Below are 52,267 nucleotides of genomic sequence, written 5' to 3'. Positions count from 1 at the left end.
ATGCAACATGGAAGCGTATCGGCTCCCTCCTCGACTGCTTCTCGCCCGACGAATGCAGCAACTACCTCGTCAACTCAGGGTACGCACCAACGTGATCCGGTCACGCTCTAACGGATTGCCGCCCCCTGCGAGGATTTCCGATGTTCCGCATAATCTTGCTTGCCTCTGCTGCGCTTACCCCCGCCACCGTGCTGGCCGGTCCATTCGATCAGCCCAGCACGCTGCCTTACGAGGCGCCGCCGTTCGACAAGATCCGGGACTCCGACTACGGACCCGCGATCGAGGCGGGCATGACCGCCAGCCTGGCCGAGGTGCGCCAGATCGCGGACAGCAAGGCGGCGCCAACCTTCGACAACACCATCGTTGCCCTGGAAAAGCAGGGCCAGATGCTCGACCGCGCGCAAGCCGCGTTCGGTCAGGTTGCGCAGGCCAACACCAATCCGGCGCTGCAGGAAACGCAGAAAGCGCTCGGTCCGAAGCTCGCGGCGTATAATGACGCCATTTTCCTGGATCCCCGATTATGGGCGCGGGTGAAGACGCTGCACGATCGCCAGGACAAGTTGCCGCTCACCGGCGAGCAGGCGATGCTGCTCGACACCTATTACAAACAGTTCGTGCGTGCCGGGGCGCAACTCTCCGCGGCCGATCAGACGCGGCTGCGCGCGTTGAACAAACAGCTTTCCTCCCTCGGTATCGCGTTCCGCCAGAAGCTGCTCGCCGCCACCAAGGCCGCGGCGCTGGTGCTGGACCGCCCGGAGCAGCTTTCGGGATTGGGGAAGGACGGCGTCGCGACCGCCGCGCAGGACGCCCGGGATCGTGGACTGGCAGGCAAATATGTGCTGCCGCTGCAGAACACGACCGATCAGCCGGGGCTTCAATCGCTGTCGGACCGGGCGACGCGCGCGGCGCTGTTCGACGCGAGCTGGAACCGTGCCGAGCAGGCCGGCGTCAACGATACGCGCGCGACCATCGGCGAAATCGCGAAGCTCCGTGCCGAGCGAGCCAGGCTGCTGGGCTTCCCCACCTATGCCGATTACGCGCTGACCGAGCAGATGGCGAAGACGTCCAGGACCGCCCTGGCATTTCTGAACGGCCTCGATGCCCCCACGGCCGCCGCGCAAGGGCGCGAACGTGCAGAGATCCAGGCGGCAGCCAAGGCAGACGGACTGACCGACGCGCTCAAGCCCTGGGACTGGAGCTATTATGCGGAGAAGGTTCGCAAGGCCAAATATGACCTGAACGAAGACGATACCAAACCCTATCTCAACATCTGGAACGTGCTGGAAAACGGTGTCTTCTACGCAGCGGGCAAGATGTACGGCCTGACCTTCAAGCGCCGCACCGATATACCGACCTATCATCCGGATATCCGCACCTATGAGGTGTTCGAGGAGAATGGCCAGCCGCTGGGTCTCGCCTATTTCGACTATTGGAAGCGTGACAACAAAGCGGGCGGCGCGTGGATGAACAGCTTTGTCGGCCAATCCAGGCTGATGGGCACCAAGCCCGTGGTCAGCAACACCGCCAACTTCACGAAGCCGGCATCGGGCCAGCCGGAGCTCGTCACGTTCGAGGACGTGCGGACGATGTTTCACGAGTTCGGCCACGCGCTGCACGGCCTGCTTTCGAACGGCACCTACCCATCGCTCGCGGGCACGTCGGTGGCGCGCGACTTCGTCGAGTTCCCGTCCCAGTTCAACGAGCATTGGGCGCTGGAGCCCACGGTGCTGGCGCGGTATGCCAGGCATTATCAGACCGGCGCGCCGATGCCGCAGCCTCTGGTTGATAAGATCGACAGGGCAGCAAAGTTCAACCAGGGCTTCACCTTTGGCGAATTGCTGTCCGCTGCACAGCTCGACATGACCTGGCATTCGGTTTCCGCCGACCTGCCGCAGCAGGATGTCGACGCGTTCGAAGCGAAAGCGCTGGCGGGCACCGGCCTCGACGTCGCCCATGTACCGCCACGGTACCGCACAAGTTACTTTTCGCATGTCTGGGGCGGCGGCTACGCGGCGGGCTATTATGCCTATATCTGGACCGATATGATCGAAGAGAATGTCTACGACTGGTTTCAGTCGCATGGCGGCATGACGCGGGCCAACGGCCAGCGCTTTCGCGATCTCGTGCTCTCGAAAGGGCATTCGCAGGACTATTCGGTGATGTTCCGCACCATGACCGGGCACGACCCGGAGTTGGCGCCGCTGCTGAGGAGCCGCGGGCTGTTGGCGGAGCCGCCAGCGACCCGATAGCCGAAGCACCGGATTTCCGGCTGCGGGTGTCGGGAGCGACCGTGTATCGCCGGTAGAGGCCGGCCCCGCCGGCGGGAGGGGGCCAGCATATCGGCGGGCGCTGGTGTCGGCGTGCCGCGGCTGCGCCCGCCGCGGCACCCATCAGGGCGTAAAAGCCGGCCGGGCGGCAATGTCCGACAATTCAGTGTCTCGACATGATGTCGTGTCCGCCGGCGGCGGCGGCCACCGCGACCGTGCGCAGGGTCAGGGCTTTGTCTGCGCGGCGGAGCGGGCGGGTTTCTGTCCGGCGCGCCGAAGGGGCGCACAGGGCCGGAGGTGGCGTCGTAACATTGCCGTAACGGTATCGCCGTTAATCTGTCGCGTGCGCGTCACCGGACCGACGCGGATCCCCCGTAGCTGCCCTTTCAAGCGGCAAGCAGCCGCGCCCAGGGAGCATGTACATGGTTGGAAATTACGGCTTGCGCGCTTGCGCGAGCATGCTGGCGCTTGTCTGCGCCAGCCAGGTCAATGCCGCGGATACGGTGGTCGAGCCGGGCGAGGATATCGTCGTCACGGCGCAGAAGATCGAGCAGCGTGCCGTCGACGTGCCGATCACGATTTCGGCGATCAGCGGCGATCGCATGCGCGAACTCGGCGTTTCCGATCTGGACGAGTTGTCCAACTATATCCCGGGTCTGAACATCCAGGAACAGAGCGCCAACAATCCCGGCATCGTCATCCGCGGCATCACGTCGGACAGCGGGTCCGCGCAGCAGGCGCCGCGCGTCACGCTCTACTATAACGGCGTGGACATTTCGCGTTCGCGCGGTTCGTATCAGGACATCTACGATGTCGAGCGGATCGAGGTCATCAAGGGTCCGCAGGCGACCCTGTTCGGCACGGCATCGGCCGTGGGCGCGATCAGCATCATTTCCGCCCGGCCGAAACCCGGCGTCTCCGCCCAGGTGACCGCCGGCCTCGGCAATTTCGACCAGCGGCTGCTGTCCGGCTATCTGAACGCCGGATCGGACAAGGTGGCAGGGCGGATCGCCTTCGCATTCAAGAAGCGCGACGGTTATGTGAACAATCTGTCGACGGTGCAGGATGACCTGAACGGACAGAACCAGCTCGGCATTCGCGGATCGCTGCGTCTGAAGCCCACGGAGCGCCTGACGATCGACCTGATCGGCACCTATGATCGCCAGCGCAATCCCGGCACCGCCTTCATCAACCGCGCGCTGCCGCCGGCCGGACCGACGGGCAATGTGTTCGGCGATGCATGGCTCGACGGATCGCCGGTGTCGAAGGCGAAGCTGGGGCTGGACAAGCTCGGCCTGCGCCGTGACGTCTATGACGGCAACCTGACCGCGAACCTGGAACTGGACGACAACTGGAACGCGACGCTGGTCGCCGGCTACCGCAAGTTCGACTCGCTGGAGGTGTTCGACGCCGACGGCTCGCGCGCGTCCTGGCTGGAGTTTGCCGAGGATTCACGCGGCTGGCAGGGCAGCGTGGAAACGCGCTTCACCTATACCAGCGATACCCTGCGCGGTTCGTTCGGTTTCAACGCGTTCCACGAGAAGAACCTGCAGCGGGTTCCGTTCGCGTCGGAAGAGGGCACCTTCCTCGCCTGCACGGTCAACGCGCTGTTTGCACCGGCACAGGCGGCGGTGCGCCGCACGCTGGGTCTGGCCGCCGGCGCGTCGACCTGCATCGCGCCGGACTATTCGGTGGGCGCGCTGGCGGCGACGCAGATCCTGACGCAGGGCGCCGCGACCTCGCTGCCTTACGCATCCGAAACGACGAACCGCGGCAAGAATGACAGCTATTCGGTCTTCGCCGACATGACCTGGATCCCGGATCCATCGATCGAAATCACCGGCGGCGTGCGCGCGCTGATCGAGAAGCGGAACAGCGGCTACTCGGCAATCCAGCCGATTTCGGTGCTGCTGGCCGCGGCCGGACAGCGACGCAGCCTGATCGGAACGGTGGATACCGGCGGCGCCACGTTCCGCGCGGTCGACAGTTTCCAGGCGTTCCTGCCGCGCTTCAACCTTCTCTATCGTTTTTCGGACGCGGTGAATGCGTTCGGCACGGTGTCCAAGGGGCGCCGTTCGCCGACCGTCGCGCTGACGTCGGGGGCCAGCGTGGCGGGGCCGGTGCCGGTGGTGAACCCGGTCGCGGCGGAAAATGTCTGGAATTATGAAGTCGGGATGAAGGGTGCGCTGGGCATGGTATCCGGCTCGATCGGCCTGTTCTATCAGACCTACGACAATTTCCAGGTGTCGGTGATCAATCCGCAGACCGGGCTTTCGCAGACCCAGAGCGCCGGATCCGCGAAGAATCTGGGTGTGGAGGCAGAGGTGCTGGTGAAGCCCGCGCGCTGGTTCGGCGTCTTCGGCAACATCGGCTATATCGATGGCGGCATCGACGACAAACCGACGATCGCACCCAATTTCCGCAACGCGCGCTTCCGCCTTCAACCCGAGGTTCAGGCCGCCGGCGGCTTCACCGTCGATGCGCCGATCGGGAATGGCATGCGGCTGTTCGCGACGCCGAGCGTCACCTATCGCAGTCGTATCTTCTTCGAGGTTCCCAACAACATTGCGATCAGCCAGGCGGCGGTGACGCTGGTGAACGTGCGCGCGGGCCTGTCGTTCGCGAACGAAACGATCGAGCTGGCGGCCTTCGCCCGCAACCTGACCGACAAGAACTATCTGCTCGACGCCGGCAATACCGGCGGCAGCTTCGGCTACCCGACGTACATCCCGGCCGAACCGCGCCTGTACGGTGCGCAGATCACCGCGCGCTTTTGACGCCGCCAACCGGAAACCACCCATGACCCTCACCATCGACCGCCGCCTGCTCGTCAAGGCTTCCCTGCTGGGCCTCGGGGCACTCGCCATCCCCGGGACCGCCGCGATCCTTGCCGCGCGCGCCTTCACTCACGGCGTCGCCAGCGGGGAACCCGGGCCGACATCGGTCCTGCTGTGGACGCGCCACGTCGCCGCCAACGACAGCCGCCTGCAGTGCGAGGTGGCGGACGATGCCGCGTTCACGCACATCGTCGGCGGCGGGGCCGTCACCGCGCGGGGCGATGCGGATCATACCGCCAAGCTGGTGGTCACCGGCCTGAAGCCCGGCCGGTGGTATTTCTATCGCTTCATCGCGGAGGACGGCACGAAGAGTCCCGTCGGCCGTACCCGCACGTTGCCGGTGGGCAATGTCGGACACTTCGGTATCGGCCTGTTCTCCTGCTCGAACATGCCGTTCGGGTGGTTCAACGCCTACGGGCACGCAGCCGCGCGCAACGATCTCGACCTGCTGATCCATGTCGGCGACTACATCTACGAATATGGCGGCGACACGTATCCGGCGCCCAAGGACCGGGTTCCGGGTCGGGAGGTGCAACCGGGCCACGAGATCCTGACGCTGGCCGATTACCGTCTGCGCCACGCCGCCTACCGCGCCGACCCGGACTTGCAGGCGCTGCACCAGCGCTTTCCCATGATCGCCCAGTGGGACGATCATGAGATCGCGAACGATAGCTGGGAGGGTGGCGCCCAGAATCACCAGCCCGCGACCGAGGGCGACTGGGCAACCCGCAAGGCCATCGCCGAGCGCGTCTACCGCGAATGGATGCCGGTTTCCGACCGCACCTATGACAGTTTCCAGATCGGCACGCTGGCCACGATCTTCCGCCCCGAAACGCGGATCACGGGCCGGACCAAGCAGCTGGAACTGGCCGGGGCGCTGGCCGGGCGTGCCGACATCGACCGCGCGCTGATCGATTTTCGCGATGGTCCGTGGAGCGCGCCCGAGCGGACCCTGATGGGCATGCAGCAGGAACGCTGGCTGGACGGCGAGTTCGACCGGTCGACGGCCAGCGGGACGCGCTGGCAAGTGCTTGCGCAGCAGATCGTGATGGGCAGCATGCGCTTTCCGGCGGACGCCGCCGACTGGATCCCGACAAACGCCCCGGATGCGGCACGCCGGCGTGCGGTGGCGCTGACGGCGGCGTCGAAGGCGGGGTTGCCGTTCAACATGGATGCGTGGGACGGTTACCCCGCGGCGCGTAGCCGGTTGCTGCGCAAGGCCCAGGCAACGGGCAGCAATCTGGTCGTGCTGTCCGGCGACAGCCACAATGCGTGGGGCAACAACCTGGTCGAGGATGGCCGCCCGGCCGGCGTGGAGTTTGCCGGGCACAGCGTGACCTCGCCAGGGTTCGAAAACTACTTTCCGCAAACGGCGGCGGCCGATGTCGCGCGGGCCCTCCGCGCCACCAATCCTGGCCTGATGTTCACGGACACCAGCCGACGGGGCTATGTGTCGCTGGCGATCACGCCCGACGAGGTTGTCGGCGACTGGCATTTCGTGGACTCGATCCGCACGCGCGGCACGGTCCTGGCCGGGTCGCACCGGATGCGCGTCGCGATGAACCGGCGCGTCCTGCAAGAAAGCTGAAACGACGACGCGGAATTGCGACCGGTTCCGCCGATGTCCCGGCGAGGCATGCCCGCAAAGGCGCGCGCGTGCTTACTCCGGCAGCGTGAACGGGGGTAGCGTTTCGGCGACGGGTCGTGCGAGCAGATAGCCTTGGCAGAGCGCGATGCCGAGGTCGCGCAGCGTCTGGAGTTCGGCCGCGGTTTCGATGCCTTCGGCGATGCAGCGGATGCCCAGCGCATCGGCGACCTGGACGATGCCGGCGACGATGACCCGGCGGGCAGCCGATCCGTCGATCCCCCGGATCAGGTTCATGTCCAGCTTCAGAATGTCGGGATGCAGGTCGGCGAGGAGCCCGAGGCCGGCATAGCCCGCGCCGAAGTCGTCGATGGCGGTGGTGAAACCGCGGGCGCGATAGGCGTCGATGATGCGCTGTACGTGTCCCACGTCGCGCATGGGTTCGTCCTCGGTGAACTCGAACATCAGCCGACCGGGATCGAAGCCGACCCGCCGGGCTGCGGCCAGCGAGGCGCGAATGCAGGCGTCCGGTTCATAGACGGCGTTCGGCATGAAGTTGATCGACAGCTTGGCGCCGTCGTCGGGAGCGAAGAGACCGCCCGCCAGCTCGATCGCCTTCACCCGGCAGGTCTGGTCGAACTTGTAGATCAACTCGGGCGAGACGCTGGACAGCACGGCACCGGCCGATTGTCCGTCGACGCCGCGCACCAGCGCCTCATAGGCGAACACACGGCCCGTCCGGATGTCGACGATCGGCTGGAATGCCATGGTGATCGCGATCGGCAGCGGCCCGCTGGTGCGGCAGCCCAGGCAGGCATCGCTGGTCGTCAAGGGCCTGGCGCGTTTGACGTCCAGTTGCGACATCGGGGCGTGTATCATATCCAGTCTTCCAATTTGCCCATCATGTTTCGCGGCAGGGCGGAACCGAACCGCAGGCTGCGCGGCCGTTCGGCTACGGCGAGCCGGTCGGTGACGGCGCGTTCGATCACGGCCGCAAGGTCGGCCGCATCCCACCCCTCGTCCGGGACGATGAAGGCTTTCAGGCGATTGTCGTGCAGCCGCACCGCCGCGTCGGCGACCCCATCGATCCGACGCAAGATGTCTGCCACCTGCGCGGGCCAGACATTGTGGCCGCCGACCTGGACGGCGCCGTCGCGTCGGCCGGTCGGACGGAGACGGCGCTCACCGAGGCGCTCGACATGGTCGGGCAGGCCGTGATGCCCGCCATGTTCGTCGCGAAGCTGCCAGTCGTCGTCGCCGCGCGGAACCAGATGCCAATGTGGCAATAGCATATAGCCAGGGTCCGGCAGTTCGCGGACCGCAATCCCGCTGGTTTCGGACGCCCCATAGATATCCAGCAACCGTGCCAAACCGGCGGCGAGCAGGTCCGTCGCCAGCCTCTCCTTCAGCGGGCCGGCCGAACTGATGCCGACGACATCCGCGGGAAAGCGGCGGGTGAGCCCCAGGATCGCGTGCCACTGGTCCGGGACTGCGACGACGAGATCGCCGGGCGCGAGGTCCAGCGCCGCACCGATCGACCGGGTGACGACGGGAACGCCGAGGACGTCGGGAAGCAGGGCCGTCCAGATGATGCCATAGAGATGATGCGCCGGGACCAGCGCCACGACGCGACGCCGGCCCGGCAGCTGCCCGGCCAGGACCTGCGCCTCCACGACAAGGTTTGCCATGGCATGCGTGCAGGGCAGGGGCCTTCCCGTCGAACCGGATGTCATGACGGTGAGACGCCCGTTCCCCGAGGCATGGCCACCCATGATCCAGTCGATCCATTCACCGACGGTGCGCGGCGGCTCCTGGCCCAGCGTGGCATCATCCAGCCCGAACGCTTCCGCCAGAGCGCCAAGCGCGCCCAGTTGTTCGAGCGAATCCAATCCCAGTCCGGTGTCGCCGATCGACACGGTTTCGGGCCAGTCGGCCGGCATCGGCAGGTCGGATCGGCGTATGCGGCGCAGCTCGGCCGCGACCACGGCACAGGCGATCCGGGATATGGCCGCGCGGGACGGTGCCAAGGTCACGCCGCAAACGCCTGCGGTCGATAGACCTGGTTGCGGCCGGCGCGTTTGGCGGCGTAGAGGCGCTCGTCGGCGAGCTTAATCAGTGCGTCGATCGATCCACCGGCTTCATCAAAGGTGGCACAGCCAAGGCTCGCCGTGGCCTGCATGATGCCCAAGGGCGTTTCGACCCGCAGGCCGGCGATCGCCTCCCGCATGCGCTCGGCAAGGTCGAGCGCCTGCTTCCTGTCGTAGCGCGGCAGCAGCGCGCCGAATTCCTCGCCGCCCAGCCGCGCAAAGATACCGCGCGGCGGCAGCAGGGCGGCGCAGGCCTCGGCCACCCGGCAGAGCAGGACATCGCCGACCGGATGCCCGTAGGTGTCGTTGACCCGCTTGAAATGATCCAGATCGAGGACGATCAGCGAGAGCGATTGACGCAGTTCTCGCCAATGCGCCTGTTCGCGTCCCATGACGTCGCTGAAGTGCCGGCGATTGGACGCGCCGGTCAGGTGATCACAGGTGAGAAGGCGGCGCATGTCCTCGGCCGCGGCCTCCCGCCGCGGGACATCGCGCAGGACGACGGAAAAGCCCGTCGGTACCGGTGAGTCTCCATCGGAGCGTGCGACGACGAGACGTTGGCACCAATAGCGCTCGCCATCTGCGCGGCTCTGCCACCCCTCCTGCAGATGCCAGCCGTCCCGGTCGGCAATCTCAATCTGCTCGTCCAGCCGCAGGTCGCCACCCGCGCTGTCGGTGTCGAGCAGCTCCGCCAGATTGCGCCCGATCACCGAGGCGCAGTCGTGGCCGGTCTGGCGCGTGAAGCAGCTGTTCACGGACGCGATCCGTCCGTTCGGGTCGATGGTCAGTGCCGCATATTCGTTGACACCGTCCAGAAGGGTCGAGAACCAGGTATCCGCCTGGCGCAGTCTTTCCTCCTGCACGACCTGCTGGCTGATGTCCGACAGGGTGACCATCAGGCGATCGGCGCCGAGCTTCACGATCGTGCAGGCGAGCACCGTCGGCGCCTGCGTGCGCCGGCCCCGCCCGAGATCGACGAAGATACGGTGCCCGTCGCAGACCTTGCCGGTCGCAGGTTCATAGGCTGCGGCCAGGCTTCGCAGTTCCGGCGCGTGCTGTTCAAACGCCGCGAACAGGTTACCGGCGTCGCGCGGGCCGGCGAGCGGCAGCAGGTGCTGCATGGCATGTGGGTTCATCAACGCGATTTCGCCGACCAGATCGCATTCGATCAGCCCGACCGGGCAGGCATAGAGGAATTCGAGCAGTTGCTCCTCGTTCGACGTGTCGTTCATGAGCCGAACTTATCGTTCGATCAGGATGTAGCGGCGCGATGCTCCTGGCTCCGCCAGCAACCGGAGGCGGACCTTCGTCGGGCGCATCCGCAACGTGAGCACGTAGGGAACGATGTCGTCGATCTGCGGCTCGTCCTCAAAGCGTTGCGCGACCAGGAAATTGTTCATGCATTGCGCGACCGCATCGAAGAACGGCACCCCGATCACGGTCGACGGATCCAGCCCCGACATGCGGGCTTCGGTCGCATTGTAGGTCTGCACGATCGTATCCGCGCCGAAGCCCACGACCCCGAACGGCAGGGCGTTGCAGTCTTCGATGCTCATCGATTCAAGGTCGTTCAGGAGGACGGCTTCGAAGCTGGCTTCTTCAATCGACACGGACAGGCTCCCTTGGCAGACCGATCATGCCCCACGAGGGTTAAACATAGGCTAAGAAAGCAGATCGTGCCCGACCGATGCGCCGGCGGCGACCCATCCCGCGCGGCGGTAACGGCGCGTCGGACATAGGCGCGCGGAAACAGGGCTGCGCGTGAGCGGGGTCATGCGGAGGCGGCGATCATTCGGTGCGTTGCAGCAGGTCGACGAGATCCTGCTTCCAGAACCGGGCGGCAGTATGGGTGCCATGCCCGCGCGTGTCGGCGCTCTCCGGGATCAGACGGAATCGCGCCGCCTTCATCCGGGCGACCGCGCGCTGCGGATAATCGAGATTGCGCGGGTTGATGAAGTCGTCGGCCGAGTTGACCCAGGTCGTCGGCGCGGTGATCGCCTCCAGCCGGGGCCAGGGGTCGTAATTGCGCGATGCGTCGAGCTGGTAGATGAGATCGTTCGCATCCGTCCCCGCAATCGCCGCCGCCACCCGTTGCCCCGCGAACGCGTCCGAATCGTCGCGTCGCGGATATTGCGCCTGAAAATAGAGCGGAGCCCCGCCGGCGACGAACAGCAGGCTGGCGGCGGTGCGCAGGCCCTGCACGGGCGGCAGGCGGTACTCGCCTCCCGCCCAGGCAGGATCGGCCTGGATCCCGTCGATCGCGAGCTTGCGCCACATGCGATTGAGACCGGCAATCTCCACCGGCTCGCACGCCAGCGGCATCAGGGCGCGTGCGAAGTCGGGATGCGTTTCCCCCCAGACCAGGCTGTGCATGCAGCCCATCGAGGTTCCCATGATCATCCGCATGCGCCGGATACCGAGCCCGTCACGCAACAGCCGAAACTGCGCATCCACCATGTCGTCATAGTCGTAGTGCGGGAACCGCATGTGCAGGCCGTCGGACGGCTTGGACGACTTGCCGTGCCCGATGCCGTCCGGCAGGATGATCCAGTAGCGGGTGATGTCCAGCGGCTGGCCGGGTCCGTAGAGTTCGTCGGCGAATTGCGGGCTGAGGAACTGGCGGCCGGTACCGCCGGTGCCGTGCAGCACCATGACCGCATTGTCGATTTCTCCCCGCGCGTTCCGGTGCGGTTGCCCCAGCAGCGTATAGTTGATGCGCAGTTCCGGCAGCATCTCGCCCGAGCGGAACCGGAACCGGCGGATCATGAACTGTGCGTCGCGCGCCGGCCAGGTGGGCGCGGGCGACGCCGTCCTGATGGCCGGCGTGAGCGGCGGCGTCTGCGTGACGGTGGCCTGGAGGAGCAGGAGCGGGAGCAGGAACGACATGCGACATCGTTGCGCCAGCACGAGCTGTACGCAAGCCCCATCCAGCGGGTCCACCGGGTCAATCGTCCGGGAACGCGGACCGTATGAGAGGGCGTTGCCGGTTCGGACAGGGCCATCGCGGTTGCGCGCGCCTGCATCCGGCCGGGTGCGGCGTCACGGCGTCAGGCCACAGTTGCGATCCACCGGACGTGCGTGCAGGATGACGGCGGGCTTGGGAAAGGCGAGGGGAGGACTCGTGCGACTGTCAAGGCGGACCCTGATGGGTGGAGCGGTTGCAGCCGCCATGGTGGCCACGCGCAGCGTGTACGCTGCCGAACCCGGCGTTCCCGCTGCCGACCGCGAATTGCGTGTGCCGGTTGCGGGCGGCAGTCTCTACGTCAGGGTGAACGGCGACCTTGCCGGAGCCCGTTCCCCCCTGATGCTGGTGCATGGTGGCCCGGGGGGCGCACTCTGGCAGTTCTTCCCGGTGCTGCCGCTTGCGGCCGACCGGGCCGTCATCCTTTACGATCAGCTTGATTCGGGACGGTCGGATGCTCCCGGCGATCCGCGAAACTGGACCGTGGACCGGTTCGCGGACGAGATCGAGGCGGTGCGTTCTTCCCTGGGGGTCGAACGCTTTCACCTCCTGGGGCATAGCTGGGGCGGAATCGTGGCTAACCGGTATGCCGCGCGGCGCCCGCCAGCGCTGCGGAGCCTGATCCTGCAAGGCGCGCCCCTGTCGGCGCGTCGGGGGGAAGCGAGCGTCCGCGCGCTGGCCGCGCAGTTGCCCGAGGCGGAGGCCGCCGTGATCGCGGCTCATCAGCGCGGTGGTCCGGACGCGGCAGACGATGCCGCCTACCAGAAGGCGAGCAACGCCTTTCTGCGTCGGCATATCTATCGGACGAACGTAAGCGACATCGCGATGCCGTACATGGCGCCGACGCCCGAGGACCGTGGCAACGCGGTCGCTTCGGCGCTGGTCGGAGACGACCTGCTCGCCGGGTTCCACGGCGTGATGGCGGGGTTCGACGACGAGATGCTGCTGTCCCGGATCCGGGTGCCGACACTCCTTCTGCGGGGCGAATTCGACATCATGACACGCGAGGCCACGCGCTCGATCCTGCCGCGTCTGCACGCCGGTCGATATGCGGAAATCATGGGCGCGGGTCATTTGGCGCAATTCGATCGTCCGGAAGCATGGCGTGCGGCCATCGCCAAATTCCTCGCACGCCACGAAGCCTAGGTCCCGCACGATCCGCCTGGATCATCAAGGCCGACGCTTGAGAGCGCCCAAGAGCCGCTAACAGCGGATATCTGCCCCTCCGAATACGATCTGGTTGCGGGTCGCCGGTTCGAATAGCCCGTAAAGGAAGGCGGAATGGCCGCTTGCGCGGTCGAGAGCGGCGCGGTGATCGGGCGACAGCACCAGCGCGAGCGCCCCGGCATTGTCGCCGACCTGATCCGCGCGGCTGACCCCCATCAGCGTCGAGACGACGCCGGGTCGCCCGATGACCCACGCGAGGGCGACCCGTGCCGGCGGCTGGCCCATTGCGGCGGCGATCTGCGTCAGCACATCCACGATATGCCAGTTGCGATCCGTGAACAGCGTGTCACCGAACGGATTGTCCCCGTCGAGGCGTTTGTCGTCGGCCGGCCGGGCTTCGCCATCCGCGACACGCTGGTTCGGCACGCCGCCTGTCCGCCTTCGTCCCGTCTCGATCGCGGCGCGGTCATATTTGCCGGTCAGCAGGCCGTACGCAAGCGGGCTCCACGGCACGAGGCCCAGGCCGGCCGACCGCGCCAGCGGCACATGCTCCGCCTCCACGCCGCGTTCGACCAGCGCGTAGAAATATTGCAGCCCGACGGGCCCCGGCAGACCATGGACCCGCGCAAGCGTCACGACTTCGGCGACATACCAGGCGGGCATGTTGGAGATCCCCCAATAGCGGATCTTGCCGGCTGCGATCAGGTTCGCCATCGTCCGCAGCAACTCTTCGGCCGGAGTGACGCCGTCCCAGACATGAATCCAGTACAGATCGATGAAATCCGTCCGCAGGCGGCGAAGCGATCCATCAACCGAGGCCATGATGTGCCGCATGCCGTTGCCGCCGGCATGGAAACCCTGGCCCGTCGCGAACCCCGATTTGGTGGCGACCACGATCCTGTCGCGCAGGCCGCGTTCGGCAACGAAGGCGCCGACCATCTCTTCCGATCGGCCGCCGGCATAGACGTCGGCGGTGTCGATGAAGTTGCCGCCGAGGGCGGTATAGCGATCGAACACTGCGCGGCTGCTGGCCTCGTCCAGTCCCCATCGCGGCGTGCCGAACGTCATGGTGCCGAGCGCGAGCGGGCTGACGAGCAAGCCCGAGCGACCAAGCGGGCGATAGGTTTCGAGGTTCATCGGCGGTTATCCCTGATCGTCGTGTCGCCGCCAAGATGGACGGGATGCCGACGCGGGATTAGACGGCGCAATCCGCATGGGTTACTGAAGGAAATTCAGCAATGGATCGTGATCTCTGGTCCGGGCTTGCGGTGTTCGCGGCGATCGTCGAGGCAGGGAGCTTCGCCCGGGCCGCGACCCGGCTCGGTCGGTCAGCCTCGGCCCTCAGCCATGCGATGCGCGTGCTGGAAACAAGGCTGGGGGTTCGGCTGATCGACCGCACGACCCGGTCGCTGTCGCCCACGCGCGCCGGCGAGGCGCTGTTGCTCCGCCTGAAACCCGCCATTGCGGCCGTCGAGGATGCACTCGGCGATCTGGATGGTGCGCGTGAAACGCCAGCGGGGCACATCCGGATCAGTGCGCACCGGGTAGCAGCGGTCTATGCAATCCTGCCCCGGCTTGCCGATTTCGCGCGCGCCTATCCGGACATCACCGTCGAGCTGGTCGTCGACGATGGCTTCGTGGACATCGTCGCCGATCGGTTCGACTGCGGCGTGCGGCATGCCATGACATTGCAGGCCGATATGATCGCCGTGCGCATCAGCGATGCCGTGCCGCTGGTCTACGTGGCCGCGCCCGCTTACCTGGACGACAACCCGCCGCCCGCTGGGCCGCATGACCTCGATGCGCATCGCTGCCTCTGCTATCGCCATACGTCGTCGGGCGCGGTGCATCGCTGGGAATTCGAGCGGGATGGCCGCCGGTCGGAACGGGCGATCCGGGGTGATTTCGTCACGAACGACGTCGATCTGATGCGCGACGCCGCGGCGGCCGGTCTGGGCATTTGCTGTCTGCCGCTGCCCCATGCGGTACGCCACCTGGCGGACGGGAGGCTGGTCGAGGTGCTTGCGGGCTGGGCAGCGGTGCTGCCGCCGAACTATCTCTATCATCCTAGCCGCCGCCAGCCTACCGCGGCGTTCCGCGCGTTCGTCGATGCGATGCGCGCCTGACCAGGCCGATCATCATCCGGAGCTGGGCGGTGGCGGCGCGGTGGACTGGCGCGCGACCAGGGTGAGGGAAACGCCGTGGTCCGGCAACCGGCCGATGCTGCGGTCTTCGATCATCTGGATCAGGCGCTCGGTCGCGGCGCGCGCCATGTCGAACAGCGGCCGTCGGATCGTGGTCAGCGCGGGCGAGATGATCGACGCGATATCGCTGTCGTCGAAGCCGGCCACCGACAGGGCGCCTGGGATCGGGAGCCCGCGATCGAAGGCGGCCTTGATCACGGCGGCGGCCATGATGTCATTGCTGGCGAAGATCGCGGTGGGGGGATCGGCGAGGTCGAGCAGCGCCCCCGCTGCCGCCAGACCCGAAGCGAAGCCATAATCGCCCGAGCGTACATAGTGATCGGGCAGCGGAAGATCGTGCGCAGCCAGCGCCGTCCGGAACCCCTGCTCCCGCTCCCTGGCAGAGTGGAAGTGCAGCGGGCCGGTGATGATCGCGATACGGCGATGGCCGAGCGCCACGAGATGATCGGCCATCAGCGCGGTCGCGGCGCGTTCGTCGCTCACCAGCGCCGCGGGATAGCCGGGGACCCGTACGGAGGCGATGCCGACCGCAGGCACCCCCATTTGCATCAACGCCAGCGGGATCGCGGAAGATTCCGAAATAGGCGGCAGCAGGATCAGCCCGTCGATCCGCGAGCGTCGTGCGAAGTCCTCGATACTGTGCGTCAGATCGAGATCAGCGAATTTGGCGGGATGGACGACCAGTTCATATCCGGCGGCGGCACAGACATCGACGATGCCGCGTTGCAACACGCCGATGACGTGGGCATTGGGATCATCCTGAACCACGCCGATCAGCGAGGAGCGGCCATAAGCAAGCGCGCGGGCCCGGCTGCTTGGGCGGAAGCCGAGTTCGTCGATCGTCTGCTTGATCCGTTCGCGCGCTTTTGCCGCGACCTTGGGTGAATCATTGAGGACGCGCGACACGGTGCGGATCGACACGCCGGCCGCCGCGGCGACATCGGCGATGGTGATCGACCTGTAGCGGCCCACCGCGGGACCGTTGCTGTCGCTGTCGCTCATTGCAACACCCTAGCTTGGTACGGAGCCCGGTTCCATGAAGAAGTTGCCGATGGCTCTGCCGCGGTCCGCCAGCAGTGCGGGCGTCGTGGTCGGACTTGCACCCGTGCTGCCAGACCCTGCACGATGGCGGGACGTGCCGATCGACAACGACGGGGTTACGCGCACTCGGGCAGGCGGGGCACATGCCCTTGCGGCGGCCTTTCGCCTCCTGGTGCAGACATCGGGGACGTGCATCGCTGCCGATGGCTGGCCGCGGATGTGGCATCGGCCAACAGGTAGATTTTCGTCGAACCGCGGCATCGTCTATTGTCATACTTAATTTTCTTGCTAGCGTTGGCATGACCTGCACGATGCAAGTAAAACGATGGGATCTTCCACAGAACTGCACCAGCAAAAGCTGCGGCGTTCATGGTGGGCGGTGAAGGAGAGGGGAAGGCAATGGTTCATCTTTCGGAATCGCGGCGGTCGCGAGCCCGCCGTCGGTGGTACGGCGGCGTGTCCGTCGCAGCGTTGACCGTGCTGAGTTGCGGTGCGGCGCCAGCATTTGCACAGGAGTCGACCGGCACCGTTCCACAGACGCCGCCGATGCTGGAGGACACGAGCGGTGGCGACCGCGGAGGCGACATCGTCATCACCGGGCGGCGGGCCGCGATCGAATCCGCCATCAAGCGCAAGCAGAATTCGGACACCATCATCGATTCGATCCTGGCGGACGACGCCGGAAAACTGCCCGACAACAGCATCACCGAAGTATTGCAGCGTGTTTCCGGCGTGGCGATCGTACGATTCGATGCGCTCGGCGACCCCGATCACTTTTCGGCGCAGGGCTCGGGGCTGCAGGTGCGCGGCCTGTCCGGGGTAGCCGGTCGACTGAACGGTCGCGAGATCTTCAGCGCGAACGGCGGGCGCGGGTTGACCTTTGGCGACGTGACGCCCGAGCTGATGGCGGCGGTCGACGTCTACAAGAGCTCCACCGCCGATCTGATCGAGGGCGGGACAGGCGGACAGATCGACCTGCGCACCAAGATGCCGTTCGATTATCGCGAGTTCACCGTGCGCGGTGCGGTGAACGCCAGCTATGGCGATCTGCGCGACAAGACGAAATACGGCGGTTCGATCCTTGTGACCGATCGCTTCGATACGCCCATCGGTGAGGTCGGTGTTCTGGTCGATGTGGCGCGCAACAATTTTGCGCAAAAGTCCGACTTTCTGCGAACCGAGCCCTATTACAAGACACGGATCAACGGGTCCGATTACTTCATTCCGGGTGGGTTCACCTATGGTGACCAGAATTACGACCGGCGGCGCGAAGGGCTGTATGCCGCGGTACAATGGGCGCCTGCGGAAAATCTGACCTTTGGTCAGACCTTTTTCCAGTCGAAATATTCGGAGACCAGCTTCGGCCACGGCGTGTTCGTCACGTCCAAGACGCTGACGGTCGATCCCGCGACGAGCAAGTTCGACGACAACAACGGCCTGCTCTCCACGCCCAACACCTATGTGTACGGGCCGTCGACGTTCCTGCCGGCGGGTGGCAGCATCACCGCGGGCGGCAACACCGGCTTTTCAGCCGGCACGAGCAAGACCACCGATCTGTCTACGACGATGGAATGGAAGCCCGATGACCGCGCCACCATCCGGGCCGCGTTCCAATATGTGAAATCGACATCGACCCGGCGGGCCTACGACCTGTTTCCGGCCATCCCCTATCCGAGCGCGTTCGGCATCGACCTGACCGGTGATTTCTCGCAGGTGACCTTGCCGGCCAGCGCGCTGCCGGGTTTCGACAACCCGGCTAATTATCGCTGGAATGCGTCGCAAGACCATCTGGAGGATAATGAGGGGACATTATATGCGGGTAATGTCGATTTCGAATATCAGATGTCCGATGAGGGATTTTTCCGGACATTCAAGGCGGGCGTGCGCTACGCCGATCGCAGCGAGCGCGACAACAACTCCGGCTATAACTGGCAGGCGTTCGGGCAGGGGTGGAACGGGTCCAATCCCGTGACGTTCGCCAATTCGCCGGCGGAGGATTATGCCAAATTCGCCTTCGACGACTTCTTCCGCGGCAAGGCCACGCTGCCGACGCCGGTCCTGTTGCCGACCGACGCCGCCGCGCAGCGGTTCGATGTCGCCGGGGATCATCGCCGCTATGGCAATCCGATCCAGCCCGACCGTTTCCTTCCGCTCGACCTGACGCAGAGCGCCAGCACGTCGATGTCCACCTATGCCCTGTTGCGTTTCCAGGATCAGGACGCGTTTTTCGGCATTCCGATGCAGGGCAATGTCGGTGCGCGGCTGGTGAGCAACAAGAATCTAAGCAAAGGCTTTTTCCAGCAGAACAGCAGTACGTTCGTGCGGAACGGCGTGCTTGTGACCCTGCCCACCGTCGGGACGCCGCGACAGGGCAGCCGCAGCTACGCACGGGTGCTGCCGTCGATCAACGTGCAACTGCTGCCCGATCCCAGCGTCCGCGTTCGTTTCGCGTACAACGTCACGCTGGATAACCCCAGCTTCCAGGCATTGCGTGCATCGGGATCGCTGTCCGTCAGAACGGCGAGCCTTGAGGGTGCGGCATCGGGATCGCCCGGCCAGTTCGGCGGCTTTACCACCGATTCCGGTAACCCTCGGTTGAAGCCGCTGATCTCGAAGAACCTCGACTTCTCGGCGGAATGGTATCCGAAGAGTGGGACCGAACTGCACATGTCGGCATTTCACAAGACATTGCAGAACCCCCTGATCTATGGAGCTGGTAACCAGATACTGAGGGTGACGTTGCCGGGCGGGGTCACGTCGGACGAATTGGTGCAGTCGACCAATGTGTTCAACGCCACGAAAAATGCCAGAGTGCAGGGGATCGAAGCGGGGGTGAAGACCTTCTTCGACATGCTGCCGGGGGTATTGTCCGGTCTGGGCATCGAGGCGAACTACACCTTCATCGATAGCAAGAATCCCGGTGACAGTTTCATCGACATCAACGGCGTGCAACGGACGGACGTGCCCTATGCCGGATTGTCACGGCACAACTTCAACATCACCGGGCTCTACGAACGGGGCAAGCTATCGGCCCGCGTGGCCTATTCCTGGCGCAGCCGTTACCTGATGACGACCAACTCGAACGGCACCAACGGCGACTATATCTATTACAAGCAGCCGACACCCTCGACAGTGGGGTGCGGTACCATCACGTCGACCACCAACGCTTTCTGCCAGTTCGTGGATATCTCGCTTCCGGTCTATTCCGAGCCCTACGGATCGCTGGATGCGGGTATCACCTATCGCATCACGAAGAACATCGCGGTTTCGGTGCAGGGCAGCAACCTGACCAACGAAGTCGCGAAGACGTCGATGGGCGGATATAATGGTAATACCCGGTATATTCGCAGCTGGTTCGTGTCCGATCGCCGGTTCGACGGCACGCTGACCTTCTCGTTCTGACACGGACATGGCGGACCGGAAGAAGATCGTGATCGTGGGTGGGGGCACGGCGGGCTGGCTGACCGCCTGCTACCTGGCCCGCACCCTGATGACCGCTTCCCCGCAGGGCGTGGCGATCACGCTGGTGGAATCGGCGGACATCGGCATTCTGGGCGTGGGCGAGGGTACCTTTCCCACGATCAGGAAGACGCTGCGCCGCATCGGCATCGACGAGGCCGAACTCGTCCGCCGCTGTGGCGCGACGTTCAAGCAGGGCGCGAAATTCGCGCACTGGCGCCACACCCCCGGCGTCGATCGGCAGCCCGACCACTATCTGCATTCCTTTCAGGTCGCGAACGCACCGGGCGGCCTCGATCTGCTTCCCTATTGGCTGCTCGGTATGGAAGGTGATCGGAATTGGGATGAGGTCAACACCCCGCAGAAGCGCGTGGCCGATGCCGGGCGTGCGCCGAAGCTGGCCAGCCACGACGATTATGTCGGGCCGCTCAACTACGCCTTTCACTTCGACGCGGTGGCACTGGCGGACCTGCTGCGCGACACCGGCGTGTCGCTGGGCGTGGAACGGCTGGTGGATACCGTCCAGGACGTTCAATTGGCGGCGGATGGATCGATTGCGGGTCTGGCAACGGAGGCCAATGGAACGTTGGTCGCCGACCTCTATGTCGATTGCACCGGATTCCGGGCCGCGCTGATCGGCAAGGCGCTGGGCGTGCCGTACAAATCCTGCCGCGACGTGCTGTTCTGCGACAGCGCGCTGGCGATCCAATTGCCCTATGCGCGGCCCGACAGCCCGATCGCGTCCTACACCATTTCCACCGCGCAGGAGGCGGGATGGACGTGGGACATCGGCCTGGAGACACGACGCGGCATCGGCCATGTCTATTCGTCCGCGCATAGCGGCGACGATCGCGCCGAGGCGGTGCTGCGCGCCTATTGCGGCAAGAGCGCCGACGGTTTGGAGGTGCGAAAATTCCGGTTCGAGGCGGGGTATCGCGAAACCAACTGGGTCAAGAACTGCGTCGCGATCGGCCTGTCGAGCGGCTTCTTCGAGCCGTTGGAGGCGACCGGGATCGTCTTTGCCGAAGTCGCCGCGGTGAAACTGGCCACCCTGTTCCCATGGGGCGGCGATCATGCGGCATCGGCGCGGCAGTTCAACGCGATGATGCTGAAGCGGTATGAGCGCGCGCGCGATTTCATCAAGATGCATTACAATATCAGCGAACGGCGCGATTCCGATTTCTGGCGCGACAATATCGATCCGGCGACGACACCGGATTCGCTGCATGAACTGCTGGACCGTTGGCGGCACCGTCCGCCGGACCCGATCGATATCGATCCCAACGTCGACATCTTTGCCGAAGCAAGCTGGCACTATGTGCTGTACGGCATGGGATATCGCACGGACCTGCGCGCGCAGGCGGGAACGTACCGTTATCATGACGAGGCGCGTGCCGCATTCGCAGAGGTGCAGCGCCAGGCGGATTATGCCTGTCGCACCCTGCCGACCAATCGCGAGCTGGTGAATTGCGCGCATCGCGGCGCGTTCGGCCCACGGGCGTGAGCGACGATGCCGAGCGAGGCCCGATCAAGCGGGTCGTGATCGTCGGGGGTGGCACGGCGGGCTGGATGACGGCCGCGGCCATGGCGCGGCTGTGCGCTGGCGGGGTGGCCGTGACCCTGATCGAATCCGATGAGATCGGCACGGTCGGCGTGGGGGAGGCGACGATCCCGACCCTGCGCACCTTCAACGCGATGCTGGGGATCGACGAGGATGATTTCCTTCGCGCGACACAGGGCACGTTCAAGCTGGGCATCGAGTTCGTCGGCTGGGGCGAGATCGGGGAGCGCTACCTTCATCCGTTCGGCACCTATGGCCGAGAGTCGCAGGCGATCCGCTTTCACCAGTTCTGGCTGGCCTTGCGGCAGGATCGGAGGTTCGCGAAGGAGGCCGGGCGGCTGGACGATTACAATATCACCGCCAGTGCCGCGCATCTCGGCCGGTTCGCGCGACCGGCCGGCGACCCGACGACGGTGCTGTCGACGCTTGGCTATGCGTTCCACCTGGATGCGGGCCTGTATGCCCGGTACCTGCGCCGTCACGCCGAGGACCGCGGGATCAGGCGGGTCGAAGGGTGTATCGTCGACGTACAGCGCGGCGCGCGCGCGGACATGATCGCTGCGGTGACGTTGAAGGACGGGCGCGTGATCGACGGCGACCTGTTCATCGACTGTTCGGGGTTCCGCGGGCTGCTGATCGAGGACTGCCTGAAGACCGGCTATGAGGATTGGAGCCGCTGGTTGCCGTGCGACCGGGCGGTGGCCGTGCCCTGCCGCAGTGTCGAGCCACCCCGGCCCTATACCCGCGCGACGGCGGACGCGGCGGGCTGGCGTTGGCGGATCCCGCTGCAGCACCGCGTCGGCAACGGCTATGTCTATGCCAGTGCGCATATCGACGACGCCGAGGCCGAACGAACCCTGATCGCCGGGCTGGACGGCGAACCGCTGGCGGCGCCGCGGCGGCTGTCCTTCACGGCCGGTCGTCGCCGCCGCGCATGGGTCGGCAATGTCGTCGCCATCGGACTGGCGGGTGGTTTCATCGAGCCGCTGGAGTCGACCAGCATCCACCTGATCCAGACCGGAATCGCGCGCCTGCTCGCGCTGTTCCCCGACCGGGATTTCGCGCAACCCGAGACGGATCAGTATAACCGCATGACCGCGCTGGAATATGAGCAGGTGCGTGACTTCATCATTCTCCATTACAAGGCGACAGCGCGCGACGACACGCCGTTCTGGCGCCGGTGCCGCGCGATGGAGATCCCCGACACGCTCGCGGCGAAGATCGCGCTGTTCCGATCGTCCGGGCGCGTGTTCCGACAGGACGATGATCTGTTCACGCTCGACAGCTGGGTCGCGGTGATGCTGGGTCAGAACATCATGCCGGACGGCCATGATCCGTTGGTCGATGCGCTGCCGATCGAGGGCACGCGGCGCTTCCTGGCGCACCTGCGCGATATCGTCGGCCGGACCGCGGCGGCGATGCCGCGTCATGCGGATTTCATCGCCCATCATTGCCGGTCCGCATGGCCATAGACGATCTGGTCGGTCCCGCGCCCAGAATCGGAGGCGCAGGCTCACTTGTCCGCTTTGCCGCTAAGCGCCGTCCACGATGGTGCGCGCGCCGAGCGCCGCCAGTGTTCGGCGGTAGTGATCGTGCGAGACAGCATGTCTGCAAAAAACGCTACTTTGGTCTTGTCAGAGAGATGGCGTCCACAGCAGGCCAGACTGATCAACATCAAAAACTGTTGATCCAGAGCAACATATCTGGCCATCAGGCCGATCGTGCAGCAGCGCTATGGCGCTTTTGGTATTGCTTCGGGCTGTTGTTGCGGCATCATGCGCGTTCGGCGGCTGATCCACGATCGCGATGTGCGGTCCGGAGCGGAAGCCGGAACAGTGTCGTAAGCGTAACCCAATCAGGGGCGCCCGTGTAGCAGGGGGATTCCATGACAGGTCAGATGGCCAAGTTGTTGACGACAGGCGCAATCCTGTTCAGCGCGGGTGCGGCATCCGCGCAGGATGGTGCGGCGCGGACGGTGGCGGACGCCGCGGTCCAGGCGGAAGCGGACAAGGCGCAGGCCGGCGTGGTCGATGCCGCCGATCCTGCGCGTGACGCGGGCGACGCCGTGATCGTCACCGGTACCAGGATCCAGCGTCCGAACACGACATCGGCCGCACCGGTGACGTCCGTCCTGGCCAGCGATATTCGTGCGCAGGCGGCGGTGAACGTGGAGGAAGTGCTCAACCGCCTGCCGCAGGTCGCGCCGGACAGTCAGCAGAATTATGCCGATTCCGATGGGCGCCAGCGGATCAAGCTGCGCAACCTGGGTTTTGAGCGGACGCTGGTCCTGATCGACGGGCAGCGCATCGGTACCCAGAACGGGCAGGACGTCAACATCATCCCGACCTCGTTGCTGGAACGGGTGGACGTGCTGTCGGGTGGTGCATCGTCCGTCTACGGGTCGGACGCGGTCGCAGGGGTCGTCAACTTCATCCTGAAAAAGGATTTCGAGGGGATCGAACTCAACAGCAACTATAATTTCTACACGCACGACAACCGCGCCGGTGTCGTGACGCCGGTTGCGCGCGCGTCGGCTTTTCCCACGGTCGGCGGCACCAGCAAGGATGGCGGCCGCGTCGATGTGACGCTGACCGTCGGAAAGCGGTTGTTCGACGACGCGCTACGGGTATCGGGTTTCGTCAATTATCGTCATTCGGACGTCATTCCCTATGGTAGCCGTGAAAATGGTGCCTGCTACCTGTTGCAGACCGTAAAGGACGGGCCGCTCACCTGTCAGTTGTCGACCTATTCGCCCAGCGGGTACATCCAGCCCGGCAGCGGCGCGAGCAGCGGACAGCAGCTGGTGAACAATCCGGACGGATCCCGCACCTTCGTTCCCTATGGCGTCGGCGTCGGCAATGCGGCCAATCCGTTCGACGGATATTCCTATCAGCGCCAGAGCGAGCGGATCAACGCAGGCGGTTTCGTGACGTTGAAGCTGGCCGATGCGGCCGAACTCTATGGATCGGGCATCTGGTTCCGCGACAAGTCCTTCAACCGGTTCCCGCCGCGCGTGCTGGCGTTCAGCGCCTATGGCGGCACGCCGTATCAGGTGAATTGCAACAACCCGTTCCTGTCGGGATCCCAGGCAACAACGCTCTGCGGTGCGCAGGCCGGCACCGGCGCCACGGTGCCGATCGACGTGCGCTATCGGTTCGAGGGCCTGCCGCAGGTTCTCGATACGTATATCAACAGCGGTACGCGCGCGACCGCGGGCATCCGTGGCGACTTTGCCGACGCGTGGCATTATGATGTGGGCGGCGTTTATGCGCACAATCGCCAGGACATCACGTTCGGTAACTTTCCGGATTTCGATCGCGTCAACCGTTCGCTGAACGTCGTGACCGTAAACGGGGTGCCGACTTGTTCCGCGACGGTGTCCGGCGTCGATCCGGCGTGCGTACCGTTCGATGCGTTCCGCGCGGGCAATGCCGATCCGGCGCTGGCCAATTATCTGTTCGCGGCGCGCAGCGGCACGACGACCGGCGTCGGGACGCTGTACGACGCGACCGCGAACCTGACCGGCGATCTGGGCACATATGGGATCACCAGTCCGTTGGCCGAACAGGGCGTGGCGATCGCGGTCGGCGCTGAATATCGCGTCGATACCTATCGGAGTTTCGCCGACGCGACGTACCGCGAACAGAATGGCGGCAGTGATTACAAGCTGCGCCAGAGTGTGCGCGAAGCCAATGTGGAGGTTCAGGTTCCGCTGATCGAAAAGCAGAGCTGGACGCACCTGCTGCAACTGAACGCCGGTCTGCGGGTATCCCGGTACAACACCAATCCCCAGACGTTCACGACATGGAAGCTGGAGGGCGTGTTCGCGCCGATCGAGGACATCACGTTCCGGGGATCCTACAACAAGGCGCAACGTGCGCCGACCGTCATCGAAATCCGCCAGGCGACGCAAAATGATTTCGGCACGCAGGGCGGGCTGCAGAATGATTTCTGCGCACCGGTCCCGCGCCAGATCGCCGACCCGAACAATCCGGGCCAGGTCATCACGACCACGGCCCCGCTGGCATCGCGAGAGGTTTGTGCCGCCACCGGCCTTGCGGACGCGCTGTATGGAAGCCCGACGCTGCTCTGTCCGGACAATGCCTGTACGGTCCGCACCGGCGGTTTCACGGTCGATCCCGAAACGGCTTATACCAAGACGATCGGCATCATCCTGAAACCGCGGTTCGTCCCGCGGCTGGTGTTTTCGGTGGATCGGTTCCTGATCGATCTGAAGGATTCGATCGGATATAACGACTATAGCTACTACCAGAATGGCTGCCTTTCGAGCGGTCTTCCCTATTTCTGTTCGCTGATCGTCCGCAATCCGGACGGGACGCTGTACAGCCCGCCGGCATCCAACCCGACGACCGGATTCATCGGGCAGGGAACGTCCAATGCGTACAAGACCAAGGCGCATGGCTGGGATTTCCAGGGCCAATATACGCTGCGGACCGAGCGCTACGGCATCGTTGACTGGTCGTTCAACGGAACGCTGACCACCTTGGCGGGCGGGCAGGACTCACCGATCCTGCCGAAGCGGAACTGCGTCGGATATTATGGCAATGGCTGCGGCCAGCTGATCCCGAAATGGGCGCATACCCTGCGCACGACCTATACTTTGCCGGGCGGTGCGTTCGGCGTATCGCTGAATTGGCGGCATACCGGAAAGCTGACCAACGCATCGAATTCGGGTGATCCGGCGCTGGGCTATACGGCAGACGGCGTGCGCACGACCTTTGCAGGGATTTCGGCACAGGATTATTTCGACCTTGCGTTCAACTTCTCGGTCGGCAAGCAGTTCGGCTTCCGGATCGCGGCCAACAATCTGCTCGACAAGACGGCGCCGGTGATCCCCAATTCCTATGACATCAGCCTGTCGCGCAACAACACCATTCCACAGCGTTACGACACGCTGGGCCGTAACATCGCGGTGGGCGCGACGGTGCGGTTCTGATGCCGGTAAACAGGAGCCTGCTGCCATGACCGACCGGCGATCGATGCTCACGCGCATGGCGGCGATCGCCGGCAGCATGCCGTTTGCGGGGATGGCTCGCGGGGCGGCGGGCGGCAGCGCGGGCGGTACGATGATCCTGTCCACCTGGGATTTCGGCGCGGCGGCCAATGCGGCCGCCTTTGCCAGGATGCAGGCGGGCGGATCGTTGATCGACGCGGTCGAAGCGGGCGCGATGGTGCCGGAGGCCGATCCCGACAACCATTCGGTCGGCTATGGCGGCTATCCCGACCGGGACGGGCACGTCACGCTGGATGCTGTCATCATGGACGATGCCGGCGGCGTCGGCGCGGTCGCGGCACTGGAGGATACGGTGCATGCGATTTCGGTGGCGCGACGGGTGATGGAGACGACCCCGCACACCATGCTGGTGGGTGAAGGCGCTACCCGCTTCGCCCGCGCCGCAGGCTTTCCGTACCGCAACCTGCTGACGCCACCAGCCGAAAAGGCGTGGCGCGACTGGTTGCTGACCAGTCGATACCGTCCGGAAGCCAATGTCGAGAACCGGCTGCAGCATACGCCCGGCGGGGCGTTGGACCATGACACCATCGGCATCATCGCGCGCAATGCGGCCGGACGGCTGGCGGGAGCGTGCACCACGTCGGGCATGGCGTTCAAGATGCGCGGTCGGGTCGGGGATTCGCCGCAGGTCGGGTCCGGGCTGTTCATCGAGGCCGGCGTCGGGGCGGCGACATCGACCGGGCTGGGCGAGGAGGTGACCCGCGTCTGCGGCACGGCGCGCGTTGTGGCGTCGATGCGGGCCGGTGCATCGCCGCAGCAGGCGTGCGAGGACGTCGTCCGGCATATCGCGACGCTGCGCAAGGATGCGATCCGCGGCATCCAGGTTGGATTTCTGGCAATCGATCCCAAGGGCCGGATCGGCGCGTTCTGCCTGCTGCCGGGCTTTACCTATGCAGCGACGGACGACCAGGGCCGAACCACCGTCACGAAGGCGCGGTCGCTGTTCCTGCAATAATCCGGAATCGCCGGCGCCGGCCGTCCGAATTGCAGCGCCGGCAATCGGTAGCGGCCGCATGTGGCAGGATCATCGATGGACCGGCCGTGACAGAAGCGGCACCGCGCCATTGCCAGGCGCGGCGGGAGCGGCGATGGTTGTGGCCGAACCGGGGGAAACAGGAGCGTCATGGCGGTCAGGAGCATCTTGAACGGGAGCGACCCGCTCGTCCGCCCGGCGCTGTGCGAGCGCGGCGCGCGGCTGGGCGTCAGCCTGTCGGGCACCAATCTGGAACGGGCGGGGGATTATAACCAGCGCACGGTGTTGCAGGCGATCCGGGTCAGTGGGGAGATCAGCCGATCCGGGCTGGCCGCGATCACCGGACTGACCGCACCCACCATCGCCAACATCACCCGCCGCCTGCTGGACGCGGGGCTGATCAGCGATGCCGGACGGCGCCAGGGTGCGCGCGGGCAGCCGGCGTCACAACTGGTGATCAACCCTTCCGGTGCCTGCGCGATCGGGATCAACATCGATCGCGATCATATCACGATCGTGTCGCTGGACCTGGGCGGTACGGTGCTGACCCGCGCCACGTGCGAGGTGGCGTTCGCCATGCCCGACATGGTCGCGGCATGGCTGGCGGAGGAGGTCGCGCGGATCCGCGCATCCGGGCTGGTGGACGAGAACCGCATCCTGGGCGTGGGCGTGGCCATGCCCGACGATATCGGCCGGGTGGCGCTGCCCCACCGGCCACCGGGCTATGGCGTTTGGAACGATATCGATCTGCGCGGGCTGCTGGCCGGCGTGCTGCCATGGCCGATGCATATCGACAATGACGCGGCGGCGGCGGCGATCGGCGAGGCGCAGTTCGGGTCCGGCCTGTCGATGCCGAGCTTCTTCTACATTCTGGTCAGTGCCGGCCTGGGCGGCGGACTGGTGATCGATGGAAGCTATTTCCGCGGCGCGGGCGGGCGCAGCGGGGAAATCGGGTTCATGCCGGATATGACCCGGCGTGGGGCCGGGCGGGCGGTGCAGGAAACCGTTTCGCTGTCGGCGCTTTACGAACGGCTGGAGGCGGCCGGCTGTGCGGTGACAGGAGTCGAGGGACTGACCGCCGACGATCCCGTGCTGGCGGAGGTCGTGCGCGGATGGACCGAGGATGCGGCGCAATCGCTGATAGAGCCGCTGATCGCGGTCAATTGTCTGGTCGATCCGGCGGTGGTCCTGATCGGCGGGCGATTGCCGACGACGCTGACGGAGGCGTTGGTCCACCGGTTGAACGGCATGCTGGACGCCGCCGCGTTGCCGGGGATCGCACGCGTGCGCCGCGCGACGATGGCGGACGATGCACCGGCGGTGGGCGCGGCGATCCTGCCGTTCCTGCACCATGTCCTGCCGTCCGACGCAATCCTGATGCAGGCCCGCCGATCCTGACCGCCGGAAGGTCGGCGCCAAGGCACCCGGACGTGGCCGATCAGGGGGCTTCGCGCAAGCCGCAGGGGGTCGCGCGCAGGTCGTTGCCGGGCTGCGGACCGCCATTGACGAAGCCGAGATAGCTCTTCGTGGTCAGGTCATAGCGCTTCCAGGCGGGTAGACCCGCACCATTGGGATCGCCGGTCCGGGCGAAGTTCAGCCAATAGGCCTGCATTGGCGGTGCGCCGGGTTCCAGCTCGGTCGATCCTTGCAGGACGTAGCGAATTTCGCTGCCGTGTGTGACGGGCTTCGCATCCGGCGCGCTATAGTCGAACTGATAATGCCAGACCGGCTGACCCGCGCGGGTGCGCGCCGCGGCGATCACGGTGGTGGGACAGCGGAAGGTGATATCGTTCGACAGGATCAGGTCGAGATCGCCCAGGCGTGGATCGGCCACCGGGATCCCGTCCAGTCCATAGGCACGGCGCGCCGCCGGAACCGACGCGGCGGGAAATGCCTCCGTGATCGCGGTGCCGGCGCGGGCGACGCCGCCGTGCAGTGTCAGTTCGCGCGCGTTGCTGCCGACGATCAGCGGCGCCGGGTTGCCGCCCTTCGCCAGCGTCGCGGCCGGCGTTTCGGTGAGGACCCGACCATCGACGATCGCCTGCAACCAGATGAAACTCTTGTCAGCCAGGCCGGGTACCGCGACGCCCTCGGTCGCGGCCAGCAGCTGCGCGACCGGCAGATTGCGGAGCGCGGCTGCCGTTTGCGGGATGCCGGCCTTGGCGATGATCATCGTTCCGAGCGCCTCATTGTCCGCCAGGCTGCGCGGTGGCAGGCCGAAGCCGGGGGTGCCGCTTTCCTCGATCGCCTTGTGGAACAGCCCGCGCGAACCGGGACTGAGCAGGTGCAGGCCGATATCCATCGCGCCAGCGCTTTCCCCGAACAGCGTGACGTTGCCGGGATCGCCGCCGAACCGTGCGATGTTGGCCTGAACCCAGCGCAGCGCCGCCTGCTGATCCATCAGCCCGTAATTGCCGGACGTGCCGCCCGCCTCGTGGCTGAGCGCGGGGTGGGAGAGGAAGCCGAGCGCGCCCAGCCGGTACTGGATGCTGACCAGGACGACCCCCTGCCGCGTGATCCGCGACTGGATCGTACCCGCGCCGCCGCCGGCATAATTGCTGCCACCGTGGATCCAGACCATGACCGGCATCGGCCGGGCGGGCGCCGGATCGGGTGTCGCGACCTCCAGATACAGGCAATCCTCGCTCGCGAAGCCGGCGGCCTGACGGTTCCAACCGTGATCGACCTGGGGACAGGACGGTGCCGACCGCGTCGCGTCGCGCGGCGTCTTCCAGCGGGCGACCGGTTGCGGCGGTTTCCAGCGCAGTGCGCCGGTGGGCGGTGCGGCATAGGGAATGCCGCGGAACAGGTGACGGCCATCCTCCGTCACCTCGCCACGCACCGACCCTTGTCCGGTTGGCACGACCGAGGATGCAAGCGCGAGCGCGGCCAGGATCATCGCGCGATCACGGCCCGCGTCGGAGCGGGTTTGGCGAGGGCTGCCTTGAACGCGCGTTCCGCGACGGGCGCCATGACCGCATAGCCGGCGACGGTCGGGTGGACATGATCCGACGACAACCCTTCGCGCATGCCGAGCCCATCACCCTTCAGCGCGGTCCAGTAATCGGCATAGGTCGATCCGGTTGCCGCTGCATAGGCCCGCAGCCAGCCATTCATCGCCACGATCTTGTCCGCGGTTTGCAGGCCGGGGCGCCAGGGAAACTGGTCGGCCGGCGGGATCGAGGCAAGGATGACGCGGATCCCGTTCGCCTGCGCCAGTTCGGTCATCGCGCGGATATTCGCCCTGGTCTCGTACGGCGTCATCGGGCCGGTGTTGAAGGCGATGTCGTTGGTACCGGCCATGATCTGAACGACGGCCGGCTTCAGCGCGATCACGTCGGCGGGAAAGCGGACCAGCATCTGCGGCGTGGTCTGTCCCCCGATCCCGCGCCCGATCCGACCGGGAGTGAAGAAGCCGGGCACCATGTCGTACCAGCCCTGCGTGATCGAATCGCCCAGCAGCACGATTCGCGGCTGTCCCTTCACCGGCGGGGGCAGCGTGGCATTGGCGGCCTTGTAGCGGCCGAGCCAGGCCCAGTCGGTATGCAGCCGTTCCTCCCCCTCCTTCGCCCATTGCGCGCGCTGTTCGGGGGTCGGTTCGGCGGCGCGGACCGACACGGTCGCGGCCAGCGCCAGCGTGCAGAGCAGGAGAGGGGCGCGCTTCATCGGTGGGGCTCCAGCATGCGGGCGTGCATGTCTTCCAGACGGACGCCCTTGGTTTCGGGAAAGAACAGCGACACGACGATCACCTGAACCGCCATCATCGCGGCGAAGAACAGGAAGGGCGCGCCCGGCGACCAGGCCGATATCGCGGGAAAGGCGCTCGCCACCAGCGCGTTCAGCAGCCAGTGCGTACTGGCACCCAGGCCGCTGCCGCGCGCGCGAACCGATGTAGGGAAAATCTCGCTGAGATAGACCCAGATCACGGCGCCCTGGCTGGGTGCGAAGAAGGCGATGAAGCCGATCAGGGCCGGCAGCATCAGGCCCCGCGGCAGCAGGTGGAACAGCACCGCCGCCGCCGCCGCGAGACAGAAGGTCATTCCGGCCGCACCCGCGACCAGCAATGTCTTGCGCCCGATCCGGTCGATCAGCAGCATGCCGACGAAGGTGAAGATCAGGTTGGCGGTGCCGATCATGACTGCCTGCACATCCGGCGACAGGCTGCCGGCGTCGGCGAAGATATCGTTCAGATAATAGAGGATCGCGTTGATCCCGGCGAGCTGGTTGAACGCCGCCAGCGCGACGGCGAGCAGGATCGGCCGGCGATGTTTCGACCAGGACAGGCGTTCGTCGCGCGGGGCGGTGGCGATATCGGCCCGGATCGCCGCCATCTCCGCCGTGGCGGCGGCATTATCCATGCCGATCCGGGACAGGCTGTCGCGGGCCGCGGCTTCATCCCCCCGGATCGCCAGCCAGCGCGGGCTGTTGGGAATGCGGTACAGCAGCAGGCAGAACAGCAACGCCGGCAGCGCGGTCACGCCCAGTTTCCAGCGCCAGGCGACCATACCCAGATCGAACAGCCCGACGACGGCGTTGGAGAGATACGCGACCAGGATGCCCAGCACGATGTTGAACTGGAACAACCCGACCAGCAGACCGCGTCGCCGCGGCGGCGCAATTTCCGAGATATAGACGGGCGCCAGCACCGACGAGCCGCCGATGGCCAGCCCGCAGACGAACCGGAACAGGACGAACATGGTCCAGGTGCCCGCCAAAGCGGTGCCGATGCCGGCCAGCAGATAGAAGAAAGCGAGCACGCGGAGGGAATCGCGGCTTCCATAACGGTCGCCCGGTTTGCCGGCGAACAATGCGCCGACCAACGTTCCCCACAGCGCCGCGGATACGGTGATGCCCAGCCATTCCGGGCTGAGCGCGAACCGGCTGGTGAGATCGCCCGTCACGCCGGCAATGACCGCGGTGTCGAACCCGAACAGCAACCCGGCCAGCGCCGCGGTGGCGATGCTTTCGCCCAGCACCGACCGCCGGGGCGTCACCGCGTCGGCACCAGCCGGATCGCGCCGCCGCCCGACCCGGATAGCGTCAACCGCATGCTGTCGCCGGCCATCACCGACCTGCTGGTGGTGACGACATCGGTGGGCGTGGCGCCGTCCTGCCACGCGGTGGCGGTGAAACGCCCCTTGCCCAGGAAAGCCAACGGGACATCCACCGTGCGGGGGGCTTCGTTGGTCATCGCGCCGACATACCAGTCCCTGCCCGATCGCCGTGCCACGACAATCTGTTCCGCGATCGTGCCCGACAGGACGCGGGTCTCGTCCCACGTGGCGGGGACGGCACGGATGAAGTCCATGCCCTTCGCGTCGGCATAATTATCCGGGCTGTCCGATACGCCCATGAACGGACTGTCGAATACGACATACATGGCCAGCGCCTGACCGCGCGTCGTTTGTACCATCGGCGTCTGCGGTTCGATCCGGAAGGTGGACGGCGTCGCATTGCGGAATCCGCCGGGGGTGTAGTCATACGGCCCGGCCAGCCCGCGCGTGAACGGCAGCGTGAGATTGTGGCGCGCGGTGATCCGCCGCGTCCACTTGTTATATTCCGCGCCCATCACGCCTTCCTGCGTCAGATAGTGCGGCCAGGTGCGGATCGCGCCGGTCGGGTGATAGGCGCCGTGCAGATCGAGCATCAGGTGATTGTCGGCGGTCGCCTTCAGGATACGCTGATAATAGTCCACCATCTGCTGATCGTCGCGGTCCATGAAATCGACCTTGATCCCCTTGATCCCCAGCTTGCGATAGAGCGGCAGCGCCTGATCCATATTGCGGTCGAGCATCTGCCAATTGACCCACACCCACAACCCGACTTTGCGATTCGCCGCATATTTGACGAGGCCGGGCAGGTCGAGTTCGGGGATCCACCGGAGATTGTCCGCGCCCGGCAGCACCGCGCCGCCACCGCCGCTGTTCACATACCAGCCATCGTCGATCAGCATGTAGGGCAGCCCGTTGGCGGCCGCGAAATCGATATAGGCCCTGATAGTGGCGGTGTTCATGCCCGCGCCGCCGGGCATCGCCTTCAGCGTCGGCCCGTTCCACCAGTCCCAGGCGGTCTTGCCGGGCTTTACCCAGGAAAAGTCGGCGGTGGGCGCGGGATTCAGGCTGGTGAGAATGGTGGATTCGATCAGCCGCCCGGGCGTGTCGCCCAGCATGACGACGCGCCACGGCGTGATCAGATCGCGGTTGCGAAGATCGGCCTTCACCGCGACCTTCGGATCATCGATGCGCGGCGACAAGCGGGTCTGGAAGCCCAGTGCGCCGGTTTCGCGGCCGATCAGATAGGATCCCGCATAGTCCTTCAGATTGGCTTCGGTGATCGCGAAACTGGTGTCGCCGGCACCGGTGCGGCAGGTGACCGGTGTTTCGAACAGGTTGTGGACGCGGACCTGCGACGCCTTCACCGGATCATATTCGCCTTCATGGCTGGTATCGAAGCGCCCCAGATTGAGGCCCCAGCATTGATAATCGGCGGGAAAGGCAAATTCGGTGAGTTCACCGGCCAGCCGGAGATCGGCGAAAGCCGGCTGGCGCGGGAGCGTGTAGCGGAAGGCGGCACCGTCATCATAGGCGCGGAACACGATGTCGAGCCGACGGTGCGCGGCGCCCGTTTCCGCAAGGCTGAGCGTCAGTTCGTTATAATGATCGCGCGCGGTGGAGGTCTTGCCCGCGATCAGCCGATACCGCCGATCGGCCCCGGCACGCTTCGTACCCGTCACCGCCATGTCCGGCCCGAGCTTGGTATAGCGTTCGAAAGCGAGGCCGAGCGGGGACGGCGCGATCACCGTCCGCCCGCGGAACGCAACGCTGTACACCGGGCCGCGGGTCGCGTGATCCTGGCCGATCATGATGTCGACCGCCTGGTCGGGCGACCGCAGATGGATATCATCCGCCAGCGCCGGGGCCGCGGTGGCGAGCAGTGCAAGTGCGAGCAGGGATTTCATCGGGAGCGCTCCGCTTCAACGAACGACGACGCGGGAAGGCTTCACGTTCCAGCCGCGCAGCGTGACAGTGGTCCGGCCCTTTGCCGCGGCCTGGGGATAGCGGATCTCGATCTTCCGACGTTCGCCGGGCAGCAACGAGACATAGTTGTCGGAGAAATAGGCCGGCAAAACCTGCGACCCGTCGGCATTCATCACCGTCAGCTTGGTGGCGAGCGCCGCGACCGCACCGCCATTGGCCAGATCGATGGTGGTCGCCACTTCGTCGCCGTCGCGGCGACTGCTGGCGCGGGCGGTGACCGGCACCTGCGCCATCCGGGTCATGCCCTGGTACGCGGCATCATCCGCGCCCTGCCAATAGACATTCTGCGACAGGATCTTTCCGGTGGCATCGGTCACGTCGAGTGCGACCAGCACCATGCCCTGTGTCAGATGGGGCGCCAGATCGAGCGTGAAGGCGTCCGCGACCAGGCCGGCGCCGGCCGCTACGGTGGCACGCCGTTCGGCCAGGATGCGATTGTCGAGCCCGGTGACCTTCGCATACACCGTGGCACCGATCAGAGCGGGGCCGTTGTTCACCAGCACGACCTTGTAATCGGGCTGGTTCAGCTGAACATGAACGCGTTCGGACGCTTTCTTGGTGCCGTAAAAGGCGGCGTGGGTGTCATAGTCGGACGAGAAGATCTGCCACGCCGATGATGGCCAGGCGGGCTGGGTCATCCAGAGCATGCGCGCGCTGTTGGTGCGCCACAGGCCGGCGTTGAAGCCTTCGAAGATGGCGCGATAGGAGTCATACTCCATCATCTGCGCCTTGCGTTCGAAATCCGGGAGGCTGGTGCCCGCGCCATAGCGGGTGGCGAGCGCGTCCATATAGGATTTGACCGCGCCGTTCCCGGTCTGGTGCCAGTCATGATAGGCCCAGGCATCGCTGATCGGCCAGAGATCCGCCTTCGGCATGGCGCGCGTCCACGCCTCCAGCGTCGGAAAGCTGGGCGTGCCGAGTTCGACCGAGAAGCCCTTGGCATGTTCGGTGAAATAGGTGGATTCCGGCCGCCAGTTATACGGTCCGCTATTCTGCAGGTTCACGCGGTTGGACGATCCCATGTAGAGCCGTGTGCCGTCGTAGCGGTTGATGATCGTCTGCAGCGCTTCGTTCAGGATCGGTTGCGGCACGCCTTCGTTGCGGCCGAACCACACGACGATCGAGGGATGGTTGCGGAACCGCTTGACCACATCCTCCGCATTGGCGGTGAACAGCGGGACATCCTGCGTCTCGATATTATAATCCTGCGTCGATTCCCAGAAATCGTTCAGGATCATCAGGCCATGTTCGTCGGCCAGATCGTAGAACGTCTCCTCCGTATTCTGACCGACCCAGTTGCGGATGATGTTGAGGTTCGCATCCTGGTGCAACCGGAAGAAGGGCAGGAGGCGTTCGCGCTCCGTCCGCTTCATGAAGTCGTCCATGCCGATGTTGCCGCCGCGCGCCGCGATCCGGACGCCGTTGACCTTGATCAGCAGGTAGGGCGCGAGATCGGCATCGCCCGCGATCGGGGTGACCGCCGGCGAGGTTTCGGCACCCGGCACCAGCGAGGCGGCCCAGCCATTGGCGGTCTTGCGAATGCCCTGGTGCGTTCCGTCGACCACCTGCTGCCCCAGCGACCGTGCCTTCGACAGGTCGATCCCGACCCGGCGGAGCGCATCGTTTCGGTCCATCAGCGAGATTTCATAGGTCACCTGGCGCATGCCGAACCGCAGCGTTTTGGTGTCCGACACCGCGCCGCCGGCGGAGGTGGTCAGCGCCAGATCGTGCAGCGCCGGTGCGCCGTAGCCGTTCGGCCACCAGAGCCGGGGATTGCGGACGGCCAGTGCCGGAAACTCGGCGGGAGTCAGCATGACGTCCACCGTTCCGCCGGGTGCCAGCGCAACCGATTTGGTCACCGTGATGTCGTCGAACCGGGCGGTGACGGTAGCCGTCGTCGCCTGATCCGTCAGGTTGCGCACCGGGATCGTAATCTCGACATTGGCGACGCTGTTGTCGGGGTTCGGCAATGTCGTCACGACCTGGGCATCGCCCAGCGCAAGCGCGCCGGTCGCGATCAGATCGACCCCCTGCCACAGCCCGGTGTTGCGATCGCGGACCGACGGGATCCAGTCCCAGCCTTCCGACGCGACGAAGGTCGGGCCGTCCAGCATCTGCATTCCGCCGTTTTCGCCGACGCCGGATGTCAGCGACTCCTCATGCGCGATACCCGGATGCGGTGGGGGCGAGACCTTGACCGCAATGGCATTGCGGCCCGCGACCAGTTTGCCGGTGACGTCGAACTGACCGCGGATGAAGGCGCCCTTCATCGCGCCCAGCCGCCGTCCGTTCAGCCAGATTTCAGCGGCATAGTTCACGCCCTTGAAATTGAGCGCGAGATGCTTGCCGGCCGCGGTGGCGGGCACGTCGATCTCGGTCCGGTACCAGTAATCCTGCGTGTTGAGGCTTTCCGGGATCGACAGATTGTTGAGGCCGAACGCGGGATCGGCGTAGACGCCGCGATCCACCAGCGTGGTGAGCACGGTGCCGGGCACGGTCGCGACATACCATGCTTTGGCATCATAGCCGGGCCGCGACAGCGCGGCGCCGTCGGCCTGGACCTTCGGCGCCTCCGCCAGTCGCCAACCCGCGACGGTCCAGAGGCCCGGTGCCCGCTGCGCCAGCGCCGGTCCGCGGGGTTCGGGCCTGGCGACCGGCTTCGAATAGGGTGCGCGGCTTTGCGGGCGGGTCCAGGCATCCTGCGGCGTCACCTGCCCGGCCATCTGACGAACCTGCACGGGCCAGTCGGGGCTGGTCCGTTCGAACGCCGTGGTGGCCGCGTCCGGCCTTGGCACATCCCGCAGCGCGGCGGGGCTGAGCGCGGTGGGTGCCTGCTGGAAATCGGCGATGCGGCCGGCGAACACCGGTGCACCGGGTGATTGCGGCCCGATCTGCGCGATGGCCGGGACGGGATCGCCCGCGACCTTTCCGCGCGCGACCTCCGCACCATCCAGATAGAGCCGGACGCTATCCCCGTCGGCGACGGCGGCGATGTGGCGCCAGCGGCCCGGTGCCAGCCGCATGCGGGCGGCGACGGTGCCGGCGGGCGTCACCAGCGCGGGCGCGCCATCGACCAGCGCCAGATAGCGCCCGGTCGTGCCGTCGCCGAAACCCGCAATCCGGGCGGTTCCGGTCGGGATGGTGCGGGGTTCCACCCATGCCTGCATCGTCCAGGCGGCGGTAGCGGGCAACATCGCACCGTCGGGTCCGACAGGCTTGGCCAAGGGCGCGCCGCCGGCCGCGATGTCGGCATTATAGGGGCCGAACATGCCGGGTGCCTGCGCCAATGCGCCAGTGGCGAGCAGCGACATCGCGAGCAGCGAAACGCGGACACGGTTGATCGGGCGGATCATCATGCAGTCATCCCCTCATGAAGCCGGATCTGCGGCCGGGCTGTCACAGTCTTGATTCCATTCACCAAAGGCGGTGCGGTGTCGGCGTCGTAAAAGCACGGCTGATCCAAAAAGCCAAATTGTTTGGCAGATTCATCGGCGCGAGGCCGGTGCATAGCGCGCGATATATTCGGATTGGGTCGGCAAGCCGCCGACGGCATCGGCAATTCCCGCCCGCATCTGCCGCAGCGCCGCCGCGACCCGATCACCATCGAGCGCATCGACGACCGGGTCATAGCCGGTCGGGCGGATGTTCTGGCCAAGCATGACCGCGACCCAGCTCGGGATCGCGAACAGTTCGTCGTCATAGCGGAAAATCCGGCCCTTTTCGCGAAACAGCATGATCTTGTGCGCCAGGCTGTCCGGGATCGGCATCGTTCGAACATATCGCCAGAACGGTGAATCGTCGCGCCGCGTGGCGTGATAGTGCAGGATGATGAAGTCGCGGATCGCCGTATAGGCGTCGCCCATCAGCCGATTATATTCATCGCGTTCGACCGCCACGAACCGCCGGTCCGGGAACAGCCCGAACAATTTGGATATCCCCGCCTGGATCAGGTGGATGCTGGTGGACTCCAGAGGTTCGAGGAAGCCGCCGGCAAGTCCCAGCGCGACGACATTTCCCTCCCACAGCCGGAGCCTCCGTCCCGCGCGAAAGGACAGTTTGCGCGGATCGGCAGTCGGGCGCGCATCGAGATGCGCGATCAGCAAGCGTTCGGCCTCCGCATCCGACATGTGCGCGCTGGCATAGACATGGCCGTTGCCGGTGCGATGCTGCAGCCCGATCCGCCATTGCCACCCGGCGGGGTGCGCGGTCGACCGGGTGAAGGGCAGCAGCGGTTCGGTGCGTTCGGTCGGCACCGCCAAGGCGCTGTCGCAGGGCAGCCAGTGCGACCAGTCCTCGAACGGCACGCCCATCGCGTCGCCCAGCAGCAGGCTGCGGAAGCCGGAGCAATCGATGAACAGGTCGCCTTCGACCCGGCGATCGCCGTCGAGCAGGACGGCGCGGAGATGGCCGTTGTCCGGATCGCGGTCCGTACCGGTGATGCGGCCTTCGATGCGCACGACCCCGCCGTCCTCCGCGCGGCGGCGGAGGAAGGCCGCGTACAGCCCCGCATCGAAATGATAGGCATAGGCCAGTTGCGACAGCGGATCGCGCGGGTCATCGGCGGGTGCCGCGAACCGGCCGTGGCGCGCGGCCATGGCGGATGCGGAATATTCGTCGATGGTGCCGATGCCGGGCTGATCACGCAGCTTCAACCAGAGCTGGTGAAAATTGAGCCCTTCAATGTCGCGGCCGTGCGGGCCGAACGGGTGGAAATAGCGATCCTGCCCGGTGTCCCAGCCGACAAATTCGATCCCCAGCTTGAACGTGGCACCGGTTTCGCGCAGGAAATCGCGCTCTTCGATGCCGAGCAGCCGGTTGAATCCCAGGATCGGCGGGATCGTCGCCTCGCCGACGCCCACCGTGCCGATCGCGTCGGATTCGACCAGCACGATCCGACGCTGGCCATCGTTCAGGAAACGTGCAGCCGCGGCGGCGGCCATCCAGCCGGCGGTGCCGCCGCCGACGATCACCACGGTCCGGATGGGGGCTTGCTCGGCGGTCATCGGCGGCCTTCGATCTGCGCCAGATAGGCGGGGTAGGGGGGGATGCGGTGCGGCAGTGCGGCGGCGGCGTCGGTCAGCGCGCGCAACGCGGCGGCCGTCGCGGCGACGGGGGTCGCCGACGCGATCGCGTCGGGCAGGCGCGGGACGATGCCGAGGCCTAGCAACAACGCCAGCCAGCGGTCGCGGCCGAAGCTCTCCTCCTCATGGAAGGGCAGGCGGCCGCGCATTGCGAACTGATCCAGCGTGTGGGCAAGGGTGTCGGGACGGGGCAGGCGGCCGGCAGCTCTCCAGAACTCGCCGCGCGTGCGCCCGCTCGGTTGATAATGTGCGGCCTGGAAATCCCGGACGCGTGCAACCTGCCATGCCGTACGGCGCTGATATTCCGCGGTTTCGACCGCCGCACAGTCGCGCCCCGGCAACAGGTCGATCGCGCGCAGGATCGCGGCATGGGCCAGGTGCAGATTGGCACTGGCGAGCGGATCGAGGGTCACCGCGGCGTCGCCGATCGCCACGACATTGTGGCGCCACGGAGCCCGCCGGGCCCCTGGGCGGAATGCGATCAGCTCCGTTCCGATCGGGAGGATGCGGGCGGCGCGCGCGTCGGACGTCTGGCCGGCGGTATAGGCAAGGCCGTGGATCGTCCGATCGCGCAGCGGCAGCGTCATGCGCCACCCCGAAGGAAGCGCATGGACGTTGTCGGTCGGGCCTGGTGCGGGCGCAGGTGAGCGCTCGGTTCCGATCAGCAACCGGTCGGCCGGCAACCACATGCTCCAATCCTCGACATCATGATCGATCGCGGTACGGAGTGGCGCCGCAGGTCCGGCGCAGTCGAGATAAAGATCGGCCTCGATCCGGCGGCCATCGGCCAGCAGCAGGGCCGCGACGCCGCCATCGGCCCGGCGCTCGGCCCCGCCATAGCCGCCGACAACCGGCCGTATGCGGTGGTGCGCGGCATAGGCGCGCAGCAGATCGCGGTAGCGCGGCGGATCCAGCCGCAGCGCATAGGTGAAACCCGACAGCGGCGAGCCCGGATCGTCCAGCGGATGGACGAACCGATCCGCCGCCGCCAGTGCCGCCGCCGGCGCGAAGGTGTCGAACGGGGCCACCGCGCCGGCGCGCCGGGCGTTCAGCCAATGCTGGTGAAATGCGCCGGGCGCAACCGCGCCGCCGTGGTCGTCGTCGACCAGGATCAGCGGTCGGCCGCTGGCGGTCCAGTCGATCAGGCGCGTGCCGATGCGGTGGATGGCGCCGGCCTTCAGCAGATCCATTTCCGAAAGGCCGATCCGGTCGTGAAAGGCGGCGATCGACGGCAGGGTGCCCGGCATTCGGTCCGCAAAGGCGGCGGGATCGGCCGGCGTCTCCACGATCGTGATCGCCAGGCCGGGCAGGGCACGGGCGAAGGCGATCGCCGCCGACAGGCCGACGATGCCCGCGCCCAGGATCGCGATGCTGCGGATCGGCGAACGGTGCGTCACGCGGCGACGGCGGCGTTGCGACCGGCGATGAAGGCGGCATGATCCGGCATCGCCGCAACCGTCGCCGCGACCTGCGTCCGGAGTGCCGAGACGGCGCGGTCCAGCCCGTCGATCGCGGGGGCGTCCGCGCGCTGGTCCCAGCCGTGCGGCACGATCCCCTGGCCCAGATAGACGGCAAGCCAGCTTGGTTCCAGGAACAGGCCCTCTCCATACTGGCTGACGCGGCCGGCGCGGCGGAACAGGTCCATCTTCTCCGCCAGCGTATCCGGGATCGCCATCGTCCGAACGTGATTCCAGAAGTCGGAGTCGTCGCGCGTGGTGGCATGATAATGCAGGATCAGGAAATCGCGGATGCGGTCATATTCCATATCGACCATCCGATTATATTCGGCGCGGTCGGCGGGAATGATGCCGTCGGAGGGAAACAGCTCGATCAGCTGCGTGATCGCCATCTGCGCCAGATAGATGCTGGTCGATTCCAGCGGTTCCAGAAATCCCGACGCCAGCCCGACGCCGACGACATTGCCGACCCAGCTGTTGCGGCGGCGGCCGGCGCGGAAACGCAGCATGCGCGGATCGGCAAGCGGCGCGCCCTCCACCGCCTGCACCAGCGCATCGGCCGCAGCCTCATCGCCCAGATGCGCGCTGGAATAGACATAGCCGTTGCCGACGCGGTGCTGGAGCGGGATGCGCCAGCGCCAGCCCGCCGCCATCGCCGTGGCGCGGGTATACGGATCGATCGGTCCGTCCGGCGAGGCGGTCGGCATCGCCACCGCCCGGTCACAGGGTAGCCAATGGGACCAGTCTTCCCATGGTTCGGCCATGCTGTCCCCCAACAACAGGCTGCGGAATCCGGAGCAATCGATGAACAGGTCGCCTTCGATACGCCGCCCGTCCGCCATCACCACCGCGCGGACGTCGCCACTTTCGCCGTCGCGATCGACGGAGAGAATGCGGCCTTCGGTCCGTTCCGCGCCCAGCCCCTCCGCAAACCGGCGCAGATATGGGCCGAACAGCGTGGCGTCGAACTGATAGGCATAGCCGAAGCTGGCGGCGAGCGCGTCGGGTTCGCCGGTCGGGATCGCGAAGCGGGCGGCGCGCGCGGCAAGGATCGGAACCGAATAGTCGCCGAACGGCGCCGCGCGCCCGGCGGCGTTCAGCCGCAGCCAGTAATGGTGAAAGCCGACATCGCCCAGCGGGCGGCCGAACGTGCCGAAGGGATGGATATAACTGTCCCCGATCGCACCGAAATCACGAAAGTCGATCCCGAGCTTGAACGTCGCATGCGTCGCGCGCATGAAATCGGCCTCGTCCAGCCCGAGCCGTTCGACGAAGGCGCGGATGTGCGGCAGCGTCGCTTCTCCCACGCCGACGATCCCGATGTCGGCCGATTCCACCAGATGCACGGTGCAGGCAGCCGGCAGCAACCGGACCAGCGCGGCGGCCGCCATCCAGCCAGCCGTTCCGCCGCCGACCACCACGACGCGCGTCCGGTCCTGCCTGGTCATCTCCGTTCCCCTCCTGCCAATAGGGCGATTCTGTCGCTCTTCGGCAACAGTTAACCATAAGTTGGACATTCGTCTTTTAAATTTAATTATCAGACTTGTTACCGCAAACGGGGCGCTCTAACCCGTCAACACCGCCGGCGACAAGATCGCGGGTTGATAGGACAGCGTGCTTCGATCCCACGGCGCAAAACCGGGACGGGCCACGTCGGGGATGACAAGGGGTACACAATGGCTGTTGTTGCAATGAATCGCACCGATCGGCGTGCGTTCCGCATGTATGGAGTTGGCGTGTCGATGATCGCACTCGCGGTCATGGCCCAGCCGGCGTTTGCCCAGACCGCGGACGCTGGCGCCGCCAACGACGTTTCCGCGTCGCCATCGGCCGCCGGCAATGTCGCGACGCCGTCTGCGGGGGCGCAAGGTGTCGGTACGGCGTCGGCCGATGACGGTGGAGGGGATGCCATCGTCGTGACCGGAATCCGCCAGTCGCTCGCCAGCGCGCAGAACATCAAACGGAACGCCGATACGATCGTTGATGCCATCACCGCGGAAGACATCGGCGCCTTGCCCGATCGTTCGATCAACGAAGCATTGCAGCGCATTCCCGGCGTGGCCATCACGCGCTTTGCTGCACCGGGGGACTCGCAGCATTTTTCGGTCCAGGGCTCCGGCGTGCAGATCCGCGGACTCACCTACAACCGGTCCGAATTCAACGGCCGCGATGCGTTCTCGGTCAGTTCCGGCCGGCAGATCGGGTATAATGATGTTCCCGCCGAATTGGCTGGGTCGGTCGAAGTGTTCAAGAACCTGACCGCCGATCTGATCGAAGGGGGTATTTCCGGCACCGTCAGCATCAACACGCGCAAGCCGTTCGACAACAAAGATCGTATCATATTCTTCTCGGCATCGCAGAGCTATGGCGATCTGGCCGAACGTTCCGCACCATCGTTTGTAGGTCTGTTCAGCGACCAATGGGACCTGAAGGACGGAAGTCGCCTGGGCCTGTTGGTCGGCGGAAGCTATTTCCAGCAATATAGCCGAGCGGATTCGATCTTCTCGCAGGCGTTCCTGCCGCGCTTCAACGCGCCGGACGATGGCGTCGATGGCTATGCCATCAACGGCGATTTCCAGGGGTCGCAATATGATGGCGTCACATGCGACGGCAACAACCCGGCGGAAGGGCGGATCATCAACCAGGGGCAACCCTATGCGCTGCGCGTCTGCGACAGCTTCCCTGTCGCCAACGGCCAGACAGTTTATGCCCCCGGCGGCGCCGGCGTGCGGTCGCAGACGTTCAACACGCGGCGCAGCAGCATCACCGCTGCCGGCCAGTTCGAATCGTCGGATCGGCGCTTGCTGGTCACCGCGCAGTATCTGCGGTCGGAGTCGATCGAGGCCTGGATCGACCATTCGATCGAGACCAATTTCTACTATAACGACATCGGGAATACGTTCCCGGCCGGCTATATCGATCAGGCGGGCTTTCCCTATAATCCGCTGGCCAATTATACGTTTGACGACAACGGGGTGTTCACGTCGGGCACGATCGTTCGCCGCAACAACCGCGTCGCGCACAACGTCCCGGCGAGCCAGGCCTGCGCGGGTGGGCAGACCTATTGCGACTATCCGCAATTCGTTACCCCCGGCGGTTTGAATACCACCGTCACGAACCGTTATAATTACGGCAAGGTGCAGAACCAGGATTTTGCCCTGAACGCCAAGTTCTCGCCAACCGATCGGCTCCATCTGAACCTGGACGGTCAATATGTGAAGGCGAAGGTGTTCAGCCGCGACGATATCGTCGATACGTCGACATTCTCCGCTGTGTCCCTCGACCTGACCGGCAAGACGCCGCAGGTGGGTTTCCTCACGCCGGGGTTCGACGCGAATACCTATTTCACGAATCCGCAAGGCGTCTTCTACAACGACGCCTACAACAACCTGGCGATGAACGACGGCGAAGAATGGGCGTTCCGTGGCGACGTTCAGTATGATCTGGACGATGACAGCTTTCTTCGGTCGGTTCGGATGGGCGGCCGCTGGGCCAAGCGGTCGCAGACCGTCAAGACCAACGATTACAGCAACTGGGGATCCTTGTCCGCCACCTGGACGGACGAAGGGCCGAGCTATATCGGCTCCACGCCCAACGAAGCCCGGCCAACGACGTTCGATAACTTCTTCCGGGGTGGGGGTGGCACCGTACCGCCCGTCACCTTGCTGACCGATGCGGTCCTGAAGGATCACGACGCGCTGATGAACCTGCTGCGCGGCGTGCGCGATCCGCTGAACGGCTTCAGCTACACGCCGATCGAGGATCGTGGCGGCGCAGTGGTGAATGGTCGGACCACACGCAATCCGAACCTGATCGACGGGTATTTCCTTCCCAACGAGATCTACAAGAATTCGGAAGAGACCTACGCCGGCTATGTCCGGGCGGACTTCGGTACGCAGGAATTTGCCAATGGCATGAAGTTGACCGGGAATATCGGCGTCCGCTATGTCCGTACGAAGGACCTGTCGGCAGGATCGACGAACTTCCCGCAGCGGACGACCGTGCTGCCATCCGGATTTGCGGACTTCGCAAGCTATTGTACCGAGCAGACCCGGCCGCGGACCGATGGCACGGTGCCCTCGGCAAATCAGATCCCTGCCTTGTGTCGTGCGACCGTGACGGACGCGCAACGGGCCGCTGCGTTGGCGTTTGCGAACGGCGCCGCAGTCGCGCAGAATGCGGTCAACAAGTTCGGCAACTGGCTCCCCAGCGTCAACCTTCGTCTTGATATCACGCCCAAGGTGCTGGTCCGGTTCGCTGCATCGAAGGCGATCAGTCGCCCGGATTTCGGCGACTTGCGCAATTTCGTCTCGCTGGGCTTCAACGGCGGAAACGGCGTGTTCGAAGCCCGCGCGGCGAACCCGTATCTGCGTCCGATCAAGGCGGATCAACTCGATCTCAGCGCGGAATGGTATTTCGCCCGCGTGGGATCGCTGACGGCAACCGGCTTCTACAAGCGGCTGACGGATGTCATCATCGGCAACAGTGGCTTCGTTCGCAACTTCTCGAACAACGGCAGCAGTTACGATCTGGCGTTGAGCGGCCCGGCCAATGCAGACGGATCGAGCAACATCAAGGGTGCCGAGCTGTCCTATCAGCAGACCTACGACTTCCTGCCGGGTGCGCTCGCCGGGCTCGGTGTTCAGGCGACCTATACCTATATCAAGGCCGGTACGGTGCAGGTATCCCCGCCCGCATTCCGGGCATCGACCGATCCCACCCCCTTTGAAGGAGACGGAAATCAGCCCCCGATCGACATCGAAGGCCTCTATGACAATCTGCCGCTGGCGCAATTGTCCAAGCACAATTTCAACGTATCCGCATTCTACGACAAATATGGGATCTACGCGCGTGTTGCCTATAGCTGGCGATCGAAGTTCCTGCTGAACAACCGTGATTCGATCTTCCCGTACCTGCCGGTTTACAGTGATGCAGGGGGGCAGGTTGACGGATCGCTGTTCTACACCGTCAACAATCACTTCAAGATCGGTATTCAGGCCAACAACCTGCTGGATCAGACGACGAAGACCCGGTTCCTCCTGAACAGCGATGGCCTGACCGCGCCGCGGACCTATTTCAAGAGCGATCGTCAGTTCCAGCTGAGCGTCCGTCTGAACATGTAGGCAGGTGGTGACGATACAGAAAGCGATCCGGGTTCGGTCGATGGTCGTGTACGACCATCGCCCGACAGGCGGTACGGCGGCCATGGTATCGCCGGACCACCGCGTGATGGCGTCATGAAGTCCTGCCGCATCGATATGATAAACTGTCATCGACGGGTCGACGCCCGATGACTATGATGCCCCCAAAGCGCGGCGGTTCGCTGGTTCGGGTACGGCTGTGAGTATGCGTGTGATCTGGGATCCGGTGGCGGCAGATTGTGGCGGTAGCCGGTGACCGATGTCACGGGCCTGCCCGTTATCGAGATCGATGCCGTAACATCAGCGCGGTTCGAGGCGGAAATTGCCCCGGCGTACCACCCGGTCGTGATGCGCGGGCTTGCGGCCGACTGGCCGGCGGTGCGCGCGGCCCGCACGTCGGACCGCGCGATCGCCGACCATCTGCTATCGTTCGAGGGTGGGCGGCCATCCGACGTGATGGCGGCAGCGCCGGAGGTGGGAGGGCGCTTCTTCTACCGGGACGACCTGCGCGGGTTCAATTTCGAGCGCGGCAAGGTGTCGCTGTCGACGCTTGTCGGTCAATTGCTGGCGATCGGCAGCACGCCTGGATCCCCTGCAATCTATGCCGGTGCGGCGGCGGCGGCGGACCATCTGCCGGGCTGGACCGCGGCCAACCCGCTGCCGCTGGCCACACCGGACGCGGTGCCGCGCGTGTGGATCGGGAATGCCAGCCGTGTTTCGACGCATTATGACGAGGCCCGGAATGTCGCCGTGGTGGTTGCGGGGCGGCGGCGTTTCTGCCTGTTCCCGCCCGACGAGATCGCAAATCTGTATCCCGGGCCGCTCGACCAGACGATTGCCGGGCGGCCGGTCAGCATGGTCGACCTGGAGGCGCCCGATTTGGATCGCTACCCACGCTTTGCGGCGGCCCGCGCACGAATGCAGGTCGCGGTGCTGGAACCGGGTGACGCGATCTTCATTCCGTCGCTGTGGTGGCATGATGTCAAGGCGATCGGCGCGTTCAACGTGCTGGTGAATTACTGGTGGGGACAGGCGGACGCGGCGTCGCCGTTCCCGGCGCTGGTCCATGCCATCATGGCGATTCGCGACATGCCGCCCGATGAACGCGCGGCCGTACGGGGCTGGTTCGATCATTATGTGTTCGGAGACGATGCCTTGTCCGCGGCGGACCATCTGCCGACGCATGGTCGCGGCATATTGGCGCCGCCATCGCCCGAGCGCACGGAGCGAATCCGAAGCTATCTGATCGGCGAACTCAGTCGGGCCCGCGATAAATAGAAACAAATTGTATTATCTCTTGACGCCGATGGACCGAATGTAGAGGGTGACGCTCACAGGAGGCGTAATGACGCCCCGCAGGAGGATGTGCATGCCGCCAGATCGCCCGACCATCATCGTCTGACGCGTGCCCGCGCCTTCGGCGAACTTCGTCGTGAGCGCCGCGTAAAGCCGGCGTCACGTCCCACAGCACTGCGCGATCCCGCGCACGGACCGGCCGGCCTGGCTTGGGACGTGCGGCGGTGATCCGCGCCTGAATGATAAGGCCAGTCCATGAAGAACCACTATCGTCCCGCTCCCCGCGCCGCGTTGTTGGCGGCGACATCGCTTGCGGCCTGCTGCCTGGCGTCCGCGCCGTTGCTGGCGCAGGAAACGCCCGGTGCGGCGGCGGGCCCGGTCATGAACCAGCCGGTGCCGGACGCCCCCGCCGCCGGTGCGGCCGGTGATGAGGTCGTCGTGCTGGGCGTGCGCGGCGCGCAGCGCAAGGCCGTCGACCTGAAGCGGCTGGCGCCGCAGATCGTGGACAGCATCGTGGCGGAAGATATCGGCAAGCTTCCCGACGCCACGATCGCGGATTCGCTGCAGCGCGTGCCGGGCATCCAGATCGGCCGGTCGGCCGGCGAAGGCGCATCGGTCAACGTCCGTGGCCTGGGCCAGGTGCTGGTGACGATCAATGGCGAGCAGTTCCTGGGTGGCCAGAACATCGACGGTGCGCAGCCTAACTTCACCGATATTCCGCCGACGCTGTTTTCAGGCGTGGACGTGTTCAAGTCGCCGACGGCGCGCCAGCTGGAAGGCGGCGTCAGCGGCACGATCGACCTGAAGACCAGGCGGCCATTCGACCTGAAGCAGGGCGTTTCCGCCACCGCTTCGGCAGAAGGCTCCTACGGGTCGCGCGTGAAGAAGTTGAACCAGCTATATTCCGGCCTGCTCGGCTGGCGGAACGACCGGTTCGGGGTGCTGGTGGCCGGCTCCTATTCCAAGGCTGACCTTGCCAATATCGGGATCGATACCGGCAACAGCTGGCTGGTGTCGACGGACGCCCTGTCGGGCCGCGATCTGCGCGGAGATGGCGATATCACGAACAGCACGCGGTTTGCCGACAAGGATTATGTGTATCAACCGGCGGTCGTCAGCAACAGCAACCGCAAGACATCGCGCGAACGCTACGGCCTCAACGCCTCCGCGCAGGCCAAGCTGTCCGATTCCCTGACGCTGACCGGGGAAGCCGCCTATACCCGGCTTGAGGAGCAGAACCGCGCGGTCAACCTGCAGTTGAACAGCGGTTATGCCCCGCGCCCGCTGCTGGCGGGGTCCGACGTGGACGCGAACGGCGTCGTCACCCTCGGCAATTTCCGTCTGCCGGGCTTCGCCGTCAACAGCGCCGCGCAGAACAATGTGTCCGAAGCGTATAACACCAACCTGGAACTCGCCTATGACAATGGCGGCCGGTTCAAGGGTTCGTTGCGCTGGGTCCATGGCGACGCATCACGCGACTCCGTTTCGTCGCAGGCGGATTCGAAGCCGGTCACCGGATCGCTGATCACGCGCGGTACGACGGCGGCGTGCCAGAACGCGCCGGCTGCGGCGCCGGCGTCCTGCACCACCTTCGCCAATGCCGCCGGGTTCCCGACGGTGGACATCGGGATCGATTACACCACCAAATTTCCCACGCTGGCGTTCGGAACCGACGTCACCAACCCGGCCAATTATGTGTTGCAGTCCACCTGGGGCTTTGGCGACAAGCGCCGAGCCAAGACCGATGCGTTCCGCGCGGACGGCAGCTATCAGTTTGACGGGTTCCTGCGCTCGGTCGATTTCGGGGCGCGCTACAACACGCGCAAGGTGTCGGTGGAGGAGTTCAAGTATCTGGCGCCGGTGACGGTCGACGGCCTCGGACTGTTGAACGGCCCGGGCGACCTGTATTTCTTCAAGGATCCGCAGATCGGCCATACCGGCCGCCCGGCGATCGACGGGCGTTCGGTCCTGCCGATCTATACCTTCCCCGCACTGGGCAATCAGGTGCGCAACTATAGCAATTTCGTGTTCAACGGCGTCCCGGCGGCGGGTATCCCGGCGCTGGACCCGAACGCGATGGCCGACCCGCTCGCGTTCCAGAACAGCCTGTTCCCCGGTAACGCACCCTATGTCGATCCGACGCGCAGCTTCCGCGTGACGGAGAAGAACAGCACGCTCTACGGGCAGGCCAATTTTGGTGACGACACCGGCATGCTGGGCGTGGATTTCTCCGGTAACATCGGCCTGCGTTACATTCGGACCCAGCGGTCGGTATTTGCCAACCGCACGGATCCCGCCCAGTTCATCGGAACGGGCGGCAACTATAATGGCGTCTTCCTGAACCTCGGTACAGTAGAGACCAAAAAGACGTTCAATCGCTTTCTACCGTCGGCCAACCTGACGTTCGATGTTACCGATCGTCAGAAGCTGCGCCTTGCTGCGGCAAAGGTCGTAGGGTCGCTCAACCTGTTCGACCTCGGTGCAGGTCAGGTTCTATATTATGGCGCCAATAACGGTCGATATCCCGATCAGCCAAGCACGCTGCAGGTATTTTTGCAGGGCAATTCGGGTAATCCAAACCTGGAACCTTACCAGTCTACCAACTATAACGCCTCGTACGAATATTATTTCGGACAGGGCGGTCTGCTGAGTGCGGCGGTTTTCCTGTTCGACGTCAAATCCTTCCCGCAGGCGATCAATGAAGTCCTGCCGATCGCGGATCAGGATGGCGTGGTGCGGGCCGGTGGTGTGGTATCCTCAACCGGCAATGGCAAGGGCGGCAAGATCAAGGGGCTGGAGCTGGGTTATCAGCAGCAGTTCGATTTCCTGCCCGGCTTCCTGAGCGGGTTCGGTGCCAACGCGAACTTCACGCTGTCGGACAGCAGCAGTTCCAACACCGATCTGTTCGGCAAGCAGCTGCCGGTGCCGGACAATAGCCGATATCAGTATAATATCGTCGGCTTTTACCAGAAGGGACCGATCCAGGCGCGCGTGGCCTATAACTGGCGGAGCAAGCGGTTCGCAGGGTTGCAGTCGGTCAATGGTGTCAGTGATGGCGACGTGCTTGCCGTTTATTCCAAGCCCGTCGGGTATCTGGATGCGTCGGCCAGCTATGACGTGACGCCGAATATCACGGTGTTTGCGCAGGGCACAAACCTGACCGACGCCTATGACCAGCAATATGCGCAGTTCAAGAATCTGTTTTATCAGCAGAATCTGTACGAGCGGCGTCTGACGTTGGGCGTGCGGATCCGCAACTGATCGTCAGCTTGCCGTGCCGGCTTTGCCTCCCTGTTTCTACGGCACGGCTTGGACCTGGCCCGTCGCATGCGCCCGCGCGCTGCGGCGGGCGCTTTCTTTACGATGCGATCCCGTGGATCGCCGGCGGCGGACAGGAATTTGATCGCATGACTTTCGCCCGAATCCTGGCGGCGGCCTTGATAGCCACCGCGGCGCCGGTGTCGTCGCAGCCGGCGGTGGCGGGTGTCGACGCCCGGGTCGACCAGCTGATCGCCGCCATGACGCGTGCGGAGAAGCTGAAATTGATATTCGGCTATGCCACCGGCGAGCAGGCGACGCGCGGCTTCACGCCGCCGCCCGGCGCTTATCCGGGATCGGCGGGCTATATCCCCGGCATCGCCCGCCTGGGCCTGCCTCCGCTATGGGAGAGTGATTCCGGGATCGGCGTATCGGGCGTCGGGCCGGCGGCGGAGAAGCGCGGGCGCACCGCGTTGCCGTCCAGCCTGGCGATCGCGGCCAGCTGGGATCCGGCGCTGGCGATGCGCGGTGGCGCGATGATCGGCGGCGAGGCGCGGGCGTCGGGCTACAACGTCCTGCTCGCCGGCAGCGCGGTACTGGTCCGGGAACCGCGCAGCGGGCGCAATTTCGAGAATAGCGGTGAGGATCCGTTGCTGAACGGCGTCATCACCGGCGCACAGATCCGCGGTGTGCAATCGGCTGGTGTGATCTCCACGCTGAAGCATTTCGCGGTGAATGCGCAGGAACCGGGCGAATCATCGTCGATGCGCGGATCGACGAGGCGGCGGCGCGCGTGTCCGATTATCTGGCGGTGCAGATCGCGCTGGAAGGATCACGGCCGGGATCGGTCATGTGCGCCTACAACAAGGTCAATGGGACACATAGTTGCGAGAACAAGGCGCTGCTGACCGACATGCTGAAGCGCGACTGGGGATATCGCGGGTTCGTGATGTCCGATTGGGGCGCGGTTCACAGTACGGTCGCGTCGGTCAATGGCGGCCTGGACCAGCAATCGGGCTGGCCGTTCGACAAGGAACGCTATTTTGGCGCGCCGCTGTCCGCCGCGATCGACGCCGGGACAGTGCCGGCGGCGCGGCTGGACGACATGGCGCGACGGATCGTGCGCGCGATGATCGTGGCAGGCGTGGTCGACCGGCCGGTGAGGCCGGACCAGCCTATCGACTACGCCGCCGATGCCGCCACCAGCGGCGCGATCGCGGAACAGGGAATCGTGCTGCTGAAGAACGATCGCGATATGCTGCCACTGCCGGCATTGGTCGGTAGCATCGCGGTGATCGGGGGCCATGCCGATGCGGGCGTGCTGTCCGGCGGCGGATCGGCGCAGGTGCATCCGGTCGGCGGCAATGCCGTTCCGGGGCTGGAACCGCGCGGTTGGCCGGGGCCGGTGGTCTATCATCCGTCCGCCCCACTGACCGAAATGCGCCGCGAACTGCCAAAGGCGAAGATCGCATTTGCCAGCGGAACCGACATTGCCGCCGCCGTCGCGCTGGCAAAACGCAGCGCCGTCGCGATCCTGTTCGTGACGCAGTGGACGACCGAAAGCCGCGATGCCGATCTGGCGCTGTCGGGCAATCAGGATGCGTTGGTGGCGGCGGTGGCGGCGGCCAACCCCAACACGATCGTGGTGGTGGAAAGCGGCGGGCCGGTGCTGATGCCATGGATCAGCAAGGTCCGCGCGGTGGTGGAGGCCTGGTTTCCCGGCACGGCCGGCGGGCGCGCGATCGCCCGGGTGCTGTCGGGTGCGGTCAATCCGTCGGGACGGTTGCCGGTCAGTTTCCCGAACGGCGTCGCCGAACTG

General features: G+C 65.5%; 32 protein-coding genes. 16 read left to right on the top strand and 16 right to left on the bottom strand.

What is annotated here, in order from left to right; all coding sequences use genetic code 11:
- Positions 1 to 140 precede the first annotated feature (140 nt).
- From VF649_RS03190 to VF649_RS03180, 3 genes are all read left to right on the top strand, one after another.
- Positions 141 to 2,249, top strand: coding sequence for a M3 family metallopeptidase (locus VF649_RS03190; RefSeq protein WP_331010512.1), 2,109 nt, complete (start codon positions 141 to 143; stop codon positions 2,247 to 2,249).
- A gap of 476 nt (positions 2,250 to 2,725) precedes the next feature.
- Positions 2,726 to 5,044: a TonB-dependent receptor gene (locus tag VF649_RS03185; RefSeq protein WP_331010511.1), complete on the top strand. Its 2,319-nt coding sequence runs from the start codon at positions 2,726 to 2,728 to the stop codon at positions 5,042 to 5,044.
- Positions 5,045 to 5,066: 22 nt separating this feature from the next.
- Positions 5,067 to 6,692, top strand: coding sequence for an alkaline phosphatase D family protein (locus VF649_RS03180; RefSeq protein WP_331010510.1), 1,626 nt, complete (start codon positions 5,067 to 5,069; stop codon positions 6,690 to 6,692).
- Positions 6,693 to 6,764: 72 nt separating this feature from the next.
- On the opposite strand, the gene VF649_RS03175 is transcribed toward VF649_RS03180, so the two are convergent.
- The 5 genes from VF649_RS03175 to VF649_RS03155 form a co-directional block, all read right to left on the bottom strand.
- Complete coding sequence (locus VF649_RS03175) at positions 6,765 to 7,457, bottom strand: EAL domain-containing protein (protein ID WP_331010514.1); 693 nt, start codon at positions 7,455 to 7,457, stop codon at positions 6,765 to 6,767.
- 107 nt (positions 7,458 to 7,564) lie between these two features.
- On the bottom strand, positions 7,565 to 8,722 hold the full coding sequence (locus tag VF649_RS03170) for an AMP-binding protein (protein WP_331010509.1): 1,158 nt from the start codon (positions 8,720 to 8,722) through the stop codon (positions 7,565 to 7,567).
- Positions 8,719 to 10,008, bottom strand: coding sequence for a diguanylate cyclase (locus tag VF649_RS03165; RefSeq protein ID WP_331010508.1), 1,290 nt, complete (start codon positions 10,006 to 10,008; stop codon positions 8,719 to 8,721). The genes VF649_RS03170 and VF649_RS03165 overlap by 4 nt, the downstream gene beginning before the upstream one ends.
- 9 nt (positions 10,009 to 10,017) lie before the next feature.
- Positions 10,018 to 10,386, bottom strand: coding sequence for a phosphonate transporter (locus VF649_RS03160; protein WP_331010507.1), 369 nt, complete (start codon positions 10,384 to 10,386; stop codon positions 10,018 to 10,020).
- Positions 10,387 to 10,564: 178 nt separating this feature from the next.
- Complete coding sequence (locus tag VF649_RS03155) at positions 10,565 to 11,662, bottom strand: alpha/beta fold hydrolase (RefSeq protein WP_331010506.1); 1,098 nt, start codon at positions 11,660 to 11,662, stop codon at positions 10,565 to 10,567.
- Between the two features lie 259 nt (positions 11,663 to 11,921).
- Here VF649_RS03155 and VF649_RS03150 point away from each other — a divergent pair, with 259 nt between their 5' ends.
- The gene (locus VF649_RS03150) at positions 11,922 to 12,884 is read left to right on the top strand and encodes an alpha/beta fold hydrolase (RefSeq protein ID WP_331010505.1); all 963 of its coding nucleotides are present in this window, start codon (positions 11,922 to 11,924) and stop codon (positions 12,882 to 12,884) included.
- Between the two features lie 57 nt (positions 12,885 to 12,941).
- Here the strand turns inward: VF649_RS03150 and VF649_RS03145 are convergent, their stop codons facing one another.
- Positions 12,942 to 14,042, bottom strand: coding sequence for an aldo/keto reductase (locus VF649_RS03145; RefSeq protein WP_331010504.1), 1,101 nt, complete (start codon positions 14,040 to 14,042; stop codon positions 12,942 to 12,944).
- Between the two features lie 101 nt (positions 14,043 to 14,143).
- On the opposite strand from VF649_RS03145, the gene VF649_RS03140 reads away from it, so the two are divergent.
- Positions 14,144 to 15,031, top strand: a complete 888-nt coding sequence (locus tag VF649_RS03140; protein ID WP_331010503.1) for a LysR family transcriptional regulator — start codon at positions 14,144 to 14,146, stop codon at positions 15,029 to 15,031.
- Positions 15,032 to 15,043: 12 nt separating this feature from the next.
- On the opposite strand, the gene VF649_RS03135 is transcribed toward VF649_RS03140, so the two are convergent.
- Positions 15,044 to 16,111, bottom strand: coding sequence for a LacI family DNA-binding transcriptional regulator (locus VF649_RS03135; protein WP_331010502.1), 1,068 nt, complete (start codon positions 16,109 to 16,111; stop codon positions 15,044 to 15,046).
- Between the two features lie 495 nt (positions 16,112 to 16,606).
- Between VF649_RS03135 and VF649_RS03130 the strand changes: the two genes are divergently transcribed.
- Genes VF649_RS03130 through VF649_RS03120 form a run of 3 tightly spaced genes read left to right on the top strand, consistent with a single transcriptional unit; the run spans position 16,607 to position 22,642 of the window.
- A complete protein-coding gene (locus tag VF649_RS03130; protein ID WP_331010501.1) occupies positions 16,607 to 19,552 on the top strand; it encodes a TonB-dependent receptor in 2,946 nt (981 codons plus the stop codon).
- Positions 19,553 to 19,559: 7 nt separating this feature from the next.
- Positions 19,560 to 21,113: a tryptophan halogenase family protein gene (locus VF649_RS03125; RefSeq protein ID WP_331010500.1), complete on the top strand. Its 1,554-nt coding sequence runs from the start codon at positions 19,560 to 19,562 to the stop codon at positions 21,111 to 21,113.
- Positions 21,110 to 22,642 carry a tryptophan halogenase family protein gene (locus VF649_RS03120; protein ID WP_331010499.1) on the top strand — a complete coding sequence of 511 codons (1,533 nt, stop codon included), beginning with the start codon at positions 21,110 to 21,112 and terminating at the stop codon, positions 22,640 to 22,642. The genes VF649_RS03125 and VF649_RS03120 overlap by 4 nt, the downstream gene beginning before the upstream one ends.
- A 41-nt stretch (positions 22,643 to 22,683) precedes the next feature.
- Here the strand turns inward: VF649_RS03120 and VF649_RS03115 are convergent, their stop codons facing one another.
- Positions 22,684 to 22,881: a hypothetical protein gene (locus tag VF649_RS03115; protein ID WP_331010498.1), complete on the bottom strand. Its 198-nt coding sequence runs from the start codon at positions 22,879 to 22,881 to the stop codon at positions 22,684 to 22,686.
- Between the two features lie 174 nt (positions 22,882 to 23,055).
- On the opposite strand from VF649_RS03115, the gene VF649_RS03110 reads away from it, so the two are divergent.
- From VF649_RS03110 to VF649_RS03100, 3 genes are all read left to right on the top strand, one after another.
- A complete protein-coding gene (locus VF649_RS03110) occupies positions 23,056 to 26,127 on the top strand; it encodes a TonB-dependent receptor domain-containing protein (RefSeq protein ID WP_331010497.1) in 3,072 nt (1,023 codons plus the stop codon).
- Between the two features lie 25 nt (positions 26,128 to 26,152).
- A complete protein-coding gene (locus tag VF649_RS03105; RefSeq protein WP_331010496.1) occupies positions 26,153 to 27,160 on the top strand; it encodes a N(4)-(beta-N-acetylglucosaminyl)-L-asparaginase in 1,008 nt (335 codons plus the stop codon).
- A 186-nt stretch (positions 27,161 to 27,346) separates the two neighbouring features.
- Complete coding sequence (locus VF649_RS03100) at positions 27,347 to 28,576, top strand: ROK family transcriptional regulator (RefSeq protein ID WP_331010495.1); 1,230 nt, start codon at positions 27,347 to 27,349, stop codon at positions 28,574 to 28,576.
- A gap of 40 nt (positions 28,577 to 28,616) precedes the next feature.
- Here the strand turns inward: VF649_RS03100 and VF649_RS03095 are convergent, their stop codons facing one another.
- The 8 genes from VF649_RS03095 to VF649_RS03060 all read right to left on the bottom strand — a co-directional run bounded on the left by VF649_RS03095 (position 28,617) and on the right by VF649_RS03060 (position 42,201).
- On the bottom strand, positions 28,617 to 30,077 hold the full coding sequence (locus VF649_RS03095; protein ID WP_331010494.1) for a carboxylesterase/lipase family protein: 1,461 nt from the start codon (positions 30,075 to 30,077) through the stop codon (positions 28,617 to 28,619).
- Positions 30,074 to 30,844 carry a GDSL-type esterase/lipase family protein gene (locus tag VF649_RS03090; protein WP_331010493.1) on the bottom strand — a complete coding sequence of 257 codons (771 nt, stop codon included), beginning with the start codon at positions 30,842 to 30,844 and terminating at the stop codon, positions 30,074 to 30,076. The genes VF649_RS03095 and VF649_RS03090 overlap by 4 nt, the downstream gene beginning before the upstream one ends.
- The gene (locus tag VF649_RS03085; RefSeq protein ID WP_331010492.1) at positions 30,841 to 32,172 is read right to left on the bottom strand and encodes a sugar porter family MFS transporter; all 1,332 of its coding nucleotides are present in this window, start codon (positions 32,170 to 32,172) and stop codon (positions 30,841 to 30,843) included. Before VF649_RS03085 ends, VF649_RS03090 begins: the two co-directional genes overlap by 4 nt.
- Complete coding sequence (locus VF649_RS03080; RefSeq protein WP_331010491.1) at positions 32,169 to 34,136, bottom strand: glycoside hydrolase family 97 protein; 1,968 nt, start codon at positions 34,134 to 34,136, stop codon at positions 32,169 to 32,171. The genes VF649_RS03085 and VF649_RS03080 overlap by 4 nt, the downstream gene beginning before the upstream one ends.
- A 15-nt stretch (positions 34,137 to 34,151) precedes the next feature.
- A complete protein-coding gene (locus tag VF649_RS03075; protein WP_331010490.1) occupies positions 34,152 to 37,571 on the bottom strand; it encodes a glycosyl hydrolase 2 galactose-binding domain-containing protein in 3,420 nt (1,139 codons plus the stop codon).
- Between the two features lie 129 nt (positions 37,572 to 37,700).
- Positions 37,701 to 39,218: a tryptophan halogenase family protein gene (locus tag VF649_RS03070; protein WP_331010489.1), complete on the bottom strand. Its 1,518-nt coding sequence runs from the start codon at positions 39,216 to 39,218 to the stop codon at positions 37,701 to 37,703.
- A complete protein-coding gene (locus VF649_RS03065) occupies positions 39,215 to 40,693 on the bottom strand; it encodes a tryptophan 7-halogenase (protein ID WP_331010488.1) in 1,479 nt (492 codons plus the stop codon). The genes VF649_RS03070 and VF649_RS03065 overlap by 4 nt, the downstream gene beginning before the upstream one ends.
- Positions 40,690 to 42,201 (bottom strand): tryptophan halogenase family protein, encoded by a 1,512-nt coding sequence (locus VF649_RS03060; protein WP_331010487.1) that lies wholly within the window; start codon positions 42,199 to 42,201, stop codon positions 40,690 to 40,692. The genes VF649_RS03065 and VF649_RS03060 overlap by 4 nt, the downstream gene beginning before the upstream one ends.
- A 294-nt stretch (positions 42,202 to 42,495) precedes the next feature.
- Here VF649_RS03060 and VF649_RS03055 point away from each other — a divergent pair, with 294 nt between their 5' ends.
- From VF649_RS03055 to VF649_RS03035, 5 genes are all read left to right on the top strand, one after another.
- Positions 42,496 to 45,876, top strand: coding sequence for a TonB-dependent receptor (locus VF649_RS03055; RefSeq protein WP_331010513.1), 3,381 nt, complete (start codon positions 42,496 to 42,498; stop codon positions 45,874 to 45,876).
- A gap of 270 nt (positions 45,877 to 46,146) precedes the next feature.
- Complete coding sequence (locus tag VF649_RS03050; RefSeq protein ID WP_331010486.1) at positions 46,147 to 47,172, top strand: cupin-like domain-containing protein; 1,026 nt, start codon at positions 46,147 to 46,149, stop codon at positions 47,170 to 47,172.
- A gap of 273 nt (positions 47,173 to 47,445) precedes the next feature.
- A complete protein-coding gene (locus tag VF649_RS03045; RefSeq protein ID WP_331010485.1) occupies positions 47,446 to 50,451 on the top strand; it encodes a TonB-dependent receptor in 3,006 nt (1,001 codons plus the stop codon).
- A gap of 146 nt (positions 50,452 to 50,597) precedes the next feature.
- Positions 50,598 to 51,356 (top strand): glycoside hydrolase family 3 N-terminal domain-containing protein, encoded by a 759-nt coding sequence (locus VF649_RS03040; protein WP_331010484.1) that lies wholly within the window; start codon positions 50,598 to 50,600, stop codon positions 51,354 to 51,356.
- On the top strand, positions 51,242 to 52,267 hold a 1,026-nt coding region (locus tag VF649_RS03035), incomplete at its 3' end, for a glycoside hydrolase family 3 protein (protein WP_331010483.1). The genes VF649_RS03040 and VF649_RS03035, both read left to right, overlap by 115 nt.

Source organism: Sphingomonas sp. (genome assembly GCF_036387535.1).
Classification (GTDB): domain Bacteria; phylum Pseudomonadota; class Alphaproteobacteria; order Sphingomonadales; family Sphingomonadaceae; genus Sphingomonas_R.
This window is presented reverse-complemented; position numbering and strand designations above follow the sequence as displayed.

Excerpts from the sequence above, each read along its gene's own strand:
- VF649_RS03190 (WP_331010512.1), top strand. The coding sequence starts at position 141 with ATGTTCCGCATAATCTTGCTTGCCTCTGCTGCGCTTACCCCCGCCACC.
- VF649_RS03185 (WP_331010511.1), top strand. The coding sequence starts at position 2,726 with ATGCTGGCGCTTGTCTGCGCCAGCCAGGTCAATGCCGCGGATACGGTG.
- VF649_RS03180 (WP_331010510.1), top strand. The coding sequence starts at position 5,067 with ATGACCCTCACCATCGACCGCCGCCTGCTCGTCAAGGCTTCCCTGCTG.
- VF649_RS03175 (WP_331010514.1), bottom strand. The coding sequence starts at position 7,457 with ATGGCATTCCAGCCGATCGTCGACATCCGGACGGGCCGTGTGTTCGCC.
- VF649_RS03165 (WP_331010508.1), bottom strand. The coding sequence starts at position 10,008 with ATGAACGACACGTCGAACGAGGAGCAACTGCTCGAATTCCTCTATGCC.
- VF649_RS03155 (WP_331010506.1), bottom strand. The coding sequence starts at position 11,662 with ATGTCGTTCCTGCTCCCGCTCCTGCTCCTCCAGGCCACCGTCACGCAG.
- VF649_RS03150 (WP_331010505.1), top strand. The coding sequence starts at position 11,922 with ATGGGTGGAGCGGTTGCAGCCGCCATGGTGGCCACGCGCAGCGTGTAC.
- VF649_RS03145 (WP_331010504.1), bottom strand. The coding sequence starts at position 14,042 with ATGAACCTCGAAACCTATCGCCCGCTTGGTCGCTCGGGCTTGCTCGTC.
- VF649_RS03140 (WP_331010503.1), top strand. The coding sequence starts at position 14,144 with ATGGATCGTGATCTCTGGTCCGGGCTTGCGGTGTTCGCGGCGATCGTC.
- VF649_RS03135 (WP_331010502.1), bottom strand. The coding sequence starts at position 16,111 with ATGAGCGACAGCGACAGCAACGGTCCCGCGGTGGGCCGCTACAGGTCG.
- VF649_RS03125 (WP_331010500.1), top strand. The coding sequence starts at position 19,560 with ATGGCGGACCGGAAGAAGATCGTGATCGTGGGTGGGGGCACGGCGGGC.
- VF649_RS03115 (WP_331010498.1), bottom strand. The coding sequence starts at position 22,881 with ATGGCCAGATATGTTGCTCTGGATCAACAGTTTTTGATGTTGATCAGT.
- VF649_RS03110 (WP_331010497.1), top strand. The coding sequence starts at position 23,056 with ATGACAGGTCAGATGGCCAAGTTGTTGACGACAGGCGCAATCCTGTTC.
- VF649_RS03105 (WP_331010496.1), top strand. The coding sequence starts at position 26,153 with ATGACCGACCGGCGATCGATGCTCACGCGCATGGCGGCGATCGCCGGC.
- VF649_RS03095 (WP_331010494.1), bottom strand. The coding sequence starts at position 30,077 with ATGATCCTGGCCGCGCTCGCGCTTGCATCCTCGGTCGTGCCAACCGGA.
- VF649_RS03090 (WP_331010493.1), bottom strand. The coding sequence starts at position 30,844 with ATGAAGCGCGCCCCTCTCCTGCTCTGCACGCTGGCGCTGGCCGCGACC.
- VF649_RS03080 (WP_331010491.1), bottom strand. The coding sequence starts at position 34,136 with ATGAAATCCCTGCTCGCACTTGCACTGCTCGCCACCGCGGCCCCGGCG.
- VF649_RS03075 (WP_331010490.1), bottom strand. The coding sequence starts at position 37,571 with ATGATGATCCGCCCGATCAACCGTGTCCGCGTTTCGCTGCTCGCGATG.
- VF649_RS03070 (WP_331010489.1), bottom strand. The coding sequence starts at position 39,218 with ATGACCGCCGAGCAAGCCCCCATCCGGACCGTGGTGATCGTCGGCGGC.
- VF649_RS03060 (WP_331010487.1), bottom strand. The coding sequence starts at position 42,201 with ATGACCAGGCAGGACCGGACGCGCGTCGTGGTGGTCGGCGGCGGAACG.
- VF649_RS03055 (WP_331010513.1), top strand. The coding sequence starts at position 42,496 with ATGATCGCACTCGCGGTCATGGCCCAGCCGGCGTTTGCCCAGACCGCG.
- VF649_RS03045 (WP_331010485.1), top strand. The coding sequence starts at position 47,446 with ATGAAGAACCACTATCGTCCCGCTCCCCGCGCCGCGTTGTTGGCGGCG.
- VF649_RS03040 (WP_331010484.1), top strand. The coding sequence starts at position 50,598 with ATGACTTTCGCCCGAATCCTGGCGGCGGCCTTGATAGCCACCGCGGCG.